Source organism: Telluria sp. ZT3P25, from assembly GCF_059685895.1.
On sequence record NZ_JCASIJ010000002.1, the window covers coordinates 627,766 to 685,436 of the forward strand.

Sequence of the window (57,671 nt, forward strand, 5' to 3'; positions counted from 1 at the left end):
ATTGCGTGGCCATGATATTGGCCAGGCGTTCCTGCGTGCGCCACGGCGCGCCGGCGTAGTTGTACAGGTACGCCACATGGTGCGACGGCTCGTTGCCGTGGGCGTAGTGGCCGATCAGGCCCGAGATGTCTTCCATGTGCGCGTACAGGTTCTCGTCGACCTTGGCGTCGAAGACCTCGTCCATCTTGGCCACGAGCTGTGCGTCGCCGCCCAGGAAGCCGATCAGGCCCGCATTATCGTGCGGCATGTACCAGGAATACTGCCATGCGCTGCCCTCGGTGTAGTCGCTGCCGAAGTTCGACTGCGCCGGATCGAACGGGGTGCGGAATTCACCGGTGGATTTGCGGGCGCGGATGAAGCCCGTGTCCTTGTCGAACACGTTGCGGTAGTTCTGGGCGCGCCGGTAGTAGCGTGCGGCGACGTCTTTCTTGCCCATCTTCTCGGCCATGCGCGCGATGGTCCAGTCGTCGTACGCGTATTCGACGGTCTTGGAGGCCGCTTCCTTTTCCAGGTCGATCGGCACGTAGCCCAGCTTCATGTAGTGTTCCAGCCCGCCGTACGGGCCGTATTCGGCGCTGGCGGTCATCGCGGCCAGGGCCTTGTCGGCGTCGAAGCCGCGGATGCCCTTCATGTAGGCGTCGGCGATCACGGGCACCGCGTGGTAGCCGATCATGGTCCAGGTTTCCAGACCGTGGAACTGCCACACCGGCAGCACGCCGTAGGGGCTGTGCTGCTGCGAGGCGATCAGCGAGTTGACGAAGTCGGCGCTGCGCTGTTCGGGCGCGACGATTGTGAGCAGCGGGTGCAGTGCGCGGTAGGTGTCCCACAGCGAGAACGTTGAGTGGAAGCGGAAGTCCTTGGCCTTGTGCACCGCGTTGTCCGGGCCGCGGTAGCTGCCATCGAGGTCCATGAACAGCGACGGCGCGAGCATCGTGTGGTACAGCGCCGTGTAGAACTGCGTGCGCATCGGCGCCGGCGCCTCGACCTTGACCGCGCCCAGCGCCTCGTTCCAGGCCTTGCCGGCGCGGCGGCGCTCGGCGTCGAAATCCCAACCCGGCATCTCGGCCAGATTGGCAATCGCGTTGTCTTCGCTGACGGGCGAGAGCGCGACCTTTACCAACAGGGTGCCGTCAGCCGGCACGCCGAAACTGAAGTCGCCCATCAGCGCCTTGCCTTCGACCAGTGCGCGGTCGCCCGGCGTCTTGCCTGGCTGGGCAAAGCCCTTGTACTCGACGGCTTCTTCGCGATTGAGCAGCTGGCGCGTGTCGATCGGGCGCGAGAACCGGATCGCGAAGTACAGCTGGCGGCCCGGCGCCCAGCCGCGCGTTTCGCGCATGCCGGTGACGGTGCTGGCGTCGCGCATGCGCAGGCGCGACCACAGGTTCTTGCCGTCGTAGTTGTAGATGCTGGTGCGCAGGTCGAGCAGCACCTTGGCCGGCTCGCCGGCCTTGAACTTGTAGCGGTGCAGGCCAACACGTTCACTCGCGGTCAGCTCGACGTCGACGTCATGGTCTTTCAGGCGCACCGCGTAGTAGCCGGGTTCGGCCTGTTCCTGGTCGTGAGAGAAGCGCGAGCGGTAGCCCGAGAACGGTCGCTCGGGGTAGCCCGGCTCCAGCTTGGTCTCACCGCTGTAGGGCATCAGGAGCACATCGCCCAGGTCCGAGTGGCCGCTGCCCGAGAAGTGCGTGTGCGAGAAGCCGAGGATCGAGCCATCGCCGTGGTTGTAGCCGGCTGCCCACGGATAACTCTGGCGGAAGTGGCGGTGCTGGGTGTCGGGACTGAGCTGCACCATCCCGAACGGGCGGCTCGCGCCCGGGAAGGTGTGGCCGTCGCCGCCGGTGCCGATGAAGACGTTCACCGCCGCGGCCGGGGAGCCCGGTTCGGCGGCCTGCAACGGCGCCGCACTAAACAACATGACCGCGATCGCCGCGAAGGAAAGGGGAAGGGATTGGGGCTTGAAACGAGCTGTCATTGGTGTCTCCACACGTGGCGGGAGCGCAAGGCCCGCCGCCTGTTCTTCATACGCTGCGCCAGAGGCATGTGAGCACGCGGGGGATGTCATCAACGCGCGCGCTCGAGCCTGTGTGCATTTATAGGTGGAGTCAGGTTTCCCGGCAATCATTACCGGATTTTACCGGGCTGTTTAGCCAGTTTACTAAACACGCTGGCGGGTCAGCGGCGAACGATCTTCGCGACGGCCTCGATTTCGACCAGCGTATCGGGTGACGCGAGCGAGGCGACGCCGATGCCGGTCAGCGCGGGCCGGGGCAAGCCCAGGTGCTGCACGAGAATCGGTGCCACGGTCTCGAGGTGTTCGCCGAGCTCGCCGCGCACGTAGACGCGCAGTTGCAGGATCTGGTCGACCGACGAGCCGGCAGCGTCCAGCACCGTGAGCAGGTTGCGCGCCGCGCCCTCGGTCTGCGCGGCCAGCGTGGTGTGCCTGACGTGGTAATCCCGGTCCCAGTCGACCTGGCCAGAGACGAACACCAGGCCGGTGTCATGGTCGATCGTGGCGTGCGACAGGCCGTGCGGCGCGCCGTCGTACAGGGCAGGTGGGTTGATGCGTTCGATGGTCATGAGGCGCTCCTGGGCAGGTGAAGGTAATCGGCCAGCATAGACAGGCCTGCCCCGCGCGGCAATCGGGCGCCGCTTGTAGCCGATACAAGCGGGGCTAGACCGCCGCCGCCAGCCGCGCCCTGACCCGTTCCAGCATCCACATCATGAATGGATCGTTCTGCGCAGTCGGGTGAAACGCCGCGACCACGCCATAACCGGGCGGATACTTGGGCAGCGCGATCTCGTGGATGCCGTCGCATGGCAGCAGGCGCGCCGGCATGAAGGCCACCATCGCCGATCCCTTCAGGTACTCGAGCGCCATGAAGAACGACGGCGCCGACGCCACCACGCGCCGCTGCAAGCCCTGGCGCGCGAACCAGCCGTCGGCCGATCCTGTGAAACTGGCGCCGCCTGGATTGGTGACGATGAAGTCGTGCGTCACCAGGGTGGCCAGCGACATCGTTCCGGCATCGGCCAGCGCGCGGTCAGCCGTCACGCAGCGGTACTGCTCGAGAAACAGCGGCATCGACACCAGGCCGGGAGCGGCGATGCCCTCGGCCGTGAAGATCACATCGATCTCGCCCTGGTGCAGCTTGCGCGTCAGGGCGCTCACTTCGAGGTCGACCACAGCGATCTTCACCTTCGGCGCCGCGCGGCGCAGGTCGCGCACCAGGTCGGCCACGATCACCTTCTGCGTGTAGTCGGTACCGGAGACCACCAGCGTGCGCCCGACGTCTTCCGGCCGCACGGCCGACGGCAGCGGAATCGCATGCAGGCCCGCCAGCACCTGCGCGATATGCGGCGCGATCAGCCTGGCGTACGGCGTGGCCGCCATGCCCTGGCCAGTACGCACGAACAACGGGTCGCCCAGGATGGTGCGGATTTTCTTCAGTTGCAGGCTGACTGCCTGCTGCGACACGTCCAGGTGTTCGGCCGCCGCCGAGATGGTGGGAAAGCGCGCGAGCGCATCGAGCGTGCGCAGATGGGAGATATCGAGTTTGTCGATCATGCCGCAATATAACGAAAAGCAGGGGTCAGGTCTGACATTCGGACACGATCTCGATAGTCGCATAGTCGGAACTAGCTGGCCCCGGGCCATGCAATGATGAGCAAGACACCATTGGAAGTGGCTAAAGCTGAGGTCGTGTCTGAATGTCAGACCTGACCCCGGCTGTGTGAGTTTGAAACTCATCAATGAACATGATCAGGATGACAACCGTAGCACGCATGGCGCAAGGCGACAAGTCGGGCAAGTTGCAACCTTGTCATCATGAAAACTGCATATCTTCCCATTCTTGCCCTGTCGTTGTGCTACAGCCAGGCCAGCGCCAGTCCTGCCGAACACCAGGAGTTCGACGCCACGCTGTACGCGCCATTCCATGCGGGCACGTTGGCTGCACGCACGTTCACGCTGACGTTCGCGTATCCCGGCCTGGCGCAGCCGGCCAGCGTCCACTGGCGCGTCGACCTGCGCGCACCGGGCGGGCGAACCGTTCTGCGGTGGCGCGGCCAAGTGACGCTGACCGGTGACGAGATCACGGTGGCCGTGCCCTGGTCGGGCCGCCTGGGCAAGCAGCCGGCGCCGGACGGCATCTATCGCGTGCGCCTGCACGCGCTGGTGCAACGCGCGGCACATGACGCGATCGACCAGGAATGGGAGATCGCGGTCGGCACGCCGCGCGCACTGGCCACGCCCGCCTTTGCGCCGCTGCCCGGCGCGTTCATGCCGGGGGCAGCGCCGGCGCCCGGCGCGCTGCCCTATACCGTCTACCTGGGCAACCTGCACAGCCAGACCAACCACAGCGACGGTGGCGCCGACGTCGCCAACTGCCGCAGCGCCCAGCGGCCGCAGTCGGCGCCGTATGGGCCGGCCGATGCCTTTGCCTATGCCCGTGACCGTGGCCTGGACATCCTCGTCGCCTCGGAACACAACCACCTGTTCGACGGCTCGCCAGGCAGCGCACCCGATGCCGACCCGGCTGCCGCCCGTGCCCTGTACCGCGCGGGCCTGGCCGCCGCCAGCACGTTCTCGGCGCAGCATCCGGGCTTTCTGGCGCTGTATGGCCTCGAGTGGGGCGTCATCGAGAAGGGCGGCCATATCAACATCTTCAACAGTGACGAGTTGCTGGGCTGGGAGACGAACGCCAATGGGGCGCCGTTCGCCGACACGATCACGCCGCGCAGCGATTACGCGGCGCTCTACACGCTGATGCGCCAGCGCGGCTGGGTGGGGCAGTTCAACCATCCGGCGCCAGCGGGCCAGTTCCAGGTGGGTGGCGTGCCGCTCGCCTACACCGAGGATGGCGGCGCCGCGATGGTGCTGTGCGAAGTGATGAACACCAGCGCGTTCTCGAATAATGTGACCGAGACCGAAACCCGTCGCAGCAGTTTCGAAGGCGCCTGCAATCGCTTGCTTGAAGCGGGCTACCGGCTGGCCTTCAGCACCAACCAGGACAACCACTGCGCCAACTGGGGCGCATCGTACGGCAACCGCACCGGGGTGCTGCTGCCAACGGGCGTGGCGCTGAACCGCGCCAGTCTGGTCGACGCGCTTAGAGCACGCCGCGTGTTCGCGACGATGGACAAGGCATCGCAACTGGTGTTGACGGCCAACGGCCACGTGATGGGCGAGCAGTTCACCAACCGCGGGCCGCTCACCCTGACAGTGAACTTTGCCAGCCTTGGTGGCCGGCAGGTGGCGGCAGTGGCGATCATGGAAGGCATCCCGGGCCGCAACGGCGAGGTCACGCGCCTGTCGCAACAGGCCGAGATCACGTTCACGCCAGCCCCGGGCGCGCACTTCTATTATGCGAAGGTCACGCAGGACGACGGCAACGTGCTGTGGTCCGCGCCGGTGTGGGTCATGCAGGCAGAATTGGCGTATTGACAGCGGATCTGCGTGTTTCAGCAGGCGCTTTCGCCGACCTGACGCCCATGCTATTCTGCTTCCGCCTTCAGCCCGGCCGGGCTGTCATTATCCGCGAGAGACCATGAACAAAAGCACCCTGCTGCGCGCCACCACCGCAGCCTTCCTGGGCGCGTGGAGCGCTTACGCGTTCGCGCTCGATCCCCTCAGCTACGCCAAATACGACCAGGTCAAGACCACGGCCCTGCACCTGGACCTGAAGGCCGACTTCGCGAAGAAAAGCCTGGGCGGCTACGCCGAGCTGACACTGAACTGGATCGACAAGAACGCGACCACGCTCGACCTGGACACGCGCGAGCTGACGATCTCGAAGATCGAAGCGCAGGATGCGAAGGGCGCCTGGCGCAAGGCCGCCTACACGCTCGGCAAGTTCGATGAAGAGAAGGGCCAGCCCCTGCAGATCAAGCTGCCGGCCCGCCAGACCCGCGTGCGCATCCATTACCGCACCGCGCCGACGGCCACCGCACTGCAATGGCTGCAGCCGGTGCAGACCATGTCGGGCAAGTACCCGTTCATGTTCAGCCAGTCGCAGGCGATCAATGCCCGCTCGTGGGTGCCGATCCAGGACACGCCGGCCGTGCGCTTTACCTACACCGCGCGCATCGAGGCGCCGGAAGGCCTGCGCGTGGTGATGAGCGCCGATAACGACATGAAGGCGACCGGCAAGGGCGGCTGGAAATTCACGATGCCGCAGCCGATTCCATCGTACCTGCTGGCGATCGGCATCGGCGAACTCGAAGCGCGCACGCTGGGCGGCCGCACCGGCGTGTACGCCGAACCGCAGCGCATCAAGGCGGCCGAGTACGAGCTGGCCGACACCGAGAAGATGGTCGCCGCGGCCGAGAAGCTGTACGGCCCGTATCGCTGGGGGCGTTACGACATGCTGGTGCTGCCGCCATCGTTCCCGATCGGCGGCATGGAAAATCCGCGCCTGACATTTCTGACCCCGACCATGATCGCGGGCGACCGCAGCCTGGTCGATCTGGTGGCGCACGAACTGGCGCACAGCTGGTCCGGCAACCTGGTGACCAACGCAACCTGGAAGCACTGGTGGCTCAACGAAGGTTTCACGACCTACGTCACCACACGCATTCTGGAAGAAATCTACGGCAAGGAAGTCGCGCTGATGAACCTGCAGCTCGAGCAGGAAGAAGCGCTCGAGATGCTCAAGGAGCTGCCGCCGGCAAAGCAGGCGCTGGTCTCGCGCCAGGCTGATACCAATGCGGCCGATTACCCCGACACCTCGCTGGCCTACCCGAAAGGCGCCTGGTTCCTGCACACACTCGAGCAGCGCGCCGGCCGCGCCGCCTTCGATCGATTCCTGCGCGGCTGGTTCGACCAGCACGCGTTCCAGAGCGTGACCAACGAGCAGTTCATCGCCTACCTGCGCGCGCAGCTGCTGGCGAAGAACCCCAAGATCATGAGCGACGCGGAGCTCGACGAGTGGATCCACGGCCCGGGCATCCCGGCCAGCGGACAGCGCGCCGTGTCGCAGCGCCTGGCCAAACTGAATGCCGCGATCGACGGCTGGACGAAGGGCACGGTATCGACCGCGCAGTTGAACGCCAAGGACTGGAATGCCGTCGAGTGGATGAAGTTTTTGAACGATATCGACAAGAAGGCCGACGCCGCCAGGCTGGCAGAACTCGACCGCGCCTATGGCCTGGCCAAGTCGACCAACAACGAAGTGGCGTTTCGCTTCTACCGCGCGGCGGTGCACGCCGGTTACCGCGACGTGCGCCCGGACATGGAAGCATTCCTGATGAGCGTGGGCCGCCAGAAGTTCGTGGTGCCGCTGTACGCCGCACTGCGCGAAAAGGCCGAGGACCGCAGTTGGGCCGAGGGCGTCTACAAGAAGGCGCGCGAGCGTTACCACCCCGAGACGCAATCGAGCGTCGACAAAGCGATGGGCAAGCCATGATGCAGCGTTCTTCCAGCGGACTGTTGAAACACATCGCCGGCGCGGTACTGGTCGCGTTCTGCGGCGCCGGCCTGGCCGTCGCGCAAACGGCGGCAGCACCAACCACTGCAGCGCCAACCGCGGCAGTCCCTGCCTACAACCTGGACGCCGACGTGCAGCGCGTGTTGAAAACCTTCGACGTGCCTGGCATCGCCATCGCGGTGGTCAAGGACGGCAAGGTCGTCGTCACGCAGGGCTTCGGCGTGCGCAAGCTGGGCGATCCGACACCGGTCGACGGCAAGACGCTGTTCGAGATCGCGTCGAACTCCAAGGCCTTTACTGCCGCCGGCCTGGCGATGCTGGTCGACCAGGGCAAGTTGAACTGGGACGACCCGGTCATCAAGCACCTGCCGGACTTTCGCATGTACGACAGCTACGTGACGGCCGAGATGACCGTGCGCGACCTGCTCACGCACCGCAGCGGCCTGGGTCTCGGCGCCGGTGACCTGATGTGGTGGCCGACCACCACCTTCACCAGCGACGAAATCATCCACAACCTTCGCTACATCAAGCCGGCGACGAGCTTTCGCAGCAGCTACGCCTACGACAACCTGCTCTACATCGTGGCCGGCAAAATCATCGCGCAAAAGTCCGGCAAGGACTGGGGCACGACGATGCGCGAATGGATCCTCGATCCGGTCGGCATGACCGCCACCACCACCAGCCTGGCCGCGCACACGGCCGGCATGAACGTGTCGGCGCCGCACAGCAAGATCAATGGCAAGGCGGCGGTCGTCAAGCCGATGCCGGTGGCGAATGCCGTCGGCGCGGTGGGCATCAACACCAATGCCGAAGACATCGCGCGCTGGATGAACGTGCTGCTCGAGAACGGCCGCCTGCCGACGGGGGCGGGCGGCAAGGAAGTGCGCCTGTGGTCTGACAAGCAGGCGCGCGAAATGTGGACGGCGCAAACGCCGATGACGGTCAGCCAGCCCAAGCCGTCGCTGGCGGCGACCAGGCCCAACTTCATGGCCTACGGCCTGGGCTTCCAGCTGCGCGACTACCAGGGCAAGCTGGTGGCGATGCACGGCGGCGCGCTGCAGGGCTTTTATTCGCGCGTGCTGCTGGTGCCGGAAGCGAAGCTGGGGATTGCGATCTTCACCAACGCCGAAAGCGGCCCGTCGCTCAATGCGCTGCAATACCGCCTGCTCGACGGTTATCTGGGCGTCGCGCCGACCGACTGGATCGGCCGCATCGCCGACATCGCGAACGAGGCCAGCGCCAAGGAAGCAGCCCGTGTGAAAGGTGAAAGCACGGGTCGCGCAAAAGCGTCGAAACCGTCGCTGGCGCTGGCCGGCTACGAAGGCGAGTACGAAGACGCCTGGTACGGCAAGGCGACGATCCGGCGCGTGGGCAGCAAGCTGGTGATGTCGTTTGCGCGCACGCCGGATCTGACGGGCGAGATGGAGCACTTCCAGCACGACACCTTCATCGTGCGCTGGAAGGAGCGCAACTTCAACGCGGACGCGTATGCGACGTTCTCGCTGGAGCCGGATGGTTCGATCGAGCGGCTGCGCATGAAGCCCGTATCGACCGAGACGGACTTCAGCTACGACTTCCAGGACCTGCTGTTTACGCCCGTGAAGAAGGCGAAGTAAACGAATGACGCCCGCAGGCAAGTGCGGGCGTCGTCATGGTGGCGGCAAAGTGGGTTACCGCTTCTGCCACACCTTCATCATGTCGTCCGAGCCTTGCGAGCGCACCCCGTTGTCCGACAGGATCGCCTCGGTCGCATCGAGCGTCGCCTGCCGCGGCAGAATCATCGACTCGCCATAGCGCTGGTCGAACTTGAGCACCACCTGCTCGTCCTTCAGGTCGCGCAGCAGTGCCACCAGATGCGCCAGGCTGCGTACCGGCTTGCCATTGACCGATTCCACCACCGATCCGAAGCGGTTGCTGTAGCCGCTCACCAGCTTGTGCGGGAAGAACGGCGCGCTGATCACGACCAGCTCTTCGCGCTCTGGCGTGGGCGAATCGCCGCGCTGCGTCACGAGCGGGCTGGCGTTGAACGCATACGCATTCATCCCCGGCGCGCTGCCGCTGACGAAGGCCATGAATTCGCTCGTCGCGCGCGAGAACACCACCGGCCCGTAGATGAAGTACGACGGATAGCCGCCATCCAGGTCCGGGATCAAGAGCGGGCGCGCGCCGGTGGCCGGCACTTCGACCTTCATCGGCTTGCCACCGCGGATGATCGTCATCGGCACCTTGCCGTTTTTTGCCACCTGCTGGATGCGGTACTGGAAGCGCACGCGCAGGCTCGATCCCAGCTTGACCATCGCCTGGTTGTCGATCGCATGCTCGCCGATGTGCGTAATGACGTCCCATTCCTTCAGCGGCCAGGCGGCGTCGGTGCGGTATGGCCGGTGCACCACCGCGCCCTCGACCGATTTGTCGAGCTTGAGGTACTGGCGCAGCGCCGGACTTTCCAGCGTCTGCACGCTGTCATGCAGCAGCGGCTTGCCGTCGTAGGTGCCGTCGGCCACGTCGCGCAGGAACAGTTCGATTTCTTCGTTGGGGATCACGTAGCCGATGCTCTGCGCATTGGTTACGTTGGCGAACGCCAGGCCGATCATGCGCTCGCCGGCGATCACCGGCCCGCCACTGTTACCCGGGTTGATCGGGGCGTCGATCTGGATGCGCAGGCCCGAGCTGAACGCGCCGTAGTTGACGAATTCCACGCGCGAGATGATGCCGGTAGTGGTCGACAGCGAATTGCCGCCGACCGGGTAGCCGTAGGCGAACACCTGCTGGCGCACGTCCGGTAGCACGGCGGCGCGCGGCACCGGCGGGCGCTTGTCAAAGAACGAGGGATCGTCGAGCTCCAGTACCGCCAGATCCAGGCCGCGCGCCAGCGCGATGACCTTCGCCGAGACCTTGTCGCCCGACTGGCTGGCCTGTACCTCGACCTGGCTGGCGTAGTCCACCACGTGGGCATTGGTCAGGATGCGCTTGCCTTCGATGATGACGCCGGAGCCCGTGATGGCCGCTGGTGCCGACTTGGTCCAGGGCTTGTACGGGTCGGGCCGGCGCACGGTCGCAAAAATCTTGACGACCGAATTTTCAACGGCAGGCAGGGCGGGGGCGGGCGTGGTGGTGCGCGTTGCGGCTGGCACGGCGGGGGTGGGAACGGCGGTCGCGGCGGCCGGCTGGACGTCTAGCGGCGTGGTTTCCTGGGCATGCAGCGCGCCGGAGACGGCCAGCGCGAGAACGGCGAATCGCAAAGTCTTCATGGTTTCCTTCGGTTGCGCTAGGGGGCTATCAACCGGAAGAATATACACGTGCGCCGCAAAAGAAAATACGGGGAAGGCCCTTGGCCTTCCCACGTCATGCAGGCTGCTTATTTCTTGACGAATTTGAGCGTCATGCGATCGCTTTCGCCGATCGCCATGTACTTTTCGCGGTCCTTGTCCTTGTTGGCCAGCACCGGCGGCAGCGTCCACACGCCTTTTTCATGATCCGCCTTGTCCTTCGGATTGGCATTCACTTCCGACTTGGCGGCCAGCTTGAAGCCGGCCAGGTCGGCCATGCGGATCACATACGCTTCATGCATGTAGCCGCTCGATGCCTTCGCATCCTGCGTCATCTTGATCGGCAGGCGGTGCTCGACCACGCCCAGCACGCCGTTTGGCTTGAGGACCTTGTGGACTTCTTTGAGCGTCGTGACCACGGCTTCGTCACCCGCGCCCAGCCAGTTGTGCAGGTTGCGGAAGGTGACGACCATGTCGGCGCTGTTCGGCGCGCCCAGCTCGAAGCGGGTCGGCGGCTCGAACACGACCGGCATCACCTTGTCATACACCTTGGCGTCGGCAGCGAGCTTTTCGCGATAGGCCTTGCCGCCGCGGGATTCAGGCGCACCGGCAGCGCCAATCAGCTTGCCGTTCTCGCGCAGGTAGGGCGCCAGGATCTCGGTGTACCAGCCGCCGCCCGGCGAGAGTTCGATGACCGTCATGGTCGGCTTGATGCCGAAGAAGGTCAGGGTTTCGTAAGGGTGGCGGAACGCGTCGCGCGCCTTGTTGGCGGCGGCGCGGTGCTCGCCGGCGATGGCGGATTTCAGGGCGTCGTCCGCGTGGGCGGCGCCGGCCATGCCGGTTGCCAGCATTGCGGCCAGGATCAGTCGTTTCATCGTGCGAGGTCTCCGTGATGGTTGACGACGGGCGGTGCGCCGTCGTCGCTGCGCTGATGATCCGGGAGGCGCGGCGCACAGTCAAGCGTTCGTCACATATGCATATGCGCAGGGCGTTTTCGCCAGTACTGGCGGCCTGCAAGGTGCGCGAGCGTCTACCCAAAGTACGTACATATTTGTGCATTGAGGTGGCACAACAATTGCCTATTCAAAAGCTTAACTTACTGCTATGGTTGAGCGGTTTGTCACGTTTTCATCTGTCATAAAACCAAAGCATAAGAGCTGTAATTACAAGAGCGGCCCGAGCTGTTCGCGGAACCGCTGCCCGGACGAAGGTTATTCAGGAGATCTCATGGAACGCCGTACCTTTCTTAATCTCAGCAGCGGGGCAGCCGCCTCGATGCTGCTGCCTTTCGGACGCGCCATCGCTGCCGAGGAGCTCACCAGCAGCATGCCAGTGGCCGCCAAGAAGGCGCTGGCCGATGTCGCGCTCAACGCCGCCACCAAGGCCGGCGCCAGCTACGCCGACGTGCGCATCGGTCGCTACCTCAACCAGTTCATCACCACGCGCGAGCTGAACGTCGAAAACGTGGCCAATACCGAGTCGGCCGGCGTGGGCGTGCGCGTGATCGTGAATGGCGCGTACGGCTTTGCTGCGACGTCCGACATGTCGACCGATGGCATCGCGAATGCGGCGCGCCAGGCCGTGGCAATCGCCAAGGCGAACGCCAAGCTGCAGACCGAACCGGTGCGCCTCGCACCAGTCAAGGGCGTGGGTGACGTGTCATGGAGCACCCCGATCAAGAAAGACTGGCGCACCGTGCCGATCGCCGAGAAGACCGACATGCTGATCGCCGCGAACAAGGCCGGCATGGAAGGCGGCGCGAACTTCATGCAGTCGATGCTGTTCCAGGTGAACCAGCAAAAGTATTTTGCCTCCACCGACGGCTCGTACATCGACCAGGACGTGCATCGCCTGTGGGCGCCGTTCTCGGCTACCGCGGTCGACAAGGCCAGCGGCAAGTTCCGCTCGCGCGCGGGCCTCAGCTCCCCGGTGGGCAAGGGGTACGAGTACTTCGACGCGCGGCCCGAGCACAAGATCAAGGCCGCTGGCGGTATCGCCACGCTGTACACCGAATCGTATGACATCATCGAAGACGCCCGCGCCGCAGGCCGCGACGCCAAGCGCAAGCTGACTGCCAAGTCGGTCCAGCCGGGCAAGTACGACCTGATGCTGGCGCCCGAACACCTGTGGCTGACCATCCACGAGAACGTCGGCCACCCGACCGAACTCGATCGCGTGCTGGGCTTCGAAGCCAACTACGCCGGCACCAGCTTTGCCACGCTCGAGAAGCTGCAATCGAAGACCTTCAAGTACGGCTCGCCGATCGTCAACATCTTCGCCGACAAGACCACGCCAGGCTCGCTGGGCGCCATCGGTTTCGACGACGAGGGCGTCAAGTCCAAGCGCTGGGACATCATCAAGGACGGCATCCTGGTCAACTTCCAGGCCACGCGCGACCAGGCCCACATCATCGGCGAAAAAGAATCGCATGGCTGCTCGTATGCGGATGGCTGGAACACAGTCCAGTTCCAGCGCATGCCGAACGTCTCGCTCGCACCGGGCAAGACCAAGCTGACGCCGGACGAAATGGTCAAGGGCATCAAGAAGGGTATCTACATCGTCGGCGACGGTTCGTTCTCGATCGACCAGCAGCGCTACAACTCGCAGTTTGGCGGCCAGCTGTTCTACGAAATCAAGGACGGCAAGATCGGCCAGATGCTGGAAGACGTGGCGTACCAGTCGAACACCCAGGAATTCTGGGGCGCCTGCAGCGCCATCTGCGATGAACGCGACTGGCGCATGGGCGGCTCGTTCTTCGACGGCAAAGGACAGCCGCCGCAGATCAGCATCGTCTCGCATGGTTCGTCGACCACGCGCTTTAACGGCATCAATGTGATCAACACCGCTCGCAAGATCGGCTAAGCAGGGGCGCACATGAGTATCTTGACCCAGGAACAAACCAAACGCATCACCGACCGCGTGCTCTCGCTGAGCAAAGCCGATGAATGCATCGTCAACATCGAGGGCAACCGGATCGGCAATATCCGCTTCGCGCGCAATGCCGTCTCGACCGCCGGCCTGGCCGACGACACCCGTATCCAGGTGCAGGTCGCTTTCGGTAAAAAGCAGGGCACCGCCACCATCAACGAATTCGACGACAAGTCGATCGAGCGCGCGGTGCGCCGCGCCGAAGACCTGGCGCGCCTGGCGCCGGATAACCCGGAATTTATCCCGGCCATCGCCAAGACGGCGTACAAGCCATCGGACACGTTCGTGCAGAAGACCGCCGACATCGATCCGGAATACCGCGCGCAGGCTGCGGCCTATGCGATCGAAGGCTGCCGCAAGCGTGGCCTGGTGTCGGCCGGCTTCTTCACCGACCGTACCAGCTTCCAGACCATCGCCAACTCGAATGGCCTGTTCGGCCACCAGGTGGCAACGTCGCTGGACTTCACACTGACCGTGCGCACCGAAGATGGGCGCGGTTCGGGCTGGGTCAAGCGTTCGGCGCGCGACGCCGCCAAATTCGATCCGCGCGAAGCGGCCGAAATCGCGATCGAGAAAGCACTGCGCTCGGTCGACGCCAAGGCGCTGGAACCGGGTCGCTACACGGTCATCATGGAACCGGCCGCCACGTCCGATCTGCTCAGCTTCATGCTGGGTGGCTTCGATGCGCGCCGCGCCGACGAGGGCCGCAGTTTCCTGTCGAAAGCCGGCGGCAAGAACCGCCTGGGCGACAAGCTGTTCGACCAGCAGGTCAATATCTGGTCCGACCCGTGGGACAAGGATGTCGCGGTGCTGCCGTGGGACGACAACATGCTGCCGCGCGAGCGCGTGGAGCTGGTCAAGGACGGCAAGATCAATGCGCTCGACTACTCGCGCTTCTGGGCGCAGCAAAAGAATCAGCGCGCGGTGGGCGCGGCCGGCAACATCATCATGGCCGGCACCAACAAGACCACCGAAGAACTGATCGCCAATACCAAAAAGGGTGTGCTGGTCACGCGCACCTGGTATATCCGCATGGTCGATCCGCAATCGGTGCTGCTCACGGGCCTGACGCGCGACGGCACGTTCTACGTTGAAAATGGCAAGATCAAGCACCCGATCAAGAACTTCCGTTTCAACGAAAGCCCGGTGTCGATGCTGAACAATATCGAGGAAATCGGCAAGCCGGTGGTCATCGGCGCCGATGAAGCACGCTACTCGATGCTGATCCCGTCGATGAAAATCCGCGACTTCAACTTCACGTCGCTGTCGGACGCGGTTTAAGCCCCATCGCTGCAAGACCGTCATTCCCGCCAGCGCGGGAATGACGCGCAACCGCAAACGGATAACACTCATGGAACGTCGACAATTCCTGCATATCGGCGCCGGCACGGCTGGCGCGCTGTTCATTCCGGTCTTTGGCAACGCAATCGCGGCCGAAGACCTGCTCAACCCGATGGCGGCAAGCGCCAAGAAAGCCCTGGCCGACACCGCGATGAACGCGGCGACGCAAGCCGGCGCGTCGTACTGCGACGTGCGCATCGGGCGCTACCTGAACCAGTTCGTCATCACGCGTGACCTGAACGTCGAGAGCATCAACAACACCGAATCGAGCGGCGTCGGCGTGCGCGTGATCGCCGGCGGCGCCTACGGATTCGCCTCGACCAATGACATGACGACCGACGGCGTGGCCGGCGCCGCGCGTCAGGCCGTGGCGATTGCCAAGGCCAACGCCAAACTGCAGACCGAGCCGGTGCGCCTGGCGCCCGTCAAGGGCGTCGGTGAAGTGGCCTGGGCCACGCCGCTGAAGAAGGACTGGCGCACGATTCCGGTCAAGGAAAAGGCCGACATGCTGATCGCCGCCAACAAGGCGGGCCTGGATGCGGGCGCGAACTTCATGACCGCGTCGCTCTTCCAGATCAACCAGCAAAAGTATTTTGCCTCGACCGACGGCTCGTACATCGACCAGGACATCCACCGCCTGTGGGCGCCGATCAATGCCACTGCCGTCGACAAGAAGAGCGGCAAGTTCCGCTCGCGCGGCGGCCTGGGCGCCCCGGCCTCGATGGGCTATGAGTACTTCGACGCGCGAGCCGAGAACAAGGTGCGCGCCGCCGGCGGCGTCACGAGCCTGTACAAAAACGCCTACGACATCATCGAAGACGCCCGCATGGCCGGCAAGCAGGCACGCGAAAAGCTGTCGGCCAAGTCGGTCGAACCGGGCAAGTACGACCTGGTGCTCAGCCCCGAACACCTGTTCCTGACGATCCACGAAAACGTCGGCCACCCGACGGAACTGGACCGCGTGCTCGGTTACGAAGCCAATTACGCAGGCACCAGCTTCGCGGGCCTCGACAAGTGGGAAACCAAGAAATTCAAGTACGGTGCGGAGCGTGTCAATTTTGTGGCGGACCGCACCACGCCAGGCTCGCTGGGCCTGATCGGCTACGACGATGAAGGCGTCGCGGCCAAGAAGTGGGACATCATCCGCAACGGCGTCCTGGTGAATTACCAGGCCACGCGCGACCAGGCCCACATCATCGGCGAGAAGGAATCGCACGGCTGCTCGTACGCCGACAGCTGGAGCACGGTGCAATTCCAGCGCATGCCGAACGTTTCGCTCGAGCCGGGCAAGGGTCGGCTCACCCCGGATGAGATGGTGGCCGACGTCAAGAAGGGCATCTATATCCTGGGCCGCGGTTCGTACTCGATCGACCAGCAGCGCTACAACTTCCAGTTCGGCGGCACGCTGTATTACGAGATCAAGAATGGCAAGATCACGAACCCGCTGGAAGACGTGGCCTACCAGGCCAACACGCAGGAATTCTGGAATGCCTGTACGGCGATCTGCGACGAGCGCGATTGGCGCATGGGCGGGTCCTTCTTCGATGGCAAGGGCCAGCCAAGCCAGGTGAGCGCCGTGTCGCACGGGTCGAGCACCACGCGCTTCAACGGCATCAATGTCATCAACACCGCACGCAAGATCGGCTGAGGAAACCAAGATGAAAGCGCTCAATCAGGACCAAGCAAAACGCATCACCGACCGCGTGCTCGCCATGTCGAAAGCCGACGAGTGCACCGTGTCGATCGAAGGCAGCCGTGTGGGCAATGTGCGCTTCGCGCGCAACAGCGTCTCGACCGCCGGCCTGACCGAAGACATGCAGCTCGTCGTGCGCGTGGCCTTCGGCAAACGTAGTGGCACCGCGATCGTCAACGAATTCGACGACAAGTCGCTGGAAAAAGCCGTGCGCCGCGCCGAAGAACTGGCGCGCCTGTCGCCGGAAAACCCGGAGTTCATGCCGGCGATTTCCAGGCAGGCCTACCGCGCCACCAGCACCTTCGTGCCGGCCACCGCAGCGATCGACCCGGATTTCCGGGCGTCGGTCGCCGCCACCAGCATCGAGATGGCGCGCGCCAAGAAACTCGTCACGGCAGGCTTCTTCACCGACAGCACGCGCTTTTCGACGATCGCCAACTCGAACGGCGTGTTCGGCCACCAGGACTTCACCGACCTGTCATTCAGCCTCACCGCGCGCACCGAAGACGGCCGCGGGTCGGGCTGGGTCACCCGCGCCGCCGTCGATGCTGCGCGCTTCGATGCGCGTGAAGCATCCGAAGTCGCCATCGAAAAGGCGCTGCGTTCGGTCGATGCCCGCGCGCTGGAGCCGGGCCGCTACACGGTGATCCTGGAACCGGCGGCGACGTCGGAAATCCTGGGCAATATGTTCAGCGCGTTCTCGGCCCGTTCGGCCGACGAAGGCCGCAGCTTCCTGGCCAAGAAGGGCGGGGGCAACCGCCTGGGCGACAAGCTGTTCGACAGCCAGGTCAATGTCTGGGCCGACCCGTGGGACAAGGACGTACCGGTTGCGCCATGGGATAACGAATCGCTGCTGCCGCGCGAGCGCACCCAGTTGATCAAGGATGGCCGCATCGCCTCGCTGGACTACTCGCGCTACTGGGCGCAAAAGACCGGCAAGCGCGCCACCGCGGAACACGGCAACATGATCATGGCGGGCGGTACCAAGTCGCTGGAAGAGCTGATCGAGGGGACCAAGAAGGGCATCGTCGTCACGCGCACCTGGTATATCCGCATGGTCGATCCGCAGTCGCTGCTGCTCACGGGCCTGACCCGCGACGGCACGTTCTACGTCGAAAACGGCAAGATCAAGTACCCGCTCAAGAACTTCCGCTTCAACGAGAGTCCGGTCACGATCCTGAATAACATCGATGAGCTGGGCAAGCCGCAGATCATCGGTGGCGACGAGGTGCCGTTCCAGATGGTGCTGCCGCCGATGAAGGTGCGTGACTTCAACTTCACGTCGCTGTCGGACGCGGTCTGACGGTCGGGCGCAACCATGGCCAGTTTTGACTTCTACTTCACGCGCCTGATGTACGAATCGGGCAACTGGGACGTGGATGTCCGCATGCCGAGCAACGTGCTGAACTCCCTCGTGGAGTACACCACGTTGCGGGTCGATACGACGGAACGCATGGTGGCCTTGTCCGACCCGAAGATGCTGCAGGCGCCGTTCTGCTACCTGGCTGGCCACAAGCTGGTGCAGTTCACCCCTGCGGAGCGGCGCAACTTCGAACAGTACGTGCGCGGCGGCGGTTTTGTTTTTGTGGACGACTGCAACCACGACATCGACGGCCTGTTTGCCAAGTCGTTCGAGGCTGAGATGGCGAAGATCTTCGGCCTGAACGCACTGAAGAAAATCCCGAACAAGCACCCGCTGTACTCGTGCTTCTTCAAGTTCGAGGACGGCCCGCCCACGACCGGCATGGAACTCAATGGCTGGGGCGACGACCTGGTGCACGAGTACCTGAAGGCGATCGAGATCGGCGGGCGTGTGCGCGTGCTGTACTCGAACAAGGACTATGGTTGCGAGTGGGATTACGACTTTCGCAACAAGCGTTTTCTGGCGGTGGACAACACCCGCTTTGCAGTGAACATCATTCAATATGCGTTGGGAGCATGACCAGTGGCTGACAGTAATTCGATAGCGTGGGACGAACAGGAAATCGCTGCACTGACGGCGAAAGTGGGCGAGCTCAAAGCCAGCATGGCGCGCGTGATCATCGGCCAGGAAGACGTCGTCAACCTGCTCGTCACGTGCCTGCTGGCCGGCGGCCACGCGCTGGTCGAAGGCGTGCCGGGGCTGGGCAAGACGCTGCTCGTGAAATCCCTGGCGCAGGCGACCGACATGCAGTTTCGCCGGGTGCAATTCACGCCCGACCTGATGCCGTCGGATATCGTCGGCACCGAGATCCTCGAAGAAGACCAGGCCACGCGCCAGCGCGCGTTCCGCTTCCAGCCTGGCCCGGTGTTTACGCAGGTGCTGCTGGCCGACGAGATCAACCGCGCGCCGCCAAAGACGCAGTCGGCGCTGCTCGAGGCGATGCAGGAACGGTCGGTCACCTTCGCCGGCCAGACCCACAAGCTGCCACGGCCATTTTTTGTTCTGGCCACGCAGAACCCGATCGAGCAGGCCGGAACGTACCCGCTGCCTGAAGCGCAGCTGGATCGCTTCCTGCTGCGCATCGATGTCGTGTACCCGACCGAAGACGAAGAAGTGCTGATGGTCTCGCGCACGACGCACGCCGGCTTGCAGGACGCCGAACCGGTGATGGATGTCGCTACCCTGCTGCGCCTGCAGCAGCTGGTGCGCGACATCGAGATTGGTGACCATCTGGTGCGCTACGCCACGCGCTTGGTACGCGCCACGCGCCCGAGCGAGACCACGGTCGATGCGGTCAAAAAGCATATCGGCTGGGGCGCCGGGCCGCGCGCCGGCCAGGCGCTGGTGCTGGCGTCGAAAGCGCGCGCGCTGATGCAGGGCCGGCTGGCCGTGACGCGCGACGACATCGGCGCGATGCTGCTGCCGGTGCTGGCGCACCGCGTGCTGCGCAACTTCGAGGCCGAAGCCGACGGCATCGCCATTGCAGATGTGTTGCAGTCGCTGCAGCGCGAGATCAAGGTAGCGTAATTGGCGATCGCAAAATGTCGTCCGTGAACCCGGCGCTGATCGCGCACACGACCAGGCTCGATCTCGTGATCCGCCACGTGCTGGCCGGACTCGGGCACGGCATCCACGCGGGCCGCGAGCGTGGGGCCGGCGTCGAGTTTTCCGAGTACCGCTCGTATGTGCCGGGTGACGAGTGGCGCCGCGTTGACTGGAAGCTGGCCGCGCGCGCCGACCGTTATTTTGTGCGTGAGGCGGAGCGCGACAGCCACGTGGCCGTTTGGCTGATCCTCGACGCCAGCGCATCGATGGCCGAACCGAGCCGCAGCGTCGAGGGTAGCGACAAACTGACCTGCGCGCGCACGCTGCTGGCCTGCGTGGCCGCCATCGCGCAGCGCCAGGGCGATGCGTTCGGCCTGGTGATCCTGAGCGACGGCAAGGTGACATTCACGCCTGCCAATCGCGGCCCGCGCCATTTGCAGCGCGTGCTGGCACAGCTGCAGCGCGCCACGCCCGCCGGCCAGTTACCGGACGCCGCAACGCTCAAGGCGAGCCTGCACTTTGCACTCTCGCCCAGTGCCATCTATGCGGCGAGCGACTTGCTCGACTGGCCGTCGCCGCTGTCGCTGGCGTTGACCCGGCTGCGCCAGATGCGCCACGACGTGCGCGTGCTGTGCCTGCAGACGCAGGCCGAGATCGACGCCAGCTTCCCGGACACGCAGGCGTACCGCGACCCCGAGCATGAAGAAGGGGTGTTCCGTTTCGGCGCCGACCTGAAGGAAGGCTACCGCCGCAACCGCCTGGAACACTTCGATCGGGTGACGGCCCAGTGCCGCAGAAATGACATGCCGTTGACGCTGGCCGCCATCGAGCAGGCGCCGGGCGACGTGCTGCGGCGCTGGCTGCGCCGGCCATCGAGGTAATCGCCCATGAATGCACTTTGGTGGTTTGCGCTTCCCGTATTGCTGCTGCCGGTCTGGTGGCACCGGCGCAAGCGCGTGCAGAACCAGGCCGCACTCATGGCCACTGCGCGCTTTTTGCCGCGCACCGAGCCGAAACAGACGCGCGTGTGGCGCTGGAGCGATCCGTTGTTGCTCTTGGTCCGGATGCTGTTGCTGGCCTGCATGATTGCGTGGCTGGCCGATCCCGTCTATCCGTGGCGTGGCGACACGGTGGTCGTGACCGCCGGCGCCGATCCGGTCTGGGTCGAGCGCGAAGCGGCGCAGGCCGGCCTGACGAAGGCCGAGCGCGTGACGCTGCCGGCGGCGCAGGCGCTGAGCTGGCTGCATACGCACGAACGCGAGTGGACGGGCGACGCACGCCTGCTGGTACTGGGCGACGTGCCGATGCCGGCCACGAAGCCGGTGTTTGGCCGCGAGGTGACCGTGCGCACGCAGCCGACTGCGCCAGCCAACGTCGAGCGGCACGTGGTCATCGCCAGCGAGCGCTTGCAAGCCTGGCGCCGCCTGTTTGCGGCGCAGGATGGTGTCGAGAAGATCGTCGTGGATGATGCACCGGGCGCCAGGACGGACCTGATCATCTGGGACCGCGCCGAGGCGCCGCCTGCCACGCTGCGCGCCTCGCTGTGGTGGGTGACCCACCCGGCGGCGTTCCCCGAGCTGGCCAAGGCGCGCACGCTGAACGGTTTGCAGTACGCCGACAGCGCGCGCGGGCGCCTGTGGCATCACCCTGCATGGCCGCCGCAGGATGTCGAGGCCGCGCGTGCGCTGCTCGATACCTGGCAGCAGCTGCACATCGGGCCGCGTCCCTACACCTTGCCCTCGCAAACGTTCGCTGCCTCGAAAGGCGTCAACGCACCGGCGCCGAGCGGCGCATTGCGCGACATCCTGCTGGCCATCCTGGTTGGCTTGTTCGTCCTTGAAAGGAGTCTCGCGCATGCACGGAGGCGTTGAGATCACCAAACGCGTATGGCGCGCAGCCCAGCTGCGCCGCATGCCGCTCTGGATCGGCGGGGCCTTGCCCTGGCTGGTCATTCCGTCGGGCCCGGGTTTGCTGGCCTGGGCCGGCTGGTGCGCGCTGGACTGGGTCAAGTTGCGCCGGCGCGTGGCGTATGAATGGCCGGCGTGGCTCGATGGCGCCGTGCCCGAGATGGAAGACAGCGCGGCCCTGCTCGACGCGGCCGACACGCCGATCGCGCGCCTGCAGCAGCAGCGCCTGTTCGCGCGGCTCGATGCGGCCGTCTCGCGCCAGCAGCTGCGCCAGATCGCGCGCCAGCATGTTTCGAGCGGCGCGCCGATCCTGCTGGTCAGTGCAGTGCTCGCGGGGATGGTGTGGTACGCGACCACGCGGCCGGCGCAAGAGGGTGCGGTCACGCCGCCCAGCCCCGTCAGCAGCGCAACGGCCGCCACGCTGGCCGGCCTGACGCTCAAGCTCGCGCCGCCGGCCTACACGGGCGTGGCGGCATCTGAATCGGCGCCGCGCGACCTGCAGGTTCCGGAGCAGACCGTCGTGACGTGGTGCCTGACGGGTGGCACGGGCGGCAACAATAAAATCGAGCTGGGTAACGGTGAAACACTCGAACCCGGTGAACAGTGCGCGCGCTGGACGGCGACCGAATCGGTCGTCTGGCGCTGGCGCGGCGCGCGCCACACGCTGCGCGTGATTCCCGATGCGCCACCCGAGATCACGATCAGCGCCCCGGCGCAGATGATCCAGGATCTGCGTGACAACGCGACCGGCACCACGATGACGGTCCAGGTGAAGGACGACTACCGCATCACCCGCGCGACGCTGCACATGACGCTCGCGCAAGGCAGCGGCGAGAACGTGCGTTTTACGGACCGCGAAATGCCGCTGCCGGCATCAAACAATCCCAAGCTGCGCAACTGGTCCAAGACATGGGCCCTGAGCGAGCTGGCGATGGAGCCGGGCGACGAGCTGTATTTTTTCGTCCGCGCGACCGATAACGCGGGCCGCGCACAGACCGTGCAATCGCCGACGTACACGGTGCGGCGTCCGGCGCCGGAACAGGAAGCCGAAGAAGAGAGCGCGGCGATGCCGTCGCTGGTGAAGCCGGCATCGCTGCGCAGCCAGCGCCAGATCATCATCGACACCGAGCAGCTGATCGCCGACATGCGCAGCACGAAGCTGGCAGCGGCCGACATGCGTGACCGCAGCGAGCGGATCGGCGACGACCAGGCGCAGCTGCGTCGCCGCTACGGCCAGTTCCTGGGCGAAGAGTCGACGCTGTTCGGCGAAGAAGCTGCCAAGGCGCCACGCGCCGCCGAGAAGCCTGACGAAGAAGAAGGTCACGAGGGCCACGATCACGCGCCCGGTGGCCATGACCACGATCACGACGAACCGAATCAGCGCAAGGGCGGCATCGTCAACGAAACGCAGCAGATCCTGGCAACCTACGGCCACGCGCACGACGAAGCCGAGAACGCGACGATGTACGACGAAGGCACCAAGAAGGTGCTGCGCCGCGTACTGGTGGCGATGTGGGACGCCGAAAAATCGCTGCGCGCAGTCACGCCGAAAAGCGCGCTGGCCCCCGAGCACAAGGCCCTGGAAGCGATCAAGGAATTGCAGCAGGCCGAGCGCATCTACCTGCACAAGACCGCCTTTACGCCGCCACCGATCAAGGAAGAAAAACGCATGACCGGCGAGATGGATGGCGCTGCGAGCTATCGCCGCACGCAGGGGGAGCAGGCGGCGGCGCTGCCGGAAGAACTGCGCGTGCTGGTGCAGGCGATGTCGGGCGAGGCCGAGCTGCCGGCGCTCTGGATGCGCACCGCAAACGACTGGGTGCGCACGCGCCTGGTCGAGGACGAGCAGCGCCTGGCGGCGCAGCGCGCGATCCAGGACGTGGCCGACGGCTGCATCGCCTGTCGCCCGGTGCTGCGCGCCTGGTTGCGTTCCGGCGCGGGGCAGGGGCAGGTGCTGTTGCAGGCGAAGACCAGTGTCGATACGGCGTTCGCACGCCGCTGGCGCGAGTCGGCTGATGGAGCGACCAAGCCATGAACCAGCAGTGGCTCATCGCCGCCATCCTGGTGGCAGGCATCGTCAGCGCCGGCCTGTATCTGCGCCGCCGCCAATGGCTCGATGCGCTGCTGGTCATCGTCGCCGCCGCGAGCCTGGGCCTGTTCGCGCTGGATCTGCGCATGCCGGGCGAGGGCGGCCGCACGCTGGCCATCGATCCGGCCGCGCCACCGGCGTCGCTGGAAGGTATCAGCAGCTTGACTTTGAAGGGTGACGGCCTGCGCGCCGCCGAATGGAACGATTTGCCGGCACGACCGCTGGCTTGGGAAGCGCCACGCGGCGGTGCGCTGCGGCTGGTGTTCCCCAGTCAGGTAGCGCTGGGCCGCCAGTTCACGCTGACGGTCAAGCGCGACGACAAGACCGACGCGCGGCTGCAACTGCTGGCCGAGAATGGCCAGCAGCTTGCAGAAGCGCGTGGCACCGGCGACCTGCGCGTCGACTGGATGCCGCCGGTGGCCGAGCGCGTCGTGCTCAAGGCGCGGCTGCTCGACGCCAAAGACAAGGTGATTGCCGAGGGACCGGTCCCGTTCATCGTGCATGAACCTGCGCCGCTGCAGGTCGTCGGCCGCTTCGGCGCGCCATCTTTCGACCTGCGCGCGCTGAACGACCTGCTGACCGCCAGCGGCGCGCTGCTCGACTGGCAAGTCACGCTGGGCCGCGCCGTCACGCGCACCGAAGCGCCACGCACCGAGATGGCATCGCCCAACCTGATGGTGATCGACGCCGCGCGCTTCGAGCGGATGGCGGCCGGTGAACGCTCCGCACTGCTGGACCGCGTGGCCAAGGGTATGCCACTCCTGGTCCTGGGCGGCAACGCGAACGATCCCGGCGTCTGGTCACGCACGCTGCAACTGCCGCTACGTGCGCAGCCACTGGGCGCCAAAATCGACACACCGTTAGAAATGCCGGTAGCCTCGCTGCTGCCCGCATCGCGCGACGCAGGGCCATGGCGCGGCACTGACAATATGGTCTGGACCCGCGACTGGCGACAGGGCCGCATCGCCTGGCTGGGCGTGACCGAATGGCACCGCCACGCAATCGCCGAGCCGCGCGCGCTGGCGCTGTGGTGGCAGGGCGTGCTGGACCGCGTCGGCGTCGAAGAGCGGCACAAGACCGAATGGCTGGCCCCGGGCGACATGCCGCTGGCAGGCCAGCGCCTGGAACTCTGCGCGCGCGGCGTCAGTGGCCAGGTCACGCTTCCCGATCTGAAGCAGTCGCTGGGCTGGCAGCGTCGCGCAGACCGCGCCGACGCATCATGCGCAGCGCTGTGGCCGCAAAAGGCGGGCTGGTTGCAACTGCAGGACCAGAACGCCGGCCCGCATGCGCTCTACGTATATGCCACGAACGACTGGCCTGGATGGCAGGCAGCCGAACGGCGCGACGCGACAGCACGCTACGCCGCCCGTTCGCAGATCCAGCCGGCGAACGGACCAACGCGCCCCGCGCCATCCTGGCCATTCGCACTCGTGCTTGCAGCAGCCATGTTGCTGCTGTGGTGGCGCGAGCGGCGTTGAAACAAAAGCTGGGGTCAGGTCTGACATTCGGACACGGCCCCAGCTGTAGCGATGCGTCTTCAGAACGGCTATGAAAAAACCGTCCGAAATCGATCGCAAAGGCTCACCTTCCTTGCTCATCTGAACCCGGATTGAGCCACTACTGTAGAGATCGTGTCCGAATGTCAGACCTGACCCCGGCTGTTGAACTATCAGCCCATCAGAACGTGTAGTCCGCCTTCACATACGCCGTGCGGCCGTTCATCCCGAATGGGCAGGTCTCCCAGCAGTAGGTGAAGCCCAGCTGCGGGAAGGGGGCTGCGCGGACCGGGTCCCATTTGGTCGGGTAGGTGTCGAACAGGTTGTTGATCCCCGCCGACAGGCTCAGGCTCTTGTTGAACGTATAGCGCCCGGTCAGGTCGACGATCCATTTGGCTTCCCACGTCTGCACGAATGGCGCCGTGAAGCCTTGGCCCTGTACTTCGCCGAAGTAGTTCGCACGCCCCGTCACGTTCCAGGCGCCGGCCGTGTAGTCGGCCGAGACCACATGGTGCTTGCGCGGCTGGCCGCGTTCGATCAGCGTCACCTGCGCATCGTCGAACAGCTGCGCGCCGGTCAGCACGGGCGATTGCGAATTGCGCGCCTTGACCTCGGTCTTGTTGAAGCCCAGCTGGCCGGACAGCACCAGGGTCGAGCCCTGGCCGCGGATGGTCTGCTGTGCCACCAGGTCCAGGCCCGTCGTCGACGTGTCGATCGCATTGGTGAAGAACTGCGCCTGGCCCACGCGCAGCGGATCGAGGATGGCGCGGATCGGGCATGCGGCAGGTGTTGCGCAGGCACCTGACTCCGGCGAGATCGTGCTCGAGAACACGATGCGGTCGTCGATCCTGGTGCGATACACGTCGGCGGTCAGCGAGAACGTGGTGGTCGGCCGCAGGATCACGCCGATGCTGGCGCTCTTGGACGTTTCTTCTTTCAGCGGTGCGATGCCGAAAGCGCGCGTGACGGCGCTGTCTTCGCGCGCCGTCAGCGTTTCGGTCAGCACGCCGGCCGCATTCAGGTTGGTCGAGACCGAGCTGTAGAACTTCTGCTGCACGCCCGGTGCCCGGAAGCCCGTCGATACGCTGCCGCGCACGCCCAACGAGCGGCTCGGATCCCAGCGCGCATTGAGCTTGCCGATCGTCGTGTTGCCGAAGTCCGAATAACGCTCGTGCCGCACTGCCGCGCCGACCGAGACGTCCGGGCCGAACTTGCGTTCCAGGTCGACGTAGAAGGACGTGTTGTGGCGGCCCTGGTCAACCGCCGTCGATGGCGTGTAGCCTGGGAAGCCCTGGATGCCCGATGCAGCGATGCCGCCGGTCTGATCGCGGATGATGATGGCGGGGTTGTTGGTGCGGCCGTACTGGTACGAGACCGGGTCGCCCGCCTCGATCTCGTAATTGTCGCGGCGCCACTCGACGCCGGCGGCGACAAACAGCTCGCCGCCCATCAGGTTCACCGGACCCTTGAAGTCGAGGTTGAACGTGGTCTGCTCGAACTTGAGCGTGCCGGTGTCGGCTTCGCGCGGCGATTCGCCGTTTTCGTACCAGTAGCTGACGTTGATCGAGTTCCGTTCGTGGAACTGGAGCTGGCTGCGGCCGTGGTTCACGCTCGCGTCCACTGACCAGTCCTTGCCCAGGTCGTGGCGGTAGCCGACGGCGAGCGACGCATCCTGCACGGTGGTGACGATGTTCGGCAGGAAGCCTTCCGGGTACACCGCTGGCACGTTGCGCCCATCTTCTTTCGGGCGGAAGAAGCCGCCCGAATCGCCCTTGCGTTTCGAGGCGCCGCCGAACGCATACAGTTCACCGCCGCCCATCGGCAGCGCGGAATTCATCCACAGGTAGTAATCCTTGGCGTTGCTGTCGCCCAGGCGCTGCGTGACGCGCGGCGGATTGACGCGCGCCGTGTCCAGGCCGGCGCGGTTGGTCTCGTCGCGCTTGCGCGCTTCGACCGACAGGTTCAGGTAGCCGCCGTCGCTGCCCAGCGCGAAGCCGCGGCTGGCGCTGGCCGAGTAGGTGTCGCCATCGCCTTCGTCGGTCGTGCCGGCGCTGGCGCTGACGATGCCGTTGCCGACACCCTTCTTGAGGATGATGTTGATGACGCCCGCAATGGCGTCCGACCCATACTGGGCGGCGGCGCCGTCGCGCAGCACTTCGATCGACTGGATCGCTGACAGCGGGATGGCGTTGATGTCGGTGCCGGCCGAACCGCGGCCGATCGTCTGCTGCACGTTGACCAGCGCCTGCTGGTGGCGGCGTTTGCCGTTGATCAGCACGAGCAGCTGGTCGGGGCCGAGGCCGCGCAGTGTGGCGGGACGGATGATGTCGGTGCCGTCGCTGACAAACGTCGACGTGAAGTTGAACGACGGGTCGAGGTCTTGCAGCACCTTGCCCAGTTCCAGCGTGCCGGCCGACTGGATGTCTTTCGTGCTGATCAGGCCCACTGGCACAGCGGTGTCGAGCGCCGTCTTGGCCTGGGTGCGCGAGCCGAGCACCACGACTTGCGACATATTGCTGTCGGCTTCCTGGGCGCCGGCTGGTGCGAGCGCCGCCAACAGTGCCGACGCCAGCAGGGCGCGTCGTGGCAGTGTGTTCTTCTTCATCCTCTGTCCCCTCTTTGTATGGATTTTTATGTCGCCCTGTTATCAGAGCTTCATTTAATCTTAGCAACGGGGTAGGTTGACGACGACGACACAGTTGAAATAAGTAAATACGAGCGTGGCTATAAAGCAAATGCGTAGTACAAAAGAGACAGCTTTGCCTATCTGACGATACTTTTATGAGTGGCGAGTAATGCCTTGAGTATTAAGTACTTTTTTTGTGGAAACAATGTTTGAAAGGTATTGTTTATTTGTTACGTTATTTAACAAGTTTTTCAAATGTGCGCACCATAAGACACGCTAGGATAGACACGAACTGATGCCAGATAGGCATGACGGCAGGCGGGGAGCATTCCGCCGACTGGATCTCGACCTTGTCTGCGCGCCGCGCGGGCCGGATCCGCCGACAACCGCAGGCAGCACACCATGATCCAGCGACGAACCGACGAGCGAACCGCGCTTGCCACCGAATATGCGTTATTCCTGGCAGAGACGCGCGGCGTCAACGCAGGGCTGGTGTACCTCGAAAGCTGCAACGTCTCACGAGAGATCCTGCTGCGCGCCATGCAGGATCCCGCCGCCCGGCGTGTCCGGGAACGGCGCCAACGGCAACGGAACGATTAGCATGAATATCACCCAGCTTTGCAAACGCTATGGCCTCGAGCATTATGGCAGCCTCGAGAGCGCCTGGGACGCCCACAGTGCAACCGGCATCGTGCTGATGCAGCTCTGGCACGCGCCCAACCAGAAGATCAACGACCACCCACTGCCGGGCGCGCAACTGCGCGTGCGCTGTCTCGACGCGTCGGACATTCCGGTGCCGCTGGACGACGCGCGGGCCGCGCGTGGCCGCAGCATTGAAGCGGTGGAGGGGGGCGCGCGCGGCTATGCGGCGATGTCGATTCCGCCGACGCAGTCGCGCGGGGCCGGCGCCTGGGCCAAGTACGCCAACCTGGAACGCGTGTTCCCCGTGCTGGCGCTCGAGCGCGAGTCATGCGGCACCGTGTTCGCCGTGCTGGGTGCGCCGGTTCCTGCGTCCGAACTGGGCGTCGCGTCGGCCGATCCGGCGTATCGCGCAGCCACGGGGCGCCACCAGATCAGCCTTGATGGTCGCGCATCCATTCCTTGAGACCGTTCACCCAGTTCTTGGCCGGCAGGTTCAGGCGCCGCTTGATCTCGCCGGCACGCTCGTAGAGCACTGAAAAGTCCAGCTGCGGCGCGTCCCTGAATGCCACCACGACCACATTGGCATCGTGCACCTCGGGCAGCCAGACGACGGCATCGAAGACCTGCTCCATGTTCAGGAAATTCTTGTCGTAGTTGCTGAAGTCGCCGAACACATTGGCGGTCATGACGCCGCCCGGCGCCAGGCAATCCAGGCAGCCCTGGTAGAACGCTTCCGAATCGAGTACCGGGCCGCGCGCGTCCTGGTCGTAAAGGTCCACCTGCAGCACGTCGGCCTTGCCGTGGTTGGCCGGATCGAGAACGAAGTCCATTGCGTCCTGCTCGCGCACGTCCAGGCGCGCATCGTTCTCGGGCAGGCCGAACATGGCGCGGCAGATCGCGATCACGTTGGGATTGAGTTCGACGGCCGTCACGCGCGCATCGGGAAAGCGGGCATACGTGAACTTGGTCAGCGCGGCACTGCCCAGGCCAAGCTGCACGACGTGGCGCGGCGCACTCTGGAACAGCGTCCACATCATCATCATCTGCACGTATTCGAGCTCGATCGTGTCCGGCTTGGCCAGCCGCATCGCGCCCTGCACCCACGAGGTGCCAAGGTGCAGGAAGCGCACGCCCTCGAATTCGTCGATGGTGGCGGGTGGATGGCCGGGCTGGGCGAAGCGCGGATCGATGACGGTGGGTGACTTGGCGGACATGGCACGAAGCGGTGAAGGGCAAAGCCGATGTTACCAGAGCCGCCCCTGCGGGCTCTCAGCTTGCCGGCAGCGCCGGCAGGAACAGCGTCACGGCCAGGCCGCCGCCGTCACGGTTGGTCAGCAGGATGCGCCCGCCGTGCGCCTCGGCGATCTCGCGTGCGAGCGCAAGGCCAAGGCCGGTGCCGGCGCGCTTGGTCGAGTAGAACGGCACCAGCGCATGCGTGAGCACCGCGTCGCTCATGCCGCTGCCGCGGTCCGTCACGTCGATGCGCACCTGGTCCTGCACGCGCCGTATCTGCAACTGCACATCGTCAGGCCGGGAACCCGACTCGTGCGCGTTCTTCAACAAATTGAGCAGCGCCTGCTCAAGCTGCGCGGCGTCGATCCAGGCCGCATCCGGTGGCAGCTTGCCCGCGACGGTAAAGGTCACCTGACCGGCCAGGCGCGTGACCAGGGCTGGCCAGCTGCAGGCCTCCAGGCGCGGCGTTGGCAGCTTGGCAAAGCGCGCATAGCCCGAGATGAAGCTCTCCAGGTGACGCGTGCGCTCGCCGATCGTTTCCAGGATCTGCGGCAGGCGTTCGAGCTGGCCGCGCCGTACCAGCTCGGCCCCGGAGTGCGCGAGCGACGCCAGTGGCGCCAGCGAGTTGTTCAATTCGTGGCTGATCACGCGGATGACTTTTTTCCAGGTCTGCACTTCCTGGCGCCGCAGTTCGACGGTCAGGTGGCGCAGCAGCAGCAGCTCGTGGCGCCGGCCATTGAGCGTGAAGGTGCTGCGGGCCAGGTGATAAACCTCTTCGGCCTCGCCTTCGCCAGCGGTAAACAGGCCATCGCCACCGCGCGCCAGCGCATCGCGCAGGGCCGCCGAAGCATCATCGAGCACCGTCTGCAGGCTGTGGCCTTCGAGCTTGCGCCCCTGCGCCAGCAACTGGCGCGCAGCGATGTTGGCGAACACGATGGCGCTGCCGTGGGTCGTTGAATCGGCCACCAGAAGCATCGCTACCGGCGTGTTCTGCACCATCGAGTCGAGCAGCAGTTCTCGCTGCACCAGGTCCAGGCGCTGCTCGCGCAGCACGTTGCCCAGGTTGTTGTGGGCTGCGATCAGGTCACGGAGTTCATCGTTGTGCGGCCAGTGCAGGCTGCACGAAAAGTCGCCGTCACGGTAGCTGTCGACGGTGCCCTCAAGTGCCCGGAACAGCGACAGCACCGGCTGCAGCTGCGCGCGCAGCGTGATGACGGCCAGCGGTACCAGCCCAAGCAGGCAGATGGTCAGTACCAGCAGCGGCCGGGCGGGCAGCAGGTGATCCAGCAGCAGCGCGGCGAGCACCGCCAGTGTGAGCAGCGTGCCCACCAGTGCCGACAGCCGCGTGACCAGTGAAAACCTGGGCTGGCGCGCGCTGTCGGTCATGGCCGCGCGATGCCCAGGCGCTCCATGCGGCGGTACAGCGCCTGGCGCGACAGCCCGAGGTCGGCCGCCGCCTGCGCCACCACGCCGCCCGCGCGCGCCAAAGCCGCCACCAGCGCGGCGCGGTCCGGCTCCGCTTCCTGGCCTGGCGCGGGCACCGGCGTGCTCGCTGCCGGCAGTCCCAGGTCGGCCACCATGACGGTATCGCCTAGGGATAGCAGGCTGGCGCGCGCCATCACGTTTTTCAGTTCGCGCACATTGCCGGGCCACGGATAGGCCATCAGCGCCGCTTCGCTGGCCGGGTGCAACTCCTTGCCGGCGGCCAGGAACGAACGCGCCAGCGGGAGGATGTCGCCGGGGCGCGCGCCCAGCGGCGGCAGGCGCAGCTCGATCACGTTCAGGCGGTAGAACAGGTCTTCGCGAAAGGTGCCGGCGCGGATCATCGCGCCCAGGTCGGCATTGGTGGCGCTGATCACGCGCACGCGCACCTGGCGCTCGCGGTTCGAACCGAGCCGCTCGAAGCGGCCCGTTTCCAGCACCCGCAGCAGTTTCATCTGGCCGGCCAGCGGCAGGTTGCCGATTTCATCGAGGAACAGTGTTCCGCCGTCGGCCGCTTCGAACTTGCCTTCGCGCGCTTTCGATGCGCCCGTGTAGGCGCCGGCGTCGGCGCCGAACAACTCGGCCTCGATCAGTTCAGATGGCAGGGCGCCGCAATTGAGCACCACGAACGGGCCGTCAGCCACCTGCGAGTTGGCCTTGATGATGTCGGCGATGCGCTCCTTGCCGGCGCCATTCGGGCCGGTAATCAGCACCGGCACGTCGGCGCGCGCGACCTGACAAGCCAGGTGCAGCACGCGTTCGGTGGCCGGGTCTTGCCAGACCAGACCACGCAGGTCGAAATTCTGCTCGAGCGCCAGCCGCGCCTTGCGTTCGTGCTGCAGGCGGCTGCCCAGCGCGCGGTTGGCTTGCCCCAGTTCGATCAGGTTGCTGACAGTGGCCAGCAGGCGTTCGTCGTTCCACGGCTTGGGCAGGTAGTCGGCGGCGCCGGCCTTGACCAGGTCGACCGCCGCGTCCAGATGCGTCCAGGCAGTGAGCAGGATCACCGGCAGGTCGGGGTGGCGTGCGCGGATCGCGCGAAACAGCGCCACGCCTTCTTCGCCCGACGTGGTGTCGGCCGTGAAGTTCATGTCCTGGATCACAAGGTCGATCGGTTCGCGCGCCAGCAAGTCCAGGCCTTCTGCAGGCGAGAGCGCGCGCAGCGTGGCGATGTCGTGCAGCGAAAACAGCACGTCGAGCGCCATGGCGACGGCGGCGTTGTCGTCGATGATGAGAACGGTGGGCATGGCCGCCAGCATAGCACCCGCGCGCCCTCTCACAGGCTGCGGGTGGCCAGCGCCGGCGACGTGCGCGCCGCGCGCCAGGCCGGGCCATACGCCGCCAGGATGCCGATCACCCAGAACATCAGTGCGCCGCCGATCAGGTACGCCACCGGCAGACGCGCCATCTCCAGCTTCGTCACCAAAAGCTGGTTCAGACCAACGCCCAGCAGCACGCCGCCCGCCACGCCGGCGCTCGTGATCATCACGTTCTCGACGATGAAGTAGCGCAGGATGTCGATTTTGCGCGCACCAAGTGCACGGCGCACGCCGATCTGCTTGCGGCGCTGGGTTACCCACAGGCTGGCCATGCCGACGATGCCGCTGCAGGTCACCAGGAGCAGCAGCACGCTGACCGTCACCAGCATCCACGACAGTGCAAGGTCGGCGCGATAGCGGTTCTTGCGGTCTTCTTCGGTCGTCTTGATGCGCATGATCATCGGTGTGGACGACGATGCGCGCAGCGCCTGCTCGGCGGCCTGCATCACACGGTCGCGCTGCCCCGGTTCGCTGCGCATCGCATACATCGCACCCCCACTGCCATAGTGACGTGCGGGCATGATCATCGAAAATTCGCCGCGCTCGCCCACTTCGGCGTGGGCGCTCCCCAGGCGCTCGACCACGCCGATCACCCGGGCGCCGGGCGCGCCATCGCCGATGCCGAAGTACAGGGTCTTGCCCACCGCCGATGCGCCGGGCCACAGCTTGCCGGCCAGGGCGCGCGTCACGATCATCTGCGTCGGCACCTCGGCGTTGGTCGTTTCGTTTACCTCGGGGATGTCCGGGCTGGCAAAATCGCGTCCTTCGACCAGTTGCAGGCCCAGGGCCCTGACCAGCGAATCGCCCGTGAAATAGGTCGATGCGTAGGTGCTTTCGCGCGCCTGTCGGGGATCGGCCGCGATGCTGGACGTGCCGCCGCTGTTCGACATCGGCATCTGCGATACCTGCGCCACCGCCACCATGCCCGGCACCGCGCGCAGCACGTCGAGCTCGCGCTTGATCGAGGCGAGCATCTGTTCCGGCGTGTCCTGGTTCAGATGACGCAGCGAAAAATAGAAGGTCGCGGCTTCGTGCTGCAACCCCGATGGGCGCGCCGCCACGGCGCGCCGGTCATTGACGATGTGCAGGGCATTGGCCAGGATCGCCAGGCTCAGGGCGACCTGCATGGCCACCAGAATGGGGCCGGTCTTGTTGCGCATGAGCGCCGACAGGATGGGGCGGATTTCCATGGTCAGTCTCCCGTGATGGTGTGGTGAGCGTTCATTGCGATTTGAGCTGGATGGCGGGGGTGACCTGACACGCGCGCCAGGTTGGCAGCAGGCCCGCGATCACTGCAGCAGCAATCGACAGCACGAAGGTCAGGGCCAGCATTTGCCAGTCCATGCGCGCCACGGCCGCCATGTCCTTGTTCTGCATGCCGATCAGGGCCAGCGCGCCGACAGCCAGCCCCAGTCCCAGTACACCGCCGGCCAGGCCCACCACGCCCGTCTCGATCAGGAACTGGCGGAAGATGTCGCGCTTCGACGCCCCCAGCGCGCGGCGCGCGCCCACTTCGGCGGCGCGTACCGAGAACTTCGCCAGCAGCAGCCCGACCGTGTTGACCAGGCACAGGGCCAAAAAGCCAAAGGCCAGCCAGGCCGACAACCGGGTGTCGTTGCCCACCACTTTCTGCTTTTCCATCCATCCCATGACGTCGTACAGTTCGACTGGCGCCGGGCGTGGCAGGCGCCCCAGCTTGCGCTGCTCGCTGGCGTAATTCTCGAGCGCGCCCTGCAGGTCGGCGCGATCGGCGCCCGAGCGGGTCTCGAACCAGAGCTGGATCCAGGTGCACTCCGAGGCCAGCAGGCTGGCATAGCCCGGATCGCGGACCTGGCTGCAATTGACGCTGCCGTAAGGCTGCAGCTCCTTGCGCACGGCGGTGGCCATCGGGATCATGAATTCTTCACCGGTGGCCGGGCCGCTGCCAATCAGCTTGTAGTAGCGCGGCATCGGGTTCCAGTCGCCCAGCACGCCCACCACGGTGAACGGTTCGCCGCCCATGCGCAGGCGCTGACCCACCGGATTGGCCTCGCCGAACATTTTTTCGGCCACGGTGCGGTTCAGGATCACCACATTGGCCCCGCGCGCTTCATCCTCTGCACTCCATGGCTGGCCGTAGCGGAACGGCACGTCGAACATCGCGAAGAATGTACGTGTCGGCGCCAGGCCATACGCCTGGAACGGGGCGCTGCCGGCACGCGGCGGCTCGACCGGCATGCCGGTGGCGAACATGGCGACGCCACGTTCGGCCGGCGGGTTGCGCAGCAAATTCATTGCGTCCTGGTAGGTCGACTGCATATCGATCGGCTCCGATCCAGGGCTGTAACCATCGCGCCCGCCGTTGTCGATGAACGGCACGAACAGGCGCTCGCTCTTGGATGGAATCGGGTCGCCCGACATCGCGTGCAGGATGGTCAGCGTGGACACGCTGGCCGCCACGCCGATTGCCAGCGTCAGCACCATCAGCACGGTGAGATACGGATTGCGGCGCAGGCTGCGCACGCCAAGCATCAGGTAATAGCCGAACATCGCCGCTCCTTATGCCGTGACGTCGGTATGGGCCTGGTGCAGCGATGGGGCGCGCCGCACGAGGTCCGACACCTGGCCGTCGATGATATGCACGTTGCGGTGGGTGCGCACGGCCAGCTCCGGGTCGTGGGTCACCATCAGGATCGTGGTGCCGGCCGCATTGATTTCTTCGAGCAGTTCCATCACGCCGCGCGCCATCTGCGTATCGAGATTGCCGGTCGGTTCATCGGCCAGCAGCAGTTTCGGACTGCCGGCCAGCGCGCGTGCGATCGCCACGCGCTGCTGCTGGCCGCCCGAGAGTTCGGCCGGGTAGTGCTTCATGCGCGAGGCCAGGCCCACCTTGCCCAGGGCGTCCTCGATGCGCTCCTTGCGCTCGCGCGCATTGAAGCCGCGGTAGCGCAGCGGCACGTCGACGTTGTCGAACAGGTTCAGGTCGGGGATCAGGTTGAAGCCCTGGAAGATGAAGCCGAGCTTTTCGTTGCGCAGGCGCGAGCGCGCCGCGTCGTCCAGGCCCTTGACGTTCACGCCGTCGAGAATGAATTCGCCCGACGTGAATTCTTCGAGCAGGCCGGCGATGTTGAGAAAGCTGGTTTTGCCCGAGCCGGACGGGCCGGTCACGGTGACGAATTCGCCCTGGCTGACGTGGATCGCGAAGCCGCGCAGCGCGTGCGTCTCGATCATGTGGGTGCGGTACACCTTGCTCAGGTTGGTCATGCGCAGCATAGTCTGGCTCCGTGGTTCATTGATTGATTGAGACGCGTGCGGCATTGTCGAAGGCATCGGTGCCCGACACCACCACCTTGTCGCCGGCTTTCAGGCCGTCGATGATTTCAACGGCCGAGATACTGGTGGCGCCGATCCGGATCGGCGTGCGTACGGCCACGCCGTCGTGCATCACGTAGGCATGGCGCCCGCCCTCGTTCTCGACGAACGGGCCGCGCTGCACCATCAGCACGTCCGGCTTTTCCTCGATCAGCAGGCGCGCGCTGACGCGCTGGCTCTGGCGCAGGCCGGTCGGCTGCGCGCCATCGAAGCGCACCCGCGCCAGCACCTGGCTCTTGACCACCTCGGGCGACAGCGCCGACAGCGTGCCGGTGGCGCGGCCCGACGGCAGGGTGATCTCGGCGCGCATGCCCAGGCCCATGTCGCCGGCGTAGGTTTCGGGCACTTCCAGTTCGACTTCCAGCCGCGACAAGTCCACCAGCGTCATCAAGGGCGCGTTGGCGGCGACCACCATCCGGTGCTGCACATTGAGCGTGCCGATGAAGCCATCGACCGGTGCGCGCACGGTCAGTTCGTCGACGCGGCGCTGGGCGTTGGCCATCGACAGGCGCTGGCGCTCCAGTTCATTGGTCTTGGTCTTGATCGCCAGTTCGACGTCGTCGCCTTCGAGTGCGGCGGCCTGCCTGGCGTGGCGGGCGCGGATGCCGGCCGAGTTGACGGCATCTTTCGCCTTCTGGTAGTCGATCTTGGCGATGATGCCGATCTGGCCGACGCTGTCGTAGCGCTCCAGCGTGCGCTGGGCCGACAGACGGTCGATTTCGGCGGTGTCGGCTTCGCGCTGGGCCAGCAGTTTCTGCTTGCGCGACAGGATCTGCTGGCGCGCGACTTCGGCCTTGAGCTGCTCCCAGGTCGACACTTCGCGTTTGAGGGCATCGGTCAGGTCGGGCGATTCGAGCAGTGCCAGCACGTCGCCCTTCTTGACCGTGTCGCCGGCAGCGACCTTCAAGTTGACGGTGGCCGGGGCAGTGGCGTACAGGGTAGGGCTGACGGCGGCCACGACGCGGCCATTGACGGCGGCGTCGCGCACCAGCGTGCCGCGCGCGACCTCGGCGATGCGGATGCGGCTGGCCGAGACGCTATGTTCGCTGTTGTTCCAGGCGGCGAAGAGCAGCGCGCTGACGGCAACCAGCGCAGCAGCCGCGCCGATCATCAAGGCGCGGCGCTTGAATCGTTGCGCCGGGGGCGGCGTCAGGGTGGTGTCCTGCCGGGATGGCTCGGGAATCATGGTGGTCCAGTAACGACGGTATGATGGTCGTTATTGCACGATCCGTGCCAGACATTAAGTCATTGATTTGTATGGCGGGCAGTCGCGGACACCGCTGTCCGCGGTGTCCGTCCGGGCGGCCGCGGACACGACCGCCGGTCAGGGTTTACTTCTGCGGCTTCTGCTTCTGCGCGTACTTGCCGACGATTTCGCCCTTGGCCAGTACATGGCCCTTCATGGCGGCCAGCACCTGGTCGCGGTCGGCGCCGAACGGCACGTCCAGCATCGTGTCAAGCGCCATCACCTGGAAGTGGTAGCGGTGCGCGGCTTCACCCGGTGGCGGCTTTGGCCCGTAGTAGCCCGGCGAACCGCGCGTCGTCAGGCCTTGCAGCACGCCGTCCGGATCCGACAGGCGGGCTTGCTCCTGCACGCCTTCCGGCACGCTGGTGACATTGGCCGGGATATTCCACATCACCCAGTGCACGAAGGGCAGGGCGGGTTTGGCGTCCGGGTCTTCCGCGATGATCACGTACGACTTCGCACCTGCTACGCCTTTCCACGACAGCGCCGGCGAGACGCCATCGGCGTATTCGGTGTAGCGCTCGTTCATCATGCCGTTGGCGGCAAAGCTCGGCGACGAAACCGTCATCTGTCCTTTGGCGTCGGTCTCGGGACGCTTGAGCGCCAGCGGCACATTGGTGCCCTTGCTGGTTTGCTGTTCCAGCGGGCTTGCCGGGGCTTTTGCTGGTGTGTTGGCCACAGCGCCAGCCTTGCCGCCGGTGTAGGCGACCCGGTAGATCACGCCATTGGCGTCGTCCGCCATCAAGAGCGAACCGTCCTTCGCCATCGCCAGCCCGACCGGGCGCGCGATGTGGGTCTTGCCGCCATCGGTCAAAAAGCCCGTGACGAACGGCTCGACCTTCGTCGGCTGGCCGTTCTGGTAGCGTACGCGCACGATTTCGTAGCCCGATGCCGGCACCCGGTTCCACGAGCCGCGCATCGTCACGAAGGCGTCGCCCTGGTACTCGGCCGGGAACGCGCTGCCGGCGCCGAACACCCACTGCATCGGCGCTGCGTGCGCCGTGTAGCCGAGCACCATCGGTGTGCTGCGCGCTTTCCACTGCTCCTTGGTGATCTCGCCCACGGGCGTGCTTTGCGGGTAGATCTCATTGGCGCCATACACGTGCGGCCAGCCATACTGTTTACCCAGTTCGATCTTGTTGATCTCCTCGGCCTGCACGTCGTCGCCAAGGAAGTCGATGCCATGGTCGAAGCCCCACAGCTCGCCCGTCGTCGGATGCCAGGCATAGCCGATCAGGTTGCGCAGGCCGCTGGCAAAGATGGTGCGCTGCTTGCCGTCCGGCGAAATGCGCAGCAGCGTGGCGTTTTCGGGATTGCTCTCGTTGCAGGTGTTGCAGGTGCTGCCTACGCTCAGGTACAGCATGCCGTCCGGGCCGAAGGCCATCGTGCGGTTCGGGTGCTGGCCCGAGTCGGGCAGGTCGCCGATCAGCATCTTGAGTTCGCCCAGGCGGCCATCCTTCTGGATGTCGGCCACGAACAGTTCCTTGACCGTCACCAGGTACAGCTTGTTGTCGCGGATCGCGAGGCCATGCGCGCCGGTGCGGTTGGCCACCGTGATCGGCTCGCCGTCGGCGCGACCGTCGTTGTTGGTGTCGCGCAGCAGCAGTACGTCGCCCTGGTCACGGCGGCTCACATAGATGTCGCCGCTGGGCGCGACGGCGATGATGCGGGCGTTTTTCAGGCCGGTTGCAAACGCGCTGACCGTGAAGCCGGGAGGCGTCTTGAGCGCACGGATCCGCTCGGGCGTCGCTTCGACCTTGTTGGGTTTCCAGACGTTGATCTTGGTGGAAAACTGGGTGCCGTCGCCCTGCTGGGCAGTGGCGGAGCCGAACACGAGGCATAGTGCGGCGGCGAGCGAAGCGCGTTTCATGAGGGCCTGCCTTTCCTGGACATTGTTATAGAGATGGTCAAGAAGGCATCGTGCCAGTGTTTATTGCCTCGGTATGTTGGGAAACGAACATTGTCCGTAGCAGCGTTCATTATGCAAAAAAGATAATTTCGCTACTGGAACGTTTTCCTTCTTGCAAGTTCGTCACGCCGTCTACACATGCATCTTGCAACCGGCGCCGCCGGCTCTTTTCAGGACTGACCTTGTCGTCGTTCGACCACCTGCAACATCTCTGGCGTTCCGCCCTCGCCACACTGGCGCCATCGACTGCGCCGCCCCCGAACCACTTCTTCACGCCCCAGGATATCGGGCGTCTGCACGACCAGGCTGGCGCCAACCGCGCCAGCATCGATGCCCAGACCTGGGACGACCTGCTGCTGCCATCGTTCGAGGACAAGCTGGCGCCCGATGCCAGCATCTTCGGTCGCCAGGTACTGCACCGGCGCCTGCGCGCAGGCGTTGACGCGGCCGCCTGCAGCACCCAGCGCACGCGCCTGCAAGGCCTGATCGCGGACCCCGCACACCTGGCCGCGCTGCACGCGCAACTGCGGATGCTGCGCCATGCGGATGTCGACGTGAGCGCGCTGCTGTTCGGCGAGACGCCGCCCGTGACGCCGTGGTGGTCACGCTGCTTGTGGCTGCTGCCGCTGCTGCTCGTGGTGTCGGTCGCCGCACTGGTGACGTTGCCGCTGGGTTGGATGCTGACGCTGGCCGCGCTTGCGCCGCTGATGGCGCTGCAGATCCGCTATCACCAGCAGATCGAGGGCTGGACCGCGACCATCCGCTCGCTGGGCGCGCTGCTTGCCACCGTTGGCTTGCTCGGCAAGGGTGGCGGGACGTTGACCGAACCGTTCGTGGCGGCGCGCGCAACCGCCGCGCGTCTGCACGTGCGCCTCGACCGGCCCTTCGCGCTGCGCATGATCCCGGGCGGCAGGCAGTATGCCGACTGGTTCGCTGCCGGGAATATCGCGCATTACTTCCGGACGGCGCGCATCGTGTTCGGGCAGCGCGCGTTTCTGCGTGAGTGCTATCTGGCGTGCGCCAACCTCGAAGCCGACGTGGCACTGGCGCGGCACCTGCACGCGATGCCGCGCTGGTGCTGGGCTGAACGGGGCACGGCGCGTGAGCTGCTGCTGGAGGATGGCGTGCATCCGTTGATGGCGCAGCCGGCGCCGCTGTCATTGTCTCTGCATGAGCGCGGCGCGTTCGTCTCGGGCCAGAACGCGTCGGGCAAGAGCACCTTCCTGCGCATGGTGGGCCTGAACCTGCTCGCGGCGCGCGCATTCGGCTTTTGCTATGCCACGCGGGCGCGCCTGCCGGCGGTGCCGGTGCGCGCCAGCATGCAGAACGAGGATTCGCTGCTTGGCGGCGAGAGCCTGTATATGGCGGAATTGCGGCGTGCCCGCGAACTGCTCGAGGTAGCCGGCCAGCCAGCCGGCGTGTGCCTGATCGATGAGGTGTTTCGCGGTACGAACCATCTCGAGTCGGTGTCCGCTGCCGCTGCGGTGCTCGAACAGTTGTCGAGGCACGACCTGGTGCTTGTGTCGTCGCACAATCTGGTGCTCGCGCCGCTGCTGCAGGCGGGCTTCGACGCCTTCTGCATCGATACGACCAGCGGCCGGCCGGTGCTGCAGAAGGGCGTACTGCGTAATCCGAACGGCATTGCGCTGCTGGCCAAGGAGGGTTTCGGCCCGCAAATCGAGGGCAGGGCAGCGGAAGTGGCGCACTGGCTGAGCAGCCACTTGCTGGAGCCGGCGACCGGCGCGCCGACGGCGCAGCAGGCGTGACCGGCTTGGACCGCCTGACAAAAACCTGTTACTTCGTCTGGCCGCAACATGCTTGTACACTGAGCCATGCTGAACGTCCGCTTTCGGCCAAAACCGGACGTACAAGCTGGCATGATTCTCGGAGAAAAAAAGCAGGGAGTTTCACAGCAGTAAGTGTTCGCAACAAACCGAAAAACTTGTTCTGAGCATATAGCGCGGGTTTCCATTCTGTGTGAAGGTCAGCCGGCTTGCGATGAAATCCATGTAAGCCTTTTGCCTGCCAAGAAATGGGTCAACGTTGCGGTGGAAATTGCCCAATCTGCAAGAACAGCCCGAACCAGTCTTCCATATGCCACGTAGTCGTAATCAAGCCGTTGGCGATCGTATGAAATTCGTGTAGGCGGAAGCTTACCTTTTTTCCGGTTGGCGCGATGCCGAAAAGTTCACCCAAATGAGTGCCACTGATTTCAGCACGTACACCGATCTTGCCTGGCTCCTGGAGCATGTCATGGATAGTTACTTGTATGTCCGGGAACGCGGACGCAACCATGCGAATGATGGGCTGGATGCCGGCTGGTCCAGGTTCCTGGCCTGGCGCCAGTGGAAGGTCTTCCCATGTGGGTGCCAGCACTGAATCCACCAGATCGGGTTTTGTTCGCTGAAAGCGCGATACAGTGTTCAACTGCAATACGTTCTGTGCGGAGTTGCTGGGACAAGTCTGCGGTTGACATATTCATGAGCTTAATTCGTAAATTTGTTGAAAGGGATTACTGCTTTTCATCGCACCGTTTCCTTGCTTACAAGTCTTCCAGAGCCATGCTTTTGACCGTGTTCGGGAAAATCTTGGCTGCTATCTCAGCAACACGCACTCCGTAAAGACGGGCCGTTTCGAGATCCCCGGGCGACATTTCATCAGGCGACGCATCGGCAGGTGTTTGCGCCATTGGACCAAGGAAAGACCCCATCCGATTGACGTCATCGCGTTGCGACGCTTTGGTATTGGACGATTTCATACCCACCCCTACCCAGATACCGCGATGTTGCGCTGCCAACAAAGTGAAATACTGTAGTGTCGCCATCTTGTCGCCATTGATACTAGCGCTGTTCGTAAAGCCACCAAAAATCTTGTCCTTCCAAAGATCGCTAAACCATGGTTTGGACGACGCGTCAGCAAACTTCTTGAATTGCCAACTCGGCCCTCCCATATACGTTGGCGAACCGAGAATGACAAAGTGCGCTGCGTCGATCTGTGTCCACGCTTCGTCAGACAGATTTCCCTCCGCGTCGATCGGCAACAGGGCTGCTTGCGCGCCTACGGCTACGGCTTCGGCCATCCTTGTGGTGTGACCGTAGCCGGAATGGAAAATGACAACGCCGTTGAATTCGGTCGAACGAATGCTCATGATGAAACCTTTAACGTGGGGTGGGGGAAGAGGTAGCGGGCATGACTTGCTTACCTGAAGGCATGCGTGTCGGCGCCGTCCGTTCAAGCATCCAGCCAGGGTATTCGGGTATGAGTTGGCTGACTTTGTCGAGCGCGGCGAGATCATCAGCATCAAGTTCGATATCAACGGCGGCCAGGTTCTGCGCGGCCTGCTCAAGGCGTTTGGCGCCAATAATGACTGATGTCACGAAAGACTTTGCCAAGACATACGCCAATGCGATGCTGGCAACATTGGTTGCATGCTTCTGTGCGATCAGGCGCATGCTTGCCACGCATTCCCACGCTTTATCCTTGTCGACGGGCGGAAAATCAAACGTTGCGCGCCGTCCTACATTCGTCGAATCTGGACCGTACTTGCCCGACAGCAGACCGCCGGCCAGTGGTGACCAGACGAGCAGGCCCATCTTTTCCTCGGTCAGCATCGGTGCGATTTCACGCTCCAGATCGCGGCCCGCAATGGAGTAGTAGGCTTGTACTGTTTCAAAGCGCGAAAATCCATGGCGACTAGCCAGGCCATTGGCTTTAGCGATGCGCCAGGCCGACCAGTTCGAGACACCCACATAACGAATCAGCCCGCGCGAAATGAGGTCGTCGAGCGCACGTAGCGTTTCCTCAATTGGCGTGACCGGATCGTTGGCATGCAACTGATACAGGTCGATATAGTCCAGCTGCAGACGCTCCAGGCTTGCCTCGACCGAATCCATGATGTGCCCGCGCGAGGCGCCCCGGTCATTCGGACCAAGGCCAGATGGGTTGAAGACCTTCGTGGCAATGACGACATCCTTGCGCGCCACACCGAGGTTTTTCAATGCCTGGCCAAGCATGCGCTCAGAGTGTCCATGTGAATAGACGTCCGCCGTGTCAAAAAAATTGACCCCAGCGTCAATGCATTGCTTGACGATTCCGTCCGCCGTCGGCTGGTCCATCCCGGCGATATCGTGATACAGGCCTGCCTGACCCGCATGGCCGAAGGTCATCGTGCCGAGACAAAGCTGCGACACAAAGAGCCCGGTGTTACCCATTTGGTTGTAGCGCATCATGGTCTCCAAAGTGTGGAGCAGCCTTGCTTGCTCCAGAAGCGTCCAGTATGCGTCGTGCAACTTATGCTATAAAGTACCCCAATAAAAACTCATTGTTACCTCAATAAATCACAATGCAAAATTTGGAAGCATTGACGATCTTTGTTCGCATCGCAGAAATGGGCAGCTTCACGCATGCAGCGGCAAGTCTTGGCATCCAAAAGGGGCGCGCGTCGAACGTGGTGCGCCAGATCGAGGCCCAGATGGGTGCGCGGCTGCTACACCGCTCGACCCGCACGGTGCAATTGACGGAGGATGGGCGCAGCTTTTACGCACGGGCACGCGGTCTGTTGGCCGATGCCGAGGATCTGGCTTCGATGTTCAGTGGCACTGACGCGCCTCTGAGCGGTCGCATCCGCATCGACCTGCCAACCGAATTCGCCCGGCTGATCGTGATTCCGGCCATGCTGACATTTACTGACGCCTACCCCGATGTCGAACTGGAAATTTCAAGCACCGACAGGCGCGTCGATTTGGTCCAGGAAGGCATGGATTGCGTGCTGCGCATTGGCGGCATCTACGACGAGACGTTGATCGCTCGTCGGCTGGGCACCTTAAGGATGGTCAATGCAGCCAGCCCCGCCTGTCTCGCACGCCATGGCGTACCGCACACGCTGCAAGATCTGCTGGTGCAACGACATCGGATGGTGCACTACACGCCCACACTGGGGACCCGGCCGTTTGGCTGGGAATATCCGGACGGCGACGGCTATGCAGTGCTGCAGTTACCGGGATCCGTCAGCGTGAACAATGTGCAAACCTACCATGGTGCTGGCCTGGCCGGGCTCGGGCTGATTCAGGCTGGATTGCCGAGCCTGGCTCAATTCCTCCAAAGTGGTGAGCTGGTCGAAATCCTCCCCGATCTGCGTCCTGAACCCTTGCCAGTATCGGTCGTGGTGGCGCACCGGCACAATCTGTCGCGACGCGTGCGTTTCTTTATCGACTGGCTCGAGCAGATTTTGCAGCCGTATCTGGATCATTGATGCCTCGCCACGATTTACTGAGAAGGTGAACTCAGGCATGCGCTCCAACGGCAGCTTTGGGTCGGTACCGGCCTGTGGCGGCTACCACTGGATTTTCAACTTGCCAACCTGCTATGCTGGCTCGACCGGCCGGATTCGGCCACAAGCCGCCAGTGCACCTGTGCACCTGTGCAGGGAATACAATGGTCCGGCGAGGCGCTTCTTCTGACGCCGACATCGTTAATCATGCCGCGAGCCTGACCTATCCATGTACCTGATCAACTCGAAGACCGGAAAACCTGTAGAGGTCACCGATGAGGACCTTAAAGGGTATGGGAGTGGCGAAAAGCCGAAGCGATCGAGCTTCGGAGCGAGGCCGAAGAGCAAGGATGACCAGACCGTCCGGCCCAGCAAGCTTCCGCAACGGACTCTTGAGACGGAGGAGGCCCCGGCGCAGGATGGTGTGCCCAAAATCACACGCAGCTCCGACTACAAGAAGAAGGTTTCCAAGACCAGTTTCGGGACGAAAAAGCCTGCTCCTGGAGAATATGCAAGGACGTCCGACAAAAAGCCAAAGTATAAGGCGCGCGACCCGGCTCAGCCACAGCAAAAACCGAAGCAACCGGCGCACCAGTATGCCGGATGGCTCCTGTCCAAACGGGAGTATTCAGCAGCCGTACTGCGGCGCAAGCTAGTCCTGCGAGGCTACAGCGAACAGGAGGCAGATGACGCACTGATACTGCTGCAGGGGTTGAATTACCAGTCAGATGAACGGTATGCGGAGATGAAAACCCGGCAGATCGAACCACGGGTCGGCGACGCGCGAGTCGCCCTGACTCTCCGACAGAAGGGTATCGACGAGCAACTTACGAAGGCAACCATCGAGCAAATGGAGCCGGAAGATGAGCGCGTTGTCGTTGTGGTCGAGAAATTTCGAAAGGACATTGCACAGACGGGGATGACACAAGAACTGCGGCAGAAGGTTTATCGCTTCCTGGCTTACCGGGGCTTCAGCAGCCATTCGATAAATATCGCCATGGAGCATCTGAAATCGGGGCCTGAATATGACTAGACGTTGCACTAGTAATGCGATGTAAAGCGATCAGGGCGCAGAAATTATTTCAAGATTTCCATGCGCGATTGTGGGTGACACGGCGTTAGAATCCCGAGGCGGTTTTTCTTGAGCCAATAATTTCCCGTTTGATAGGCTGCCTCGGGGCGACGGGCGCTAACGGGTGCCCGGGAAATGATGTGCTTGGACCGGTTGGCTGCTACTAGCCAGAGCCAAGACAGTCAGCCACCTAGGCCGCACACAAAAATTTTCAAGTGAGCAATTCTGCCCGGTAGACTGAGGATGATGGAACTTACGCTATCGGCCAGAAGCAGACAGTCGCACGCCGAAGAACATAGAGGGTGAAATGGAAGAATTGCCGCATGCAGGCATTGCGCAAGATAATGCGACACGCAAAAAGACCGATGCTGCTGTATCTGCGAGAAATCTGGCACGTGCCTCGAATAACACTCGTTGGGATGAGCTAATTAGCTATTTCCGTAACCAAACCGGATGGCGGCCTTCGTATAGGTCCAAGTCGGTCACAGGCTATATTTCTGGATGGGATGTGGAGTGGTTTTACCATCTGCCGTTTCCATTCGCATCGGTCGAGTGGTTCGATATTGGCTTGTACGAGGGCTTACCGGCGGAAGGACGTCTTCTTAAATCTAGAGTTATCGACCATACGGAAGAGATATCAAACGTCGTCCAAACCATTGGTTTCGAATTTGACGTGCGGGACGATGTACTCAGGATCTGGGGTTACTTGCCCAGGTCGTATGAGGACTTTCCTCCTGCCTAACCGTCCGCTTCGGGCCGGTTGCTGCCTGTCGCAGCTGAGCTGGATTTTCAACTTGGCTACCTGCTATGCTTGACCGACCGACCGGGTTCGGCCAGGACCAGGCATTCAACATCCATACCTACCAGTCGATCATCACTTACATGAGACCAGACTTCCACGACGTAGTAGGACTATGGGAATGCGATGGATCGCTTCGAGACATCTGCGTACAGGATACCGAGGCGGTGCATTGGAATCGCTTTGACCAACTGCTCAGCCAATACGAATGCTCGTACACATTTGACGGAGTGGCGGCTCCATTTCCCGGATCGCACATAGCTCTCGGAAACCGAGAAGGTTCACATCTCCTATCGATTCTGTTGAGCGGGCCGGTGGAAATTTGCTGCCACTTCTTCATTGCTGAGCAATTAGAACTCGACATCTCGCCCAAGGAAATTAATAGCCAATTGGCACATGAGGAAGTGTTGTCATTTGTTGAGAACTTAGCGAAAACTCTGGAACTCTCTGCGGACATCACGCCCGAAAATGCGGAGCAAATGCCGTTTCTGACGTATCTGCCGCAAAGCAAAATGTGGCGCATACACGATGATCCGTAGTAGCTGCCAGCGTCCGGTATGGGGCGGTACCAGCCTGACAGCGACCGGCCGATTTCAGCCAATAGCGGTCGTTGAAGATTGAGACTTCAAAGAGGATTTCATGACTCCCCACAGGACCAATATCATCAATCTCTTGAATTTGATCGCCTCTGAAAGCGACCAGCTTTTGTACCAAAAGCAGACTCCAGTGAACATAGCGAATGAGCTGGTAAATCAGTGGTTTGACGACTTCTACCATCCTACGGACAAACGGTTCAAGAGCGAGTTTTCGGACGAGGAACTAGCATCGCTAGCGGAATTCAATGCCTACTACGATGCTCGGGCGGCCGCCCTTCCCAACTTTTTAGATGAGATGCTAAAGACTAAGACTTGGCGAGAAATAATGGGTTTTTCTGGACGAATACTTGATGAGCATGGCTGGCGAGGTATCGATGCGACTTACGACGACAGTCTCTGACGGCGATCGTCCGCTTCGGGTCGGTTCCGGCCTGTCGCGGCTACCAATGGAATTTCAACTTGACGCCTGAACAACAAGATGCTCGAACAAGACGCCTTGTAAGCGCGGCGCGTGCACTTCTGTCGTTGCAGGTCGGTCTCTATGTGGGAGCGAGACGAATCGAAAATTCATTGATCTGGCTCGGTCCACACTTTCAAACGAAGCATCGAGTCTTTGCAGAGTTTACCGACTCAGTGCCTCGTGATATCCCTGTTGGAACCGCTCGATTGTTGTGGAATCCAGCGGCGATGCTTGAGACGGATGCGAGATTGGCGAGTGTCGAAGCGCGCTTTCGCGCACAGCTTTTGGCTGAATGTGTTGAGATCGTGAGGCATTACGGATGACCGCGTTGGGTCGACAGTTGTCGGTCGAGACAGTGTGTAACTTTGCCAGCTCGGCAAGCTGCAAAGCTGACGCAAACGCGGCATTGCGGCTCGAATCGCGCGCCATGACGTAGCGTCGCGCGAACGGCTCGGCCGATGGCGGCGGGTCGTCGAACGCACCGTAGGTTGGCTACACCGCTTTAGCAGACTGCGCATACGAGATGAGCGACGAGCAGACATCCTCCAGGCGTTCCTTTCACCTGCCTGCTCGCTCATCTGTTAGCGGTATGTCGAACGGTTTTGTCAGGTGCTCTTAGTCGAGCTGCAACGCCCTGGCGATATCGTCCCACGCCACGGCCTTGTAGTTCTGCGCCCCGTCCGGCATGCGCTTGTAACCGTCGTGCACCACCAGCATGCCGCGCGCGAATGGGCCGCCCAGATTGGCCGATGTCACTTCCAGCCCATCGGTCTCGGACGCGCCATCGATGCCGTTGACCGCATCGAGCCCCACCCGGAACGCGCCGCGCACGGCAAACGGCGCCGCCGCATCGAACACGACGTAGCTGTTGTTGCCCTGGCTCGACACCACTAGGTAGCTGCGTTTCGCGCCGTGGTAGATGCCCATGCCCTCAACATCGTCGTGCAGCCATTCGCCCACCGGCATCACCATTTTTAGCGTTGCCGGCTGGTCGGCGCGCGCCGACGTCACCCACAGGCCGCGGTCTTCTTCGCCCACGAACAGCAGGCCGCTGCGGTCGTCTGCGACGCAGCCTTCGGGCTGCGACGCGAGCTTGAACGTGCGCGCAAGCTTCGCGCCAAACTGGCCACTATTGCGCGTGATCTGGTAATGCTCGTAACGGCCGTCCTTGTCGTTGACGAACGCGTCGAGCCCACCTTCGGGCGTGCGCAGCAGGCAGGTGCCGTAGATGTCGCCCAGGCCGGTGGGCAGGCGCGCCGCTTCGCGCAGTTCGCCGTTCGCATCAATCGCAAACAGCACCATCGCCTGCTCGTCGCGCTGGGTGGCCACGGCCAGGTCGAAGCGCTCGGTGCCGAAGCGCACATCCTGGCGCAGGTCGACGTTGTTCAGGCGGCCGGCTGCCAGCAGTTGCGTCTGACGGCCCTGCAGGTCATACACCAGCATGCCCTGCTTTTTGTTGGTGCCCAGGATGCGCGATTTGGCAGGATCGGTCGGATGGACCCAGATCGCCGGATCGTCGGCCGCGTCGCCCAGCTGCGCGACGGGTTCGGTCTGCATGCGCGGCAGCACGATCGGCAGGCGTTTGGGCGGCGCGCTGCCGGCCTTCCAGGCCAGCGCCGGGGCTTGCCAGCCTTGCTTCGTGCGCACGGCCAGCTTGTCGGACGCCGGTGCAAGCGCCACCAGTTGCTGCGCGCCGAGCGGGCGCGCCGGCAGCGCGCGCCAGCGCTTGCCGTCACGTTTCCAGGTTAGCAGGGCACCCTTGTCGTCGATCGCGGCCACGCCGCCCGGCAGGACGGCCAGTGCGGTCAGTTCACCCGTCAAGCGACCGTGCGGCGCCTCCAGCGCCACCGGCGTGCGGGCTGGCGGGCCTTCGGCATCGGCGCCATACGCCCACAGGCCCATGCCTTCCTCGGCCGCGAACAGCGTGCCATGCGCATCGTCGACGCGGCATGTCTCGACGCCGGACGGCAGCGCCAGGCGGCGCACGAGGCGGTGCTCGCTACTGGTGCCACTACCCCCGCTACCGCCGCTACCCAGCAGCCATTGCTGCGCCTGACCATCCTTCGCAACGAGGAACACGTAGTCGAGCTGCTGCGCATCGCGGTACAGGCAGGCCGCCTCGATGCCAAAGCCCGTATCCGGCAGCACGGGCAGCGCGCGCAGTGTGCCGGCCTTGACATCGATCTGCACCGGCAGCGCGCGTTCGGCGTTGGCGTCGATGACGATGGCCAGCGCGCCGCCGTCCAGCGGGCGCAGGTCGAGTCGTTCGCCACGCAGTGGCAGGTTGGCGCGTTCACGGCCATCGGCGCCGACCAGGCGCAGCGCGCGCTTGTCCAAGGCCAGCCAGCCGCCGCCGGGCAGCGCGGCCAGTTCTTCGGCGTCGTTCAGGGTGGCCGGGATCTTGGGTGCGGCGCCCCATGCCGGCGCGGCCAGGGAGCAGGCCAGCAGGACGGCGTGCAGGATCGGAGACACGGTCTTGTTCATCAGAAGATGCTCGCTTTCAGGCCGATCTTGTAGGTGCGGCCGTATTGTTCGTGCTGCGCATTGCGCGACTTGTCGCCCAGGTACACATAGTAATGTTCGTTATTCAGGTTGCTGGCGTCGAACGTGACCTGCCAGCGCTTGTCCAGCTTCCACGACATCGACAGGTCCAGCTGTTTCTGGGTGTCGACGAAGCGGTCCTGCGTCGCGTCCAGCGTATCCTCACCCAGCTCCAGCAGGTACGGCGACTTGTAGTTCATTGCCAGGCGCGCGCTGAACGGGCCGGCTTCGTAGCCGAGCATCACGTTGCCGACGCGGTTCGACTGGCCCGGCATGCGGATCGTGCGCGCGGCACGGCCACCGTCACCATCGGCGCTGTCGATCGTGGCGCGCGAGTTGGTGATGCTGCCGTTGATGCCGACCAGCAGACCATTGAACGGCGCCGGCAGCATGCGCAGCGGCTGCTGCCAGGCCAGCTCGATGCCGCGTACGCGCGCCTTGTCGCCATTCTTGTACGAGATCGCGCTCGCGTAGTCAGCCCATTCTCCGCTGCCGGCGAGGTCCGTGGTGTAGGTGAAGTCGCGGATGGCCTTGGTGAAGACATAGGCCGAAACCACGCCATCGCCGCCGATCACGCGCTCGATGCCCAGGTCCAGGTTGTGCGAGCGCAGCGGCGCCAGATCAGGATTGCCGATCGTCGCTTCGTCGTCGCCATCCAGGCTCACGCCCGGCGCCAGCTGGGCAAAGTTGGCGCGCACGACCGAGTTGCTCCACGCGGCGCGCACGCTGGTGGCCTGGTCGACATCGAAACGCAGGTGCACGCCCGGCAGCCAGTTGGTGTACGAGCGGCTGCTTGATCTCGCCGTGATGACGTCGCCGGCCACTTGCGAGCCGTCGGCCGTAAAGCGCGTGCGCTCGGCCCGTACGCCAGCCAGCAGCGACCAGGCGCCGCGGCGTAGGCTCGTTTGCAGGTAGGCGGCGTCGATGTCTTCCTGCAGCTTGAAGTCGTCCAGCGCCGAATCGACGGCCACGCGGGCCGGGTCGCGCGCCAGACCCGCCAGGCGTGCACGCACCAGCGCCGGATCGATCGCGTAACCGAGATTGGCAAACGGGTAGTTCAGGCGCGTGCCATTCACGAACGCACTCATCGAGGTCGGGCCGGCACCGAAGTAATCGTCATCGGTCGGGTCGTCGCTGCCGTATTCCCAGGCCTCGGTGTCGGTCTTCTTGTCGCGGCGCGTGGTCTTGGCGCCGAACTTGACGGCGCCGTTCCAGTCGCCGGCGTCGAAGTCGCGCTGCAGGTCCAGGCGCAGCTGGCGGGTAGTGTCTTTGGCCGAGGCGCGTTCGAGCGCGAACGAATCGAGTTCGTAGTTGGCAGCGTCGGCCACGCCGGCGGGCGCAATCAGGTGCGGCGTGCGGGGATTGGTAAAGCCGATGCCATCGAAGCTCTCGAGATTGGTGAAGCGTGCATCGGCAATCGCGTCCGGCGTCTTGTCGGTGGCGCTGCTGGCCGCCGCTTCGGCGTGCAGCTTCCAGTGCTGGCCCATGCGGCGATCGAGCGATCCGGTAAGCGAGCGGATCTCTTGTGTGTACTTGCGCTGGCGCAGGCGGCGCTCGACGGTGGCAGTATCTGTTTCACCTTCGAGCACACCGTCTTCATTGCCTTCGAAATCGCCGATCGTCATGCGGTCGCGCGATTCTTCGTCCGAGAAGCGGCTGATGAAGCCGCGCAGCGCGTAGCTCGTCGTCGCATCCGGGCGGTAATCGAGATTGATGGCGCCGGCGCGGCGTTCGCGCGTGGGCAGGTAATCGCGCAGCTCGAAGCCAGCCAGGCGTTTGCCGTTCCAGTCGCCGCCCGTTTCCACGTTGTCCGAACCGAACTTGCGTTTTTCGCCAGAGATGCCGGCGGCCACGCCCAGTTTGCCGTCCATGAAGCGCTGCGCCCACAGCAGGTTGGCGCTCGGGCTGTTCTGGCTCGTGTTGGTGTCGTGGCCAACCGCCGCGCCCACGTTCAGCAATTTGCCCGGCAGGTCGAAGGCCGACAAGGTCTTGACCTCGACACTGCCGCCGAGCGAATTGGCATCCTGGTCCGGCGTGGCCGACTTGGTCACTTCGAGCGAGCGGATCATCCCGGCCGGCAGCACGTCCAGCGCCACTGCGCGGCGCGTCGCTTCCGGCGACGGCACCAGCGCGCCGTTGATGGTCACGCTGTTGTAGTCCGCATCCAGGCCGCGCACCACGACGTAGCGGCCTTCGCCCTGGTCGCGCTGGACCGAGACGCCCGGCATGCGCGCCAGCGCTTCGGCCGCGTTCTTGTCCGGCAGGTGGCCGATGTCGTCGCTGCTGACGACACTGACGATATTGTCAGCCTGCTCCTGGGCGGCGATGGCGCGCGCCAGGCTGGCGCGCTGGCCGGTGACGATCACGCTGGCCGGTTCGGCGGCATGTACGCCAACGGCAGCCAGCAGGCCGGCGGTCAGGGCGGGGAGGGCAAAGTGGCGCATGGGGGAGAATCCAATGGTTGGGATGCGGCGGATTCTGGTGCCTGAATGTGACCTATCGGTGACCACGATCGGTCGCCATCCGGTATCTGGCACAGTGCATGGCGTGCCTGAGCCGAATTGACCCTGCCTGTATTGGCGACACCATGGGATGGGCGCCGCGCCGGGTTGCGCAGTGCCGGTCACGGTGAGCTGTTTTGACCCTGTGCCGTGGCGCCACAGCTTGGTCATCCTGTCATGCCGCGGTCATCTGGCTACGCTATGTTCCGGCGATCTGCCTTGATCACGTCTCCATGTCTCCCCTGATCCGCCACGTTCTGTTGATCGCCGGCCTGCTTGGCGCCGTCGTATTCCTGTTTGCCGGTGCCGGTCCGGCCATCCCGTTCGCAACATGGGACCTGGTGGACATCGCCAGCGAGGGCGGCACGGCCTTACTGGCGGCGCTGTGGTGCGGATTGGTCCTGGCCAGCCGGCCCGACGGCGTGGTCACGCGCCTGCTGGCCGGTGGCCTGGCCTGCATCATGCTGGGGTCTTGGGCCGACTGCCTGGATGAAGTGTTCGATATCGAGAAAGCCGCGCTGTGGGACAACGTGCTGGAGGCGCTGCTGCCGCTGGGGATGCTGGTTCTGACTGCTGGTATGGTGTATTGGCGCCGCGAGCAGGCCACGCTGTCGGACCACATGCGCAAGCGCGAACGGCTGTTTCGCAACCACCGGCCGTTCGACCGCATTACCCAACTGGCCGACGCAGCCTACCTGCGCGCGCAACTGCACATCGAGAGCAAACGGACGGACGGCGTCGGTTCGCTGGTGCTGTTCGATATCGACGCCTTCCACCGTATCAACCGCGAGCACGGCCAGCCCGAGGGCGACCGCGCGCTGCAGGCTGTCGCCCACATGCTGCTGCTGAACCTGCGCAACGACGACCTGCTGTGCCGCTATGCGGGTGACCGTTTTGCCGTGCTGATGCCGGGCCTGGGCGAACCCGAGGCGCGCGCCGCGGCCGACCATCTGTGCCGCATGGTGTCGTCGATGCGCCATCACGCACCCGGCGGCCGGGTGCACATCACACTGCGCCATGGCTGCGCGCCGGCGCGCGGCGCGCCCGATGCGCTCCTTAGCGCGCTGTGTCGGCAGATGGACCGCCAGATGGACACAGTGTGATCGTCTGGCAGGCCGCCACGGCAGTCTCGCCCGCGGCGCGCCGGCACAGCGCGCTGGCGCTGGAATACGGCCGCTCGCGCGATGCGCTTGACGCCGACCTGCTGCGCGGATGCGATCCGGGCGCGGACAGCGCAACGACGCCTGGCCAGTACCTGCAGCAGCTCGCGAACACCCTGCGTCTGCTGGACAGCCCGGACACCAGCTTCATGCTGGGCCAGCAACTGCTGCCGGGGCACGACGGCGCAGCCAGCCACGCGCTGGCGCAGGCGCCCAACCTGCGCACGCTGCTGCAGACGCTGTGCCGCTTCCACGCCGGCCTGACGCCGCTGCTGCGTCCGCGCTTCGAGACCTGGGACGACGTGGCGCTGCTGTACTGGGTCGATGCGTATGGCGCGCCGAGTCTGCGGCCGGCGCTGGTCGAGATGCACATGACGGCCGTGGTGGCGCTGTGCCGCTGGCTTGGCGGCGAGCGCCTGCCGTGGCGCTTCTGCTTCAATCGGGGCGCGCCACGCCACATCGAGCAGCATCATGTTCATCTTGGCGCCGAACTGCGCTTTGGCTGCCAGCTCGACGCGATGCTGCTGCCGTCCGGCTGGCTCGACCGGCCATGGCCGCGTGCCAGCGAAATGGCCGCGCGCCTGGCGCACCAGGCGGCCGAACTGGAACCACGGCAGGCGCCCGGCCTGCTGGCAGCGCTCTACGATTACCTGCTGGCGCACGTGCGCGATGCGCCCACGCTCGAGCGCACGGCGGGCGACTTCGGCGTCAGCCCGGCCACCTTCAAGCGTCAGCTGCTGCGGCACCACACCCATTTCCAGGGTGAGCTCGACGGGGTGCGCACGCACGTGGCGCTCTGGCTGTTTCAGGCCGAGGGAGCCGACAATGACGCGGTGGCGCGCCACCTGGGCTTTCATGACGTGGCCAACTTCCGGCGCTCGTTCAAGCGCTGGACCGGCCTCACCCCGGGGCCGATCCGCGCTGCGCTGGCCGGTGAACTGGGGTGGTTTGCGGGGCGCCTGCAGGGCATCTGAATTCGCTGCGGCGCCGCAAAAATGGTATCGTGCGCGGTTATTGTCGCTGCCGAAGAAGAGGAATGCGCCCGAGTCCCACCTTGCATATCGTTTGTCCCACCCAGAAACGGGGCTTCCCGGCGTTCATGTCGGTGGTCTTCGTCTGGGTCGTGGCCTCGGGCCTTGGCAATGGCTGGCACCACGATCCGTCGCTCGGGTTCATACTGCTGACGGTCGGTGCGCTGGTGATCATGGTCCTGGCAGCGTGGGCGCTGTACCGGAATTTCGTGTTCCAGGATGCGCTGTACATCGCGCGCGAAGGCAGCCTGCCGTCGTCGGTGCCGCTGGCGCTGATGGCGCACGAGATCCGCGCCGTGCGCCTGTTGCCCAAACATGAGGCCTGGACACCGGAAGGTAAATGGGATGCGCTGGGGTTTGGCCAGGGCCGTATCGAGATCGACACCGCCACCCATCGCTACCACTTCGGCATCGGCCTGGAAGAGCACGAAGCCGAAGCCGCGCTGCAGCGCATCGTCGAATTCTGTCGCGAGCAGGGTATTGTCGCCGTTGCGGCCTGAATCGTCCGGGTCAACCTTTCATGAGAGATGCCATGTCCGCTACATTTGCCGTTCGTCTTTGCAGCCTGCTGCTGCTCGCTGGTGGTATCGCAGCCCAGGCGCATGCGGTCGAGACACCGATCACGCTCGATACCCCGACCGGACAGCTGGCCGGCACGCTCGAACTGCCGGCAGGCGCCGACAAGCCGCGCGTGGCTTTGCTGATCGCCGGTTCGGGCCCGACCGACCGTGACGGCAACAGCTCGCTGATCCCGGGCCGCAACGACAGTCTCAAGCTGCTGGCGGCCGGGCTGGCCGAGGCCGGCATCGCGACGGTCCGCTACGACAAGCGCGGCATCGGTGGGAGCCATGCGGCCGGTTCTGCCGAATCGGCGCTGCGCTTCGAGATGTTCGTCGACGATGCGGCGGCCTGGATCGCCCGACTCAAGGCCGATCCGCGCTTCGCATCGGTGGCCGTGATCGGGCATAGCGAAGGCTCGCTGATTGGCATGCTCGCGGCGCGTCAGTCCGATGCGGCGGCGTTCGTGTCGATTGCCGGCATTGCCGACGGTGCCTCGACGCTGCTGCGCAAGCAGCTCGAAGGCAAGCTGCCACCGGAGCTGGAGAAGGAAAGCGAGCGCATTCTGGTGTCGCTGGAAAGCGGCGTGGTCGTCGATCCGGTACCGCCAGCGCTGGCGACGCTGTTCCGGCCGAGTGTGCAGCCGTACCTGATTTCGTGGTTCAAGTATGTGCCGGCGCAGCGCATCGCGGAGCTGACGATGCCGGTGCTGGTCGTCCAGGGCAATACCGATATCCAGGTGGACGTGGTGCAGGCCAACCGGCTGCACGGCGCCTGCCCGGGGGCGAAGCTGGAGATCATTCCGGGCATGAACCACGTGTTCAAGCACGTGCGCGCGGTGCCGGAACTGCAGGTGGCCAGCTACGGCGACCCGAGCTTGCCGGTGTCGCCGCTGCTGGTGAAATCGATCGCCGACTTTTTGCAGCAGGGCGGCGCGACCGCCCCTTGATGGCTTGCCCGGCCACCTCGATACGCCCATCATCCATTCTGCGCCTGCCCATGATCGAACGCATTCACCTGTCCATCATCCGCGAGGTCGATCGCCGCGGTTCGCTGACCGCTGCGGCCGACGTGCTGTGCCTGACCCAGTCGGCGCTGAGCCACGCGGTCAAGAAGCTCGAAGTGGGTCTGGGCACGCCGGTGTGGACACGTGAAGGCCGCTCGCTGCGCCTGACGCAGGCTGGCCATGCGCTGCTGGCGCTGGCCGAGCGGGTGCTGCCGCAGCTCGAACATGCCGAAGGCCAGATGCTGGCTTATGCGCGTGGCGAGCGCGGATCGCTGCGCATCGGGATGGAATGCCATCCGTGCTACCAGTGGTTGCTGAAAGTGGTGGAACCCTACCTGGCGGCGTGGCCCGAGGTCGATGTCGACGTCAGGCAGCGCTTTCAGTTCGGCGGCCTGAAGGCGCTGCTGGGCTACGAGATCGACCTGCTCGTCACGCCCGATCCGCTGTTCAAGCCGGGGCTGCGCTTCGTGCCGGTGTTCGACTTCGAGCAGGTGCTGGTGGTGCACAGCGGCCATCGGCTGGCGGGGCGCGCGCATGCTATGCCGCGCGACCTGTCCGATGAGGTCCTGATCACGTACCCCGTCGATATCGAGCGGCTCGACATCTATAATCAGTTCTTCGTGCCGGCCGGCTGCGCGCCGCGCGAGCGCAAGGCGATCGAGACCACCGACATCATGCTGCAGATGGTGGCCAGCGGCCGCGGCGTGGCGGCGCTGCCGCGCTGGCTGGTGGAGGAGTACGCAGGCCGCATGCCGGTGGCGCCCGTGCGGCTGGGGGAGGCGGGCGTGTTCAAGCAGATTTTCCTGGGCACACGCGAAGTCGATGCCGGCACCACCTACCTGGATGCGTTTGTCGAGATCGCCCGCCACGCCGAGTTGTAGCAGTGATGCCACATCGACCACGGTCTGCGTCAAGACGGCGAACTACTGCCTGCAAAATCAGCAAACTGGTTGACCCATCATCACAATGCGTCTATACTCGCAGGTTCTCGATTTATTCTGCACATCGTATACGCATTCGCAGCCGCTCCATTTGCTGAGTGGCTTTCGTCGCCTGTCTTTGTCATTGTCATCGGGACTAGGTTTCAGTCCCCGGATCAGCACGTTGCAGGTTCGGGTCATTAATGAGTAGTACTTTGTTGGATTAGGAACGATGCCAACCATCAATCAACTGATTCGCAAACCGCGTGAAGCTGCGGTTGTGAAGAGCAAGTCGCCGGCACTGGAAAACTGCCCGCAAAAGCGCGGCGTGTGCACCCGTGTGTACACCACCACGCCTAAGAAGCCAAACTCGGCGCTGCGTAAAGTCGCCAAAGTGCGTCTGACCAACGGTTTCGAAGTCATTTCGTACATCGGCGGTGAAGGCCACAACCTGCAAGAACACAGTGTCGTGCTGCTGCGCGGCGGCCGTGTGAAAGACTTGCCGGGTGTGCGTTACCACATGGTTCGCGGTGCACTGGATACCCAGGGCGTCAAAGACCGTAAGCAAGCTCGCTCGAAGTACGGCGCGAAGCGTGCCAAGGCTGCCAAGAAGTAATTCTATGGTCGTGTCACAGACACGTCACATTAATTAGATAAGTTGAGCCGGCCGTAAGGCCGAGTAAGTGAAGGGTCAAGAGGGCCTTTCGCGAGTGCACAGCGTGCACTCAACTGAAGACATGAAGGAATCGAAATGCCACGTCGTCGTGAAGTACCCAAGCGCGAAATCCTGCCGGATCCAAAATTCGGTAACCAGGATGTCGCCAAATTCGTCAACGTT

Annotated in this window: 47 protein-coding genes and 1 pseudogene (2 of these 48 only partly in view); 29 read left to right on the forward strand and 19 right to left on the reverse strand. The window is 64.3% G+C overall.

Going from position 1 to position 57,671, the window contains the following annotated elements:
- The 3 genes from AC56LY_RS21380 to AC56LY_RS21390 form a co-directional block, all read right to left on the reverse strand.
- Nucleotides 1-1,972, reverse strand: the 5' portion of a protein-coding gene (locus AC56LY_RS21380) for a GH92 family glycosyl hydrolase (RefSeq protein WP_499582995.1). 374 nt of this gene lie to the left of the window's left edge; 1,972 of the gene's 2,346 nt are visible here — the first part of the coding sequence; it begins with the start codon at nt 1,970-1,972; its stop codon lies beyond the left edge, outside the window.
- A gap of 200 nt (nt 1,973-2,172) precedes the next feature.
- Complete coding sequence (locus AC56LY_RS21385) at nt 2,173-2,577, reverse strand: RidA family protein (RefSeq protein WP_499582997.1); 405 nt, start codon at nt 2,575-2,577, stop codon at nt 2,173-2,175.
- Nucleotides 2,578-2,671: 94 nt separating this feature from the next.
- On the reverse strand, nt 2,672-3,565 hold the full coding sequence (locus AC56LY_RS21390) for a LysR family transcriptional regulator (RefSeq protein ID WP_499582999.1): 894 nt from the start codon (nt 3,563-3,565) through the stop codon (nt 2,672-2,674).
- Between the two features lie 261 nt (nt 3,566-3,826).
- Here AC56LY_RS21390 and AC56LY_RS21395 point away from each other — a divergent pair, with 261 nt between their 5' ends.
- The 3 genes from AC56LY_RS21395 (at nt 3,827) to AC56LY_RS21405 (ending at nt 9,040) form a co-directional block, all read left to right on the forward strand.
- Complete coding sequence (locus AC56LY_RS21395) at nt 3,827-5,443, forward strand: CehA/McbA family metallohydrolase (protein WP_499583001.1); 1,617 nt, start codon at nt 3,827-3,829, stop codon at nt 5,441-5,443.
- A gap of 103 nt (nt 5,444-5,546) precedes the next feature.
- The gene (locus tag AC56LY_RS21400; protein ID WP_499583003.1) at nt 5,547-7,403 is read left to right on the forward strand and encodes a M1 family metallopeptidase; all 1,857 of its coding nucleotides are present in this window, start codon (nt 5,547-5,549) and stop codon (nt 7,401-7,403) included.
- A complete protein-coding gene (locus AC56LY_RS21405; RefSeq protein ID WP_499583005.1) occupies nt 7,400-9,040 on the forward strand; it encodes a serine hydrolase in 1,641 nt (546 codons plus the stop codon). The genes AC56LY_RS21400 and AC56LY_RS21405 overlap by 4 nt, the downstream gene beginning before the upstream one ends.
- A 54-nt stretch (nt 9,041-9,094) precedes the next feature.
- On the opposite strand, the gene AC56LY_RS21410 is transcribed toward AC56LY_RS21405, so the two are convergent.
- The gene (locus AC56LY_RS21410; protein ID WP_499583007.1) at nt 9,095-10,675 is read right to left on the reverse strand and encodes a S1C family serine protease; all 1,581 of its coding nucleotides are present in this window, start codon (nt 10,673-10,675) and stop codon (nt 9,095-9,097) included.
- 107 nt (nt 10,676-10,782) lie between these two features.
- A complete protein-coding gene (locus AC56LY_RS21415) occupies nt 10,783-11,568 on the reverse strand; it encodes a class I SAM-dependent methyltransferase (RefSeq protein ID WP_499583009.1) in 786 nt (261 codons plus the stop codon).
- A 352-nt stretch (nt 11,569-11,920) separates the two neighbouring features.
- Here AC56LY_RS21415 and AC56LY_RS21420 point away from each other — a divergent pair, with 352 nt between their 5' ends.
- The 10 genes from AC56LY_RS21420 to AC56LY_RS21465 all read left to right on the forward strand — a co-directional run bounded on the left by AC56LY_RS21420 (nt 11,921) and on the right by AC56LY_RS21465 (nt 25,097).
- Nucleotides 11,921-13,555: a TldD/PmbA family protein gene (locus AC56LY_RS21420; protein WP_183554370.1), complete on the forward strand. Its 1,635-nt coding sequence runs from the start codon at nt 11,921-11,923 to the stop codon at nt 13,553-13,555.
- Between the two features lie 12 nt (nt 13,556-13,567).
- The gene (locus tag AC56LY_RS21425) at nt 13,568-14,902 is read left to right on the forward strand and encodes a TldD/PmbA family protein (RefSeq protein ID WP_499558198.1); all 1,335 of its coding nucleotides are present in this window, start codon (nt 13,568-13,570) and stop codon (nt 14,900-14,902) included.
- A 70-nt stretch (nt 14,903-14,972) separates the two neighbouring features.
- Nucleotides 14,973-16,610: a TldD/PmbA family protein gene (locus AC56LY_RS21430; RefSeq protein ID WP_499583011.1), complete on the forward strand. Its 1,638-nt coding sequence runs from the start codon at nt 14,973-14,975 to the stop codon at nt 16,608-16,610.
- Between the two features lie 10 nt (nt 16,611-16,620).
- A complete protein-coding gene (locus tag AC56LY_RS21435) occupies nt 16,621-17,958 on the forward strand; it encodes a TldD/PmbA family protein (protein WP_499583013.1) in 1,338 nt (445 codons plus the stop codon).
- Nucleotides 17,959-17,973: 15 nt separating this feature from the next.
- Nucleotides 17,974-18,597, forward strand: a complete 624-nt coding sequence (locus AC56LY_RS21440) for a DUF4159 domain-containing protein (protein WP_183554362.1) — start codon at nt 17,974-17,976, stop codon at nt 18,595-18,597.
- Between the two features lie 3 nt (nt 18,598-18,600).
- Nucleotides 18,601-19,605: an AAA family ATPase gene (locus AC56LY_RS21445; protein ID WP_499456405.1), complete on the forward strand. Its 1,005-nt coding sequence runs from the start codon at nt 18,601-18,603 to the stop codon at nt 19,603-19,605.
- Nucleotides 19,606-19,619: 14 nt separating this feature from the next.
- Nucleotides 19,620-20,504 carry a DUF58 domain-containing protein gene (locus AC56LY_RS21450; RefSeq protein WP_499583015.1) on the forward strand — a complete coding sequence of 295 codons (885 nt, stop codon included), beginning with the start codon at nt 19,620-19,622 and terminating at the stop codon, nt 20,502-20,504.
- 6 nt (nt 20,505-20,510) lie between these two features.
- Nucleotides 20,511-21,494: a BatA domain-containing protein gene (locus AC56LY_RS21455; RefSeq protein ID WP_499583017.1), complete on the forward strand. Its 984-nt coding sequence runs from the start codon at nt 20,511-20,513 to the stop codon at nt 21,492-21,494.
- On the forward strand, nt 21,478-23,565 hold the full coding sequence (locus AC56LY_RS21460; protein WP_499583019.1) for a hypothetical protein: 2,088 nt from the start codon (nt 21,478-21,480) through the stop codon (nt 23,563-23,565). The genes AC56LY_RS21455 and AC56LY_RS21460 overlap by 17 nt, the downstream gene beginning before the upstream one ends.
- A complete protein-coding gene (locus AC56LY_RS21465) occupies nt 23,562-25,097 on the forward strand; it encodes a hypothetical protein (protein ID WP_499583021.1) in 1,536 nt (511 codons plus the stop codon). Before AC56LY_RS21460 ends, AC56LY_RS21465 begins: the two co-directional genes overlap by 4 nt.
- A gap of 199 nt (nt 25,098-25,296) precedes the next feature.
- Here the strand turns inward: AC56LY_RS21465 and AC56LY_RS21470 are convergent, their stop codons facing one another.
- A complete protein-coding gene (locus tag AC56LY_RS21470; protein WP_499583023.1) occupies nt 25,297-27,720 on the reverse strand; it encodes a TonB-dependent receptor plug domain-containing protein in 2,424 nt (807 codons plus the stop codon).
- 423 nt (nt 27,721-28,143) lie between these two features.
- Between AC56LY_RS21470 and AC56LY_RS21475 the strand changes: the two genes are divergently transcribed.
- Both AC56LY_RS21475 and AC56LY_RS21480 read left to right on the forward strand, forming a co-directional pair.
- A complete protein-coding gene (locus AC56LY_RS21475; RefSeq protein ID WP_482896984.1) occupies nt 28,144-28,341 on the forward strand; it encodes a hypothetical protein in 198 nt (65 codons plus the stop codon).
- A gap of 1 nt (nt 28,342) precedes the next feature.
- Nucleotides 28,343-28,846 (forward strand): hypothetical protein, encoded by a 504-nt coding sequence (locus tag AC56LY_RS21480; RefSeq protein ID WP_499583025.1) that lies wholly within the window; start codon nt 28,343-28,345, stop codon nt 28,844-28,846.
- Here AC56LY_RS21480 and AC56LY_RS21485 read toward each other — a convergent pair.
- The 8 genes from AC56LY_RS21485 to AC56LY_RS21520 all read right to left on the reverse strand — a co-directional run bounded on the left by AC56LY_RS21485 (nt 28,815) and on the right by AC56LY_RS21520 (nt 38,881).
- A complete protein-coding gene (locus tag AC56LY_RS21485; RefSeq protein WP_482896986.1) occupies nt 28,815-29,597 on the reverse strand; it encodes a spermine/spermidine synthase domain-containing protein in 783 nt (260 codons plus the stop codon). The two genes, AC56LY_RS21480 and AC56LY_RS21485, sit on opposite strands and share 32 nt — an antisense overlap.
- Before the next feature lie 55 nt (nt 29,598-29,652).
- Complete coding sequence (locus AC56LY_RS21490; RefSeq protein ID WP_499583027.1) at nt 29,653-31,002, reverse strand: sensor histidine kinase; 1,350 nt, start codon at nt 31,000-31,002, stop codon at nt 29,653-29,655.
- Nucleotides 30,999-32,342: a sigma-54-dependent transcriptional regulator gene (locus AC56LY_RS21495; protein WP_499583029.1), complete on the reverse strand. Its 1,344-nt coding sequence runs from the start codon at nt 32,340-32,342 to the stop codon at nt 30,999-31,001. Before AC56LY_RS21495 ends, AC56LY_RS21490 begins: the two co-directional genes overlap by 4 nt.
- A 29-nt stretch (nt 32,343-32,371) precedes the next feature.
- Complete coding sequence (locus AC56LY_RS21500) at nt 32,372-33,604, reverse strand: ABC transporter permease (protein ID WP_499583033.1); 1,233 nt, start codon at nt 33,602-33,604, stop codon at nt 32,372-32,374.
- A gap of 31 nt (nt 33,605-33,635) precedes the next feature.
- Nucleotides 33,636-34,943: an ABC transporter permease gene (locus AC56LY_RS21505; RefSeq protein ID WP_499583035.1), complete on the reverse strand. Its 1,308-nt coding sequence runs from the start codon at nt 34,941-34,943 to the stop codon at nt 33,636-33,638.
- A 9-nt stretch (nt 34,944-34,952) separates the two neighbouring features.
- Nucleotides 34,953-35,666, reverse strand: a complete 714-nt coding sequence (locus tag AC56LY_RS21510) for an ABC transporter ATP-binding protein (protein ID WP_183554333.1) — start codon at nt 35,664-35,666, stop codon at nt 34,953-34,955.
- Nucleotides 35,667-35,682: 16 nt separating this feature from the next.
- Nucleotides 35,683-36,951: an efflux RND transporter periplasmic adaptor subunit gene (locus AC56LY_RS21515; RefSeq protein ID WP_499583037.1), complete on the reverse strand. Its 1,269-nt coding sequence runs from the start codon at nt 36,949-36,951 to the stop codon at nt 35,683-35,685.
- Between the two features lie 145 nt (nt 36,952-37,096).
- Entirely contained in the window at nt 37,097-38,881 is a 1,785-nt protein-coding gene (locus tag AC56LY_RS21520; protein ID WP_499583039.1) for a YbhB/YbcL family Raf kinase inhibitor-like protein, read from the reverse strand.
- Between the two features lie 221 nt (nt 38,882-39,102).
- Here AC56LY_RS21520 and AC56LY_RS21525 point away from each other — a divergent pair, with 221 nt between their 5' ends.
- Nucleotides 39,103-40,686, forward strand: a complete 1,584-nt coding sequence (locus AC56LY_RS21525) for a MutS-related protein (protein WP_499583041.1) — start codon at nt 39,103-39,105, stop codon at nt 40,684-40,686.
- 271 nt (nt 40,687-40,957) lie between these two features.
- Here AC56LY_RS21525 and AC56LY_RS21530 read toward each other — a convergent pair whose 3' ends face one another.
- From AC56LY_RS21530 to AC56LY_RS21540, 3 genes are all read right to left on the reverse strand, one after another.
- Nucleotides 40,958-41,347, reverse strand: a complete 390-nt coding sequence (locus tag AC56LY_RS21530) for an ester cyclase (protein WP_499583043.1) — start codon at nt 41,345-41,347, stop codon at nt 40,958-40,960.
- Nucleotides 41,348-41,462: 115 nt separating this feature from the next.
- Nucleotides 41,463-42,068, reverse strand: a complete 606-nt coding sequence (locus AC56LY_RS21535; protein WP_499583045.1) for a flavodoxin family protein — start codon at nt 42,066-42,068, stop codon at nt 41,463-41,465.
- Between the two features lie 10 nt (nt 42,069-42,078).
- A complete protein-coding gene (locus tag AC56LY_RS21540; protein WP_499583465.1) occupies nt 42,079-43,146 on the reverse strand; it encodes an aldo/keto reductase in 1,068 nt (355 codons plus the stop codon).
- Between the two features lie 116 nt (nt 43,147-43,262).
- On the opposite strand from AC56LY_RS21540, the gene AC56LY_RS21545 reads away from it, so the two are divergent.
- The 6 genes and pseudogenes from AC56LY_RS21545 to AC56LY_RS21570 form a co-directional block, all read left to right on the forward strand.
- Nucleotides 43,263-44,171 carry a LysR family transcriptional regulator gene (locus AC56LY_RS21545; protein WP_499583047.1) on the forward strand — a complete coding sequence of 303 codons (909 nt, stop codon included), beginning with the start codon at nt 43,263-43,265 and terminating at the stop codon, nt 44,169-44,171.
- A gap of 247 nt (nt 44,172-44,418) precedes the next feature.
- Complete coding sequence (locus tag AC56LY_RS21550) at nt 44,419-45,222, forward strand: regulatory protein RecX (RefSeq protein WP_499583049.1); 804 nt, start codon at nt 44,419-44,421, stop codon at nt 45,220-45,222.
- A 346-nt stretch (nt 45,223-45,568) separates the two neighbouring features.
- Nucleotides 45,569-46,003 (forward strand): DUF6678 family protein, encoded by a 435-nt coding sequence (locus tag AC56LY_RS21555; RefSeq protein ID WP_499583051.1) that lies wholly within the window; start codon nt 45,569-45,571, stop codon nt 46,001-46,003.
- Between the two features lie 65 nt (nt 46,004-46,068).
- The gene (locus tag AC56LY_RS21560) at nt 46,069-46,599 is read left to right on the forward strand and encodes a hypothetical protein (protein ID WP_499583053.1); all 531 of its coding nucleotides are present in this window, start codon (nt 46,069-46,071) and stop codon (nt 46,597-46,599) included.
- Nucleotides 46,600-46,699: 100 nt separating this feature from the next.
- Nucleotides 46,700-47,056 carry a hypothetical protein gene (locus tag AC56LY_RS21565; protein ID WP_499583055.1) on the forward strand — a complete coding sequence of 119 codons (357 nt, stop codon included), beginning with the start codon at nt 46,700-46,702 and terminating at the stop codon, nt 47,054-47,056.
- A gap of 453 nt (nt 47,057-47,509) precedes the next feature.
- Nucleotides 47,510-47,701: pseudogene (locus tag AC56LY_RS21570) on the forward strand (IS5/IS1182 family transposase); the annotation flags it as partial.
- Nucleotides 47,702-47,731: 30 nt separating this feature from the next.
- On the opposite strand, the gene AC56LY_RS21575 reads toward AC56LY_RS21570, so the two are convergent.
- Both AC56LY_RS21575 and AC56LY_RS21580 read right to left on the reverse strand, forming a co-directional pair.
- Nucleotides 47,732-49,600: a phytase gene (locus AC56LY_RS21575; protein WP_499583057.1), complete on the reverse strand. Its 1,869-nt coding sequence runs from the start codon at nt 49,598-49,600 to the stop codon at nt 47,732-47,734.
- Nucleotides 49,600-52,101 (reverse strand): TonB-dependent receptor, encoded by a 2,502-nt coding sequence (locus AC56LY_RS21580; RefSeq protein WP_499583059.1) that lies wholly within the window; start codon nt 52,099-52,101, stop codon nt 49,600-49,602. Before AC56LY_RS21580 ends, AC56LY_RS21575 begins: the two co-directional genes overlap by 1 nt.
- A 290-nt stretch (nt 52,102-52,391) precedes the next feature.
- Between AC56LY_RS21580 and AC56LY_RS21585 the strand changes: the two genes are divergently transcribed.
- The 7 genes from AC56LY_RS21585 to rpsG form a co-directional block, all read left to right on the forward strand.
- Nucleotides 52,392-53,261, forward strand: a complete 870-nt coding sequence (locus AC56LY_RS21585) for a GGDEF domain-containing protein (RefSeq protein WP_499583061.1) — start codon at nt 52,392-52,394, stop codon at nt 53,259-53,261.
- Nucleotides 53,258-54,292: an AraC family transcriptional regulator gene (locus AC56LY_RS21590; protein WP_499583063.1), complete on the forward strand. Its 1,035-nt coding sequence runs from the start codon at nt 53,258-53,260 to the stop codon at nt 54,290-54,292. The genes AC56LY_RS21585 and AC56LY_RS21590 overlap by 4 nt, the downstream gene beginning before the upstream one ends.
- A gap of 62 nt (nt 54,293-54,354) precedes the next feature.
- Complete coding sequence (locus tag AC56LY_RS21595; protein WP_499583065.1) at nt 54,355-54,849, forward strand: hypothetical protein; 495 nt, start codon at nt 54,355-54,357, stop codon at nt 54,847-54,849.
- Nucleotides 54,850-54,881: 32 nt separating this feature from the next.
- Nucleotides 54,882-55,856 (forward strand): alpha/beta hydrolase, encoded by a 975-nt coding sequence (locus AC56LY_RS21600; RefSeq protein WP_499583067.1) that lies wholly within the window; start codon nt 54,882-54,884, stop codon nt 55,854-55,856.
- Nucleotides 55,857-55,906: 50 nt separating this feature from the next.
- Entirely contained in the window at nt 55,907-56,794 is an 888-nt protein-coding gene (locus AC56LY_RS21605; RefSeq protein WP_499583069.1) for a LysR family transcriptional regulator, read from the forward strand.
- A gap of 271 nt (nt 56,795-57,065) precedes the next feature.
- Nucleotides 57,066-57,449 (forward strand): 30S ribosomal protein S12, encoded by a 384-nt coding sequence (gene rpsL / locus AC56LY_RS21610; protein WP_005663517.1) that lies wholly within the window; start codon nt 57,066-57,068, stop codon nt 57,447-57,449.
- Nucleotides 57,450-57,584: 135 nt separating this feature from the next.
- Nucleotides 57,585-57,671 carry the start of a 30S ribosomal protein S7 gene (gene rpsG, locus AC56LY_RS21615; protein ID WP_183554302.1) on the forward strand. It continues 384 nt past the right edge of the window, so 87 of the gene's 471 nt are visible here — the first part of the coding sequence; the start codon lies at nt 57,585-57,587; its stop codon lies off the right edge, out of view.

Excerpts from the sequence above, each read along its gene's own strand:
- AC56LY_RS21385 (WP_499582997.1), bottom strand. The coding sequence starts at position 2,577 with ATGACCATCGAACGCATCAACCCACCTGCCCTGTACGACGGCGCGCCG.
- AC56LY_RS21390 (WP_499582999.1), bottom strand. The coding sequence starts at position 3,565 with ATGATCGACAAACTCGATATCTCCCATCTGCGCACGCTCGATGCGCTC.
- AC56LY_RS21395 (WP_499583001.1), top strand. The coding sequence starts at position 3,827 with ATGAAAACTGCATATCTTCCCATTCTTGCCCTGTCGTTGTGCTACAGC.
- AC56LY_RS21400 (WP_499583003.1), top strand. The coding sequence starts at position 5,547 with ATGAACAAAAGCACCCTGCTGCGCGCCACCACCGCAGCCTTCCTGGGC.
- AC56LY_RS21405 (WP_499583005.1), top strand. The coding sequence starts at position 7,400 with ATGATGCAGCGTTCTTCCAGCGGACTGTTGAAACACATCGCCGGCGCG.
- AC56LY_RS21410 (WP_499583007.1), bottom strand. The coding sequence starts at position 10,675 with ATGAAGACTTTGCGATTCGCCGTTCTCGCGCTGGCCGTCTCCGGCGCG.
- AC56LY_RS21415 (WP_499583009.1), bottom strand. The coding sequence starts at position 11,568 with ATGAAACGACTGATCCTGGCCGCAATGCTGGCAACCGGCATGGCCGGC.
- AC56LY_RS21420 (WP_183554370.1), top strand. The coding sequence starts at position 11,921 with ATGGAACGCCGTACCTTTCTTAATCTCAGCAGCGGGGCAGCCGCCTCG.
- AC56LY_RS21425 (WP_499558198.1), top strand. The coding sequence starts at position 13,568 with ATGAGTATCTTGACCCAGGAACAAACCAAACGCATCACCGACCGCGTG.
- AC56LY_RS21430 (WP_499583011.1), top strand. The coding sequence starts at position 14,973 with ATGGAACGTCGACAATTCCTGCATATCGGCGCCGGCACGGCTGGCGCG.
- AC56LY_RS21435 (WP_499583013.1), top strand. The coding sequence starts at position 16,621 with ATGAAAGCGCTCAATCAGGACCAAGCAAAACGCATCACCGACCGCGTG.
- AC56LY_RS21440 (WP_183554362.1), top strand. The coding sequence starts at position 17,974 with ATGGCCAGTTTTGACTTCTACTTCACGCGCCTGATGTACGAATCGGGC.
- AC56LY_RS21450 (WP_499583015.1), top strand. The coding sequence starts at position 19,620 with ATGTCGTCCGTGAACCCGGCGCTGATCGCGCACACGACCAGGCTCGAT.
- AC56LY_RS21455 (WP_499583017.1), top strand. The coding sequence starts at position 20,511 with ATGAATGCACTTTGGTGGTTTGCGCTTCCCGTATTGCTGCTGCCGGTC.
- AC56LY_RS21460 (WP_499583019.1), top strand. The coding sequence starts at position 21,478 with ATGCACGGAGGCGTTGAGATCACCAAACGCGTATGGCGCGCAGCCCAG.
- AC56LY_RS21465 (WP_499583021.1), top strand. The coding sequence starts at position 23,562 with ATGAACCAGCAGTGGCTCATCGCCGCCATCCTGGTGGCAGGCATCGTC.
- AC56LY_RS21470 (WP_499583023.1), bottom strand. The coding sequence starts at position 27,720 with ATGAAGAAGAACACACTGCCACGACGCGCCCTGCTGGCGTCGGCACTG.
- AC56LY_RS21475 (WP_482896984.1), top strand. The coding sequence starts at position 28,144 with ATGATCCAGCGACGAACCGACGAGCGAACCGCGCTTGCCACCGAATAT.
- AC56LY_RS21480 (WP_499583025.1), top strand. The coding sequence starts at position 28,343 with ATGAATATCACCCAGCTTTGCAAACGCTATGGCCTCGAGCATTATGGC.
- AC56LY_RS21485 (WP_482896986.1), bottom strand. The coding sequence starts at position 29,597 with ATGTCCGCCAAGTCACCCACCGTCATCGATCCGCGCTTCGCCCAGCCC.
- AC56LY_RS21490 (WP_499583027.1), bottom strand. The coding sequence starts at position 31,002 with ATGACCGACAGCGCGCGCCAGCCCAGGTTTTCACTGGTCACGCGGCTG.
- AC56LY_RS21495 (WP_499583029.1), bottom strand. The coding sequence starts at position 32,342 with ATGCCCACCGTTCTCATCATCGACGACAACGCCGCCGTCGCCATGGCG.
- AC56LY_RS21500 (WP_499583033.1), bottom strand. The coding sequence starts at position 33,604 with ATGGAAATCCGCCCCATCCTGTCGGCGCTCATGCGCAACAAGACCGGC.
- AC56LY_RS21505 (WP_499583035.1), bottom strand. The coding sequence starts at position 34,943 with ATGTTCGGCTATTACCTGATGCTTGGCGTGCGCAGCCTGCGCCGCAAT.
- AC56LY_RS21510 (WP_183554333.1), bottom strand. The coding sequence starts at position 35,666 with ATGCTGCGCATGACCAACCTGAGCAAGGTGTACCGCACCCACATGATC.
- AC56LY_RS21515 (WP_499583037.1), bottom strand. The coding sequence starts at position 36,951 with ATGATTCCCGAGCCATCCCGGCAGGACACCACCCTGACGCCGCCCCCG.
- AC56LY_RS21520 (WP_499583039.1), bottom strand. The coding sequence starts at position 38,881 with ATGAAACGCGCTTCGCTCGCCGCCGCACTATGCCTCGTGTTCGGCTCC.
- AC56LY_RS21535 (WP_499583045.1), bottom strand. The coding sequence starts at position 42,068 with ATGAGCATTCGTTCGACCGAATTCAACGGCGTTGTCATTTTCCATTCC.
- AC56LY_RS21540 (WP_499583465.1), bottom strand. The coding sequence starts at position 43,146 with ATGCGCTACAACCAAATGGGTAACACCGGGCTCTTTGTGTCGCAGCTT.
- AC56LY_RS21545 (WP_499583047.1), top strand. The coding sequence starts at position 43,263 with ATGCAAAATTTGGAAGCATTGACGATCTTTGTTCGCATCGCAGAAATG.
- AC56LY_RS21550 (WP_499583049.1), top strand. The coding sequence starts at position 44,419 with ATGTACCTGATCAACTCGAAGACCGGAAAACCTGTAGAGGTCACCGAT.
- AC56LY_RS21555 (WP_499583051.1), top strand. The coding sequence starts at position 45,569 with ATGGAAGAATTGCCGCATGCAGGCATTGCGCAAGATAATGCGACACGC.
- AC56LY_RS21560 (WP_499583053.1), top strand. The coding sequence starts at position 46,069 with ATGCTTGACCGACCGACCGGGTTCGGCCAGGACCAGGCATTCAACATC.
- AC56LY_RS21565 (WP_499583055.1), top strand. The coding sequence starts at position 46,700 with ATGACTCCCCACAGGACCAATATCATCAATCTCTTGAATTTGATCGCC.
- AC56LY_RS21575 (WP_499583057.1), bottom strand. The coding sequence starts at position 49,600 with ATGAACAAGACCGTGTCTCCGATCCTGCACGCCGTCCTGCTGGCCTGC.
- AC56LY_RS21580 (WP_499583059.1), bottom strand. The coding sequence starts at position 52,101 with ATGCGCCACTTTGCCCTCCCCGCCCTGACCGCCGGCCTGCTGGCTGCC.
- AC56LY_RS21585 (WP_499583061.1), top strand. The coding sequence starts at position 52,392 with ATGTCTCCCCTGATCCGCCACGTTCTGTTGATCGCCGGCCTGCTTGGC.
- AC56LY_RS21595 (WP_499583065.1), top strand. The coding sequence starts at position 54,355 with ATGCGCCCGAGTCCCACCTTGCATATCGTTTGTCCCACCCAGAAACGG.
- AC56LY_RS21600 (WP_499583067.1), top strand. The coding sequence starts at position 54,882 with ATGTCCGCTACATTTGCCGTTCGTCTTTGCAGCCTGCTGCTGCTCGCT.
- AC56LY_RS21605 (WP_499583069.1), top strand. The coding sequence starts at position 55,907 with ATGATCGAACGCATTCACCTGTCCATCATCCGCGAGGTCGATCGCCGC.
- rpsL (WP_005663517.1), top strand. The coding sequence starts at position 57,066 with ATGCCAACCATCAATCAACTGATTCGCAAACCGCGTGAAGCTGCGGTT.